This window comes from Frankia sp. CpI1-P (assembly GCF_001421075.1).
Taxonomy (GTDB): Bacteria; Actinomycetota; Actinomycetes; order Frankiales; family Frankiaceae; genus Frankia; species Frankia torreyi.
In genome coordinates, this window is record NZ_LJJX01000011.1 from 1 (window position 1) to 55465 (window position 55465).

The 55465-nt window shown below is 71.4% G+C and carries 44 protein-coding genes, 54 pseudogenes and 1 riboswitch (1 of these 99 cut by a window edge); of the genes and pseudogenes, 91 read left to right on the forward strand and 7 right to left on the reverse strand.

What is annotated here, in order from left to right; translation table 11 throughout:
* The 12 genes and pseudogenes from FF86_RS44540 to FF86_RS09555 all read left to right on the forward strand — a co-directional run.
* On the forward strand, positions 1-95 hold a 95-nt coding region (locus tag FF86_RS44540; RefSeq protein WP_255355749.1), incomplete at both ends, for a hypothetical protein.
* Between the two features lies 1 nt (position 96).
* Positions 97-1289, forward strand: a pseudogene (locus tag FF86_RS44545) (DNA-directed RNA polymerase subunit beta); the annotation flags it as partial.
* Between the two features lies 1 nt (position 1290).
* A pseudogene (locus FF86_RS44550) lies at positions 1291-2969 on the forward strand (DNA-directed RNA polymerase subunit beta); the annotation flags it as partial.
* A gap of 105 nt (positions 2970-3074) precedes the next feature.
* A pseudogene (locus tag FF86_RS44555) lies at positions 3075-3834 on the forward strand (DNA-directed RNA polymerase subunit beta'); the annotation flags it as partial.
* A 1-nt stretch (position 3835) separates the two neighbouring features.
* A pseudogene (locus FF86_RS44560) lies at positions 3836-4071 on the forward strand (hypothetical protein); the annotation flags it as partial.
* A 39-nt stretch (positions 4072-4110) separates the two neighbouring features.
* Positions 4111-4305, forward strand: a pseudogene (locus FF86_RS44570) (hypothetical protein); the annotation flags it as partial.
* Positions 4306-4345: 40 nt separating this feature from the next.
* Positions 4346-4884, forward strand: a pseudogene (locus FF86_RS44580) (DNA-directed RNA polymerase subunit beta'); the annotation flags it as partial.
* Between the two features lies 1 nt (position 4885).
* Positions 4886-5514 (forward strand): annotated as a pseudogene (locus FF86_RS44585) (DNA-directed RNA polymerase subunit beta'); the annotation flags it as partial.
* A 1-nt stretch (position 5515) separates the two neighbouring features.
* Positions 5516-6016 (forward strand): annotated as a pseudogene (locus FF86_RS44590) (DNA-directed RNA polymerase subunit beta'); the annotation flags it as partial.
* 1 nt (position 6017) lies between these two features.
* A pseudogene (locus FF86_RS44595) lies at positions 6018-6352 on the forward strand (hypothetical protein); the annotation flags it as partial.
* A gap of 1 nt (position 6353) precedes the next feature.
* Positions 6354-6965: pseudogene (locus FF86_RS44600) on the forward strand (DNA-directed RNA polymerase subunit beta'); the annotation flags it as partial.
* 232 nt (positions 6966-7197) lie between these two features.
* Positions 7198-8004, forward strand: a complete 807-nt coding sequence (locus FF86_RS09555) for an RluA family pseudouridine synthase (RefSeq protein ID WP_044884197.1) — start codon at positions 7198-7200, stop codon at positions 8002-8004.
* 268 nt (positions 8005-8272) lie between these two features.
* Here the strand turns inward: FF86_RS09555 and mug are convergent, their stop codons facing one another.
* Positions 8273-8866 (reverse strand): G/U mismatch-specific DNA glycosylase, encoded by a 594-nt coding sequence (mug, locus tag FF86_RS09560; RefSeq protein ID WP_044884198.1) that lies wholly within the window; start codon positions 8864-8866, stop codon positions 8273-8275.
* 818 nt (positions 8867-9684) lie between these two features.
* On the opposite strand from mug, the pseudogene rpsL reads away from it, so the two are divergent.
* The 55 genes and pseudogenes from rpsL to FF86_RS09740 all read left to right on the forward strand — a co-directional run.
* A pseudogene (gene rpsL / locus FF86_RS09565) lies at positions 9685-10025 on the forward strand (30S ribosomal protein S12); the annotation flags it as partial.
* A pseudogene (locus FF86_RS44605) lies at positions 10025-10167 on the forward strand (30S ribosomal protein S7); the annotation flags it as partial. The pseudogenes rpsL and FF86_RS44605, both read left to right, overlap by 1 nt.
* A gap of 1 nt (position 10168) precedes the next feature.
* A pseudogene (gene rpsG, locus FF86_RS09570) lies at positions 10169-10495 on the forward strand (30S ribosomal protein S7); the annotation flags it as partial.
* 6 nt (positions 10496-10501) lie between these two features.
* On the forward strand, positions 10502-12250 hold a 1749-nt coding region (fusA, locus tag FF86_RS09575; protein WP_242418458.1), incomplete at its 3' end, for an elongation factor G.
* A gap of 28 nt (positions 12251-12278) precedes the next feature.
* Positions 12279-12598: pseudogene (fusA, locus tag FF86_RS44615) on the forward strand (elongation factor G); the annotation flags it as partial.
* 95 nt (positions 12599-12693) lie between these two features.
* Positions 12694-13301: pseudogene (locus tag FF86_RS44620) on the forward strand (GTP-binding protein); the annotation flags it as partial.
* A 1-nt stretch (position 13302) separates the two neighbouring features.
* Positions 13303-13865 (forward strand): annotated as a pseudogene (locus FF86_RS44625) (EF-Tu/IF-2/RF-3 family GTPase); the annotation flags it as partial.
* Positions 13866-14171: 306 nt separating this feature from the next.
* Positions 14172-14480 carry a 30S ribosomal protein S10 gene (rpsJ, locus tag FF86_RS09585; protein WP_007514815.1) on the forward strand — a complete coding sequence of 103 codons (309 nt, stop codon included), beginning with the start codon at positions 14172-14174 and terminating at the stop codon, positions 14478-14480.
* Positions 14481-14497: 17 nt separating this feature from the next.
* Complete coding sequence (gene rplC / locus FF86_RS09590; RefSeq protein ID WP_044884202.1) at positions 14498-15202, forward strand: 50S ribosomal protein L3; 705 nt, start codon at positions 14498-14500, stop codon at positions 15200-15202.
* Positions 15199-15885 (forward strand): 50S ribosomal protein L4 (gene rplD, locus FF86_RS09595; protein ID WP_242418459.1); only part of this gene is annotated, 687 nt, incomplete at its 3' end. The genes rplC and rplD, both read left to right, overlap by 4 nt.
* Positions 15886-15920: 35 nt before the next feature.
* A pseudogene (gene rplW / locus FF86_RS09600) lies at positions 15921-16153 on the forward strand (50S ribosomal protein L23); the annotation flags it as partial.
* 1 nt (position 16154) lies between these two features.
* Positions 16155-16202: pseudogene (locus FF86_RS62105) on the forward strand (50S ribosomal protein L23); the annotation flags it as partial.
* A 61-nt stretch (positions 16203-16263) separates the two neighbouring features.
* Entirely contained in the window at positions 16264-17097 is an 834-nt protein-coding gene (rplB, locus tag FF86_RS09605; protein WP_009740525.1) for a 50S ribosomal protein L2, read from the forward strand.
* 90 nt (positions 17098-17187) lie between these two features.
* Positions 17188-17263, forward strand: a pseudogene (locus FF86_RS44630) (30S ribosomal protein S19); the annotation flags it as partial.
* A 1-nt stretch (position 17264) separates the two neighbouring features.
* Positions 17265-17469: pseudogene (gene rpsS, locus FF86_RS09610) on the forward strand (30S ribosomal protein S19); the annotation flags it as partial.
* Positions 17462-17792 (forward strand): 50S ribosomal protein L22 (gene rplV / locus FF86_RS09615; protein ID WP_242418460.1); only part of this gene is annotated, 331 nt, incomplete at its 3' end. The pseudogene rpsS and the gene rplV, both read left to right, overlap by 8 nt.
* 1 nt (position 17793) lies before the next feature.
* Positions 17794-17887: pseudogene (locus FF86_RS44635) on the forward strand (50S ribosomal protein L22); the annotation flags it as partial.
* Positions 17887-18318 (forward strand): 30S ribosomal protein S3 (gene rpsC, locus FF86_RS44640; protein ID WP_242418461.1); only part of this gene is annotated, 432 nt, incomplete at its 3' end. The pseudogene FF86_RS44635 and the gene rpsC, both read left to right, overlap by 1 nt.
* Before the next feature lies 1 nt (position 18319).
* Positions 18320-18879 (forward strand): annotated as a pseudogene (locus FF86_RS44645) (30S ribosomal protein S3); the annotation flags it as partial.
* Positions 18880-18882: 3 nt separating this feature from the next.
* Complete coding sequence (gene rplP / locus FF86_RS09625) at positions 18883-19299, forward strand: 50S ribosomal protein L16 (RefSeq protein WP_009740521.1); 417 nt, start codon at positions 18883-18885, stop codon at positions 19297-19299.
* A complete protein-coding gene (gene rpmC, locus FF86_RS09630; protein WP_011602304.1) occupies positions 19296-19565 on the forward strand; it encodes a 50S ribosomal protein L29 in 270 nt (89 codons plus the stop codon). The genes rplP and rpmC overlap by 4 nt, the downstream gene beginning before the upstream one ends.
* A 5-nt stretch (positions 19566-19570) precedes the next feature.
* Positions 19571-19803 (forward strand): 30S ribosomal protein S17 (gene rpsQ, locus FF86_RS09635; protein WP_242418494.1); only part of this gene is annotated, 233 nt, incomplete at its 3' end.
* Position 19804: 1 nt separating this feature from the next.
* A pseudogene (locus FF86_RS44650) lies at positions 19805-19879 on the forward strand (30S ribosomal protein S17); the annotation flags it as partial.
* Between the two features lie 123 nt (positions 19880-20002).
* Positions 20003-20371, forward strand: a complete 369-nt coding sequence (rplN, locus tag FF86_RS09640) for a 50S ribosomal protein L14 (protein ID WP_009740518.1) — start codon at positions 20003-20005, stop codon at positions 20369-20371.
* 2 nt (positions 20372-20373) lie between these two features.
* Positions 20374-20683, forward strand: a 310-nt coding sequence (gene rplX, locus FF86_RS09645) for a 50S ribosomal protein L24 (protein ID WP_255355750.1), incomplete at its 3' end; no start/stop codon positions are given.
* A 74-nt stretch (positions 20684-20757) separates the two neighbouring features.
* A pseudogene (gene rplE / locus FF86_RS44655) lies at positions 20758-21182 on the forward strand (50S ribosomal protein L5); the annotation flags it as partial.
* Between the two features lies 1 nt (position 21183).
* A pseudogene (locus FF86_RS44660) lies at positions 21184-21323 on the forward strand (50S ribosomal protein L5); the annotation flags it as partial.
* Between the two features lie 4 nt (positions 21324-21327).
* Positions 21328-21429 (forward strand): annotated as a pseudogene (rpsN, locus tag FF86_RS44665) (30S ribosomal protein S14); the annotation flags it as partial.
* 1 nt (position 21430) lies between these two features.
* Positions 21431-21513, forward strand: a pseudogene (gene rpsN / locus FF86_RS44670) (30S ribosomal protein S14); the annotation flags it as partial.
* Between the two features lie 146 nt (positions 21514-21659).
* On the forward strand, positions 21660-21806 hold a 147-nt coding region (gene rpsH / locus FF86_RS44675), incomplete at its 3' end, for a 30S ribosomal protein S8 (RefSeq protein WP_242418497.1).
* 1 nt (position 21807) lies between these two features.
* Positions 21808-22070: pseudogene (gene rpsH / locus FF86_RS44680) on the forward strand (30S ribosomal protein S8); the annotation flags it as partial.
* A gap of 12 nt (positions 22071-22082) precedes the next feature.
* The coding region (gene rplF, locus FF86_RS09665; RefSeq protein ID WP_242418462.1) for a 50S ribosomal protein L6 at positions 22083-22525 on the forward strand (443 nt) is incomplete at its 3' end.
* Between the two features lies 1 nt (position 22526).
* Positions 22527-22590: pseudogene (rplF, locus tag FF86_RS44685) on the forward strand (50S ribosomal protein L6); the annotation flags it as partial.
* Between the two features lie 39 nt (positions 22591-22629).
* Positions 22630-23004, forward strand: a complete 375-nt coding sequence (gene rplR / locus FF86_RS09670; RefSeq protein WP_044884210.1) for a 50S ribosomal protein L18 — start codon at positions 22630-22632, stop codon at positions 23002-23004.
* 53 nt (positions 23005-23057) lie between these two features.
* A partial coding sequence (rpsE, locus tag FF86_RS09675; RefSeq protein ID WP_242418463.1) for a 30S ribosomal protein S5 occupies positions 23058-23635 on the forward strand: 578 nt, incomplete at its 3' end.
* 30 nt (positions 23636-23665) lie between these two features.
* Complete coding sequence (gene rpmD / locus FF86_RS09680; protein WP_011602312.1) at positions 23666-23851, forward strand: 50S ribosomal protein L30; 186 nt, start codon at positions 23666-23668, stop codon at positions 23849-23851.
* Positions 23852-23964: 113 nt separating this feature from the next.
* On the forward strand, positions 23965-24399 hold the full coding sequence (gene rplO / locus FF86_RS09685) for a 50S ribosomal protein L15 (RefSeq protein WP_044884298.1): 435 nt from the start codon (positions 23965-23967) through the stop codon (positions 24397-24399).
* Positions 24400-24653: 254 nt separating this feature from the next.
* Positions 24654-24905, forward strand: a pseudogene (locus tag FF86_RS44690) (preprotein translocase subunit SecY); the annotation flags it as partial.
* A gap of 1 nt (position 24906) precedes the next feature.
* Positions 24907-25411 (forward strand): annotated as a pseudogene (locus tag FF86_RS44695) (preprotein translocase subunit SecY); the annotation flags it as partial.
* Between the two features lies 1 nt (position 25412).
* A pseudogene (locus tag FF86_RS44700) lies at positions 25413-25946 on the forward strand (preprotein translocase subunit SecY); the annotation flags it as partial.
* Complete coding sequence (locus FF86_RS09695) at positions 25946-26599, forward strand: adenylate kinase (protein ID WP_044884211.1); 654 nt, start codon at positions 25946-25948, stop codon at positions 26597-26599. The pseudogene FF86_RS44700 and the gene FF86_RS09695, both read left to right, overlap by 1 nt.
* A gap of 201 nt (positions 26600-26800) precedes the next feature.
* Positions 26801-27384 (forward strand): annotated as a pseudogene (gene map / locus FF86_RS09700) (type I methionyl aminopeptidase); the annotation flags it as partial.
* A 1-nt stretch (position 27385) separates the two neighbouring features.
* A pseudogene (locus FF86_RS44705) lies at positions 27386-27611 on the forward strand (type I methionyl aminopeptidase); the annotation flags it as partial.
* A gap of 253 nt (positions 27612-27864) precedes the next feature.
* A complete protein-coding gene (gene infA / locus FF86_RS09705; RefSeq protein WP_006541558.1) occupies positions 27865-28086 on the forward strand; it encodes a translation initiation factor IF-1 in 222 nt (73 codons plus the stop codon).
* Between the two features lie 79 nt (positions 28087-28165).
* A complete protein-coding gene (rpmJ, locus tag FF86_RS09710; RefSeq protein WP_003956441.1) occupies positions 28166-28279 on the forward strand; it encodes a 50S ribosomal protein L36 in 114 nt (37 codons plus the stop codon).
* A gap of 204 nt (positions 28280-28483) precedes the next feature.
* Entirely contained in the window at positions 28484-28864 is a 381-nt protein-coding gene (gene rpsM, locus FF86_RS09715; protein ID WP_009740504.1) for a 30S ribosomal protein S13, read from the forward strand.
* Between the two features lie 153 nt (positions 28865-29017).
* Positions 29018-29350, forward strand: a pseudogene (gene rpsK, locus FF86_RS09720) (30S ribosomal protein S11); the annotation flags it as partial.
* Positions 29351-29445: 95 nt separating this feature from the next.
* A pseudogene (locus FF86_RS44710) lies at positions 29446-29582 on the forward strand (30S ribosomal protein S4); the annotation flags it as partial.
* Between the two features lies 1 nt (position 29583).
* A pseudogene (rpsD, locus tag FF86_RS09725) lies at positions 29584-30075 on the forward strand (30S ribosomal protein S4); the annotation flags it as partial.
* Between the two features lie 303 nt (positions 30076-30378).
* Positions 30379-30662: pseudogene (locus tag FF86_RS44715) on the forward strand (DNA-directed RNA polymerase subunit alpha); the annotation flags it as partial.
* Between the two features lies 1 nt (position 30663).
* Positions 30664-31292 (forward strand): annotated as a pseudogene (gene rpoA / locus FF86_RS44720) (DNA-directed RNA polymerase subunit alpha); the annotation flags it as partial.
* 1 nt (position 31293) lies between these two features.
* Positions 31294-31428, forward strand: a pseudogene (locus FF86_RS44725) (DNA-directed RNA polymerase subunit alpha); the annotation flags it as partial.
* Positions 31429-31545: 117 nt separating this feature from the next.
* Complete coding sequence (gene rplQ, locus FF86_RS09735) at positions 31546-32163, forward strand: 50S ribosomal protein L17 (RefSeq protein WP_044884216.1); 618 nt, start codon at positions 31546-31548, stop codon at positions 32161-32163.
* A gap of 206 nt (positions 32164-32369) precedes the next feature.
* Positions 32370-32677 (forward strand): annotated as a pseudogene (locus FF86_RS44730) (tRNA pseudouridine(38-40) synthase TruA); the annotation flags it as partial.
* A 1-nt stretch (position 32678) separates the two neighbouring features.
* Positions 32679-33266: pseudogene (locus FF86_RS09740) on the forward strand (tRNA pseudouridine synthase A); the annotation flags it as partial.
* 81 nt (positions 33267-33347) lie between these two features.
* On the opposite strand, the pseudogene FF86_RS44735 reads toward FF86_RS09740, so the two are convergent.
* Positions 33348-34157 (reverse strand): annotated as a pseudogene (locus FF86_RS44735) (hypothetical protein); the annotation flags it as partial.
* A gap of 1221 nt (positions 34158-35378) precedes the next feature.
* Between FF86_RS44735 and rplM the strand changes: the two are divergent.
* The 8 genes and pseudogenes from rplM to FF86_RS44755 form a co-directional block, all read left to right on the forward strand.
* Entirely contained in the window at positions 35379-35822 is a 444-nt protein-coding gene (rplM, locus tag FF86_RS09750; RefSeq protein WP_009740497.1) for a 50S ribosomal protein L13, read from the forward strand.
* A gap of 93 nt (positions 35823-35915) precedes the next feature.
* Complete coding sequence (gene rpsI, locus FF86_RS09755; protein ID WP_044884218.1) at positions 35916-36323, forward strand: 30S ribosomal protein S9; 408 nt, start codon at positions 35916-35918, stop codon at positions 36321-36323.
* 115 nt (positions 36324-36438) lie between these two features.
* Positions 36439-37408, forward strand: a 970-nt coding sequence (locus tag FF86_RS09760) for a phosphoglucosamine mutase (protein ID WP_242418464.1), incomplete at its 3' end; no start/stop codon positions are given.
* A gap of 1 nt (position 37409) precedes the next feature.
* A pseudogene (locus FF86_RS44740) lies at positions 37410-37509 on the forward strand (hypothetical protein); the annotation flags it as partial.
* A gap of 1 nt (position 37510) precedes the next feature.
* A pseudogene (locus FF86_RS44745) lies at positions 37511-37803 on the forward strand (phosphoglucosamine mutase); the annotation flags it as partial.
* Between the two features lie 103 nt (positions 37804-37906).
* On the forward strand, positions 37907-39416 hold a 1510-nt coding region (locus FF86_RS09765), incomplete at its 3' end, for an SIS domain-containing protein (RefSeq protein WP_242418465.1).
* A 1-nt stretch (position 39417) separates the two neighbouring features.
* Positions 39418-39779 (forward strand): annotated as a pseudogene (locus tag FF86_RS44750) (SIS domain-containing protein); the annotation flags it as partial.
* A 1-nt stretch (position 39780) separates the two neighbouring features.
* Positions 39781-39880 (forward strand): annotated as a pseudogene (locus tag FF86_RS44755) (hypothetical protein); the annotation flags it as partial.
* A gap of 255 nt (positions 39881-40135) precedes the next feature.
* Here FF86_RS44755 and FF86_RS09770 read toward each other — a convergent pair.
* Positions 40136-40605: SWIM zinc finger domain-containing protein (locus FF86_RS09770; protein ID WP_242418466.1), on the reverse strand; the 470-nt coding region annotated here is incomplete at its 5' end.
* Positions 40606-40845: 240 nt separating this feature from the next.
* Here FF86_RS09770 and FF86_RS09775 point away from each other — a divergent pair.
* The 12 genes and pseudogenes from FF86_RS09775 to FF86_RS09820 all read left to right on the forward strand — a co-directional run.
* Positions 40846-41790 carry a PadR family transcriptional regulator gene (locus FF86_RS09775; RefSeq protein ID WP_044884222.1) on the forward strand — a complete coding sequence of 315 codons (945 nt, stop codon included), beginning with the start codon at positions 40846-40848 and terminating at the stop codon, positions 41788-41790.
* Positions 41791-41967: 177 nt separating this feature from the next.
* The gene (locus FF86_RS09780) at positions 41968-42324 is read left to right on the forward strand and encodes a holo-ACP synthase (protein ID WP_044884223.1); all 357 of its coding nucleotides are present in this window, start codon (positions 41968-41970) and stop codon (positions 42322-42324) included.
* Positions 42325-42440: 116 nt separating this feature from the next.
* A partial coding sequence (locus FF86_RS09785) for an NAD(P)H-hydrate epimerase (RefSeq protein ID WP_242418467.1) occupies positions 42441-43670 on the forward strand: 1230 nt, incomplete at its 3' end.
* 1 nt (position 43671) lies between these two features.
* A pseudogene (locus tag FF86_RS44760) lies at positions 43672-44114 on the forward strand (NAD(P)H-hydrate dehydratase); the annotation flags it as partial.
* 10 nt (positions 44115-44124) lie between these two features.
* Positions 44125-45279, forward strand: a complete 1155-nt coding sequence (gene alr, locus FF86_RS09790) for an alanine racemase (protein ID WP_055406512.1) — start codon at positions 44125-44127, stop codon at positions 45277-45279.
* Between the two features lie 726 nt (positions 45280-46005).
* Positions 46006-46091, forward strand: a riboswitch (ZMP/ZTP riboswitch).
* Positions 46092-46118: 27 nt separating this feature from the next.
* The coding region (glyA, locus tag FF86_RS44765) for a serine hydroxymethyltransferase (protein WP_242418468.1) at positions 46119-46878 on the forward strand (760 nt) is incomplete at its 3' end.
* 1 nt (position 46879) lies between these two features.
* Positions 46880-47381 (forward strand): annotated as a pseudogene (gene glyA, locus FF86_RS44770) (serine hydroxymethyltransferase); the annotation flags it as partial.
* A 138-nt stretch (positions 47382-47519) separates the two neighbouring features.
* Positions 47520-48713 carry an alpha/beta fold hydrolase gene (locus FF86_RS09805; RefSeq protein ID WP_044884224.1) on the forward strand — a complete coding sequence of 398 codons (1194 nt, stop codon included), beginning with the start codon at positions 47520-47522 and terminating at the stop codon, positions 48711-48713.
* A gap of 42 nt (positions 48714-48755) precedes the next feature.
* Positions 48756-49250: a tRNA (adenosine(37)-N6)-threonylcarbamoyltransferase complex ATPase subunit type 1 TsaE gene (tsaE, locus tag FF86_RS09810; RefSeq protein WP_370657178.1), complete on the forward strand. Its 495-nt coding sequence runs from the start codon at positions 48756-48758 to the stop codon at positions 49248-49250.
* 74 nt (positions 49251-49324) lie between these two features.
* On the forward strand, positions 49325-50089 hold the full coding sequence (gene tsaB, locus FF86_RS09815; RefSeq protein WP_044884225.1) for a tRNA (adenosine(37)-N6)-threonylcarbamoyltransferase complex dimerization subunit type 1 TsaB: 765 nt from the start codon (positions 49325-49327) through the stop codon (positions 50087-50089).
* Positions 50086-50376 (forward strand): annotated as a pseudogene (locus FF86_RS44775) (hypothetical protein); the annotation flags it as partial. The gene tsaB and the pseudogene FF86_RS44775, both read left to right, overlap by 4 nt.
* Position 50377: 1 nt before the next feature.
* Positions 50378-50832: pseudogene (locus FF86_RS09820) on the forward strand (GNAT family N-acetyltransferase); the annotation flags it as partial.
* Positions 50833-50868: 36 nt separating this feature from the next.
* On the opposite strand, the gene FF86_RS44780 reads toward FF86_RS09820, so the two are convergent.
* Positions 50869-51183 (reverse strand): NAD(P)H-dependent oxidoreductase (locus FF86_RS44780; RefSeq protein WP_242418469.1); only part of this gene is annotated, 315 nt, incomplete at its 5' end.
* A gap of 1 nt (position 51184) precedes the next feature.
* Positions 51185-51504 (reverse strand): annotated as a pseudogene (locus FF86_RS44785) (FMN-dependent NADH-azoreductase); the annotation flags it as partial.
* A 151-nt stretch (positions 51505-51655) separates the two neighbouring features.
* Between FF86_RS44785 and FF86_RS09830 the strand changes: the two are divergent.
* Complete coding sequence (locus tag FF86_RS09830) at positions 51656-52285, forward strand: MarR family winged helix-turn-helix transcriptional regulator (protein WP_044884227.1); 630 nt, start codon at positions 51656-51658, stop codon at positions 52283-52285.
* A 131-nt stretch (positions 52286-52416) separates the two neighbouring features.
* Here FF86_RS09830 and FF86_RS09835 read toward each other — a convergent pair whose 3' ends face one another.
* Positions 52417-52791, reverse strand: a complete 375-nt coding sequence (locus tag FF86_RS09835) for a hypothetical protein (protein WP_242418470.1) — start codon at positions 52789-52791, stop codon at positions 52417-52419.
* A gap of 280 nt (positions 52792-53071) precedes the next feature.
* Between FF86_RS09835 and groES the strand changes: the two genes are divergently transcribed.
* The 3 genes and pseudogenes from groES to groL all read left to right on the forward strand — a co-directional run.
* Complete coding sequence (gene groES / locus FF86_RS09840) at positions 53072-53380, forward strand: co-chaperone GroES (protein WP_035921112.1); 309 nt, start codon at positions 53072-53074, stop codon at positions 53378-53380.
* A gap of 127 nt (positions 53381-53507) precedes the next feature.
* Positions 53508-53672: pseudogene (locus tag FF86_RS44790) on the forward strand (TCP-1/cpn60 chaperonin family protein); the annotation flags it as partial.
* 1 nt (position 53673) lies between these two features.
* Positions 53674-55154: pseudogene (groL, locus tag FF86_RS09845) on the forward strand (chaperonin GroEL); the annotation flags it as partial.
* A gap of 279 nt (positions 55155-55433) precedes the next feature.
* Here the strand turns inward: groL and FF86_RS09850 are convergent.
* Positions 55434-55465, reverse strand: partial view of a WhiB family transcriptional regulator gene (locus tag FF86_RS09850; RefSeq protein ID WP_009740477.1) — the end only. It continues 301 nt past the right edge of the window; only the last 32 of its 333 coding nucleotides appear in the window; the start codon falls outside the window, past its right edge — the gene reads right to left on this strand; its stop codon occupies positions 55434-55436.

A 55465-nucleotide genomic window follows, 5' to 3' on the forward strand; every position in this document is an offset into this window, starting at 1 on the left:
GCCAGCTCGTCCGGTCGCCGGGGGTGTACTTCGAACGCAGCCTGGACAAGGCGTCGGACAAGGACCTGTACTCCTGCAAGGTGATCCCGTCGCGCNGGGCCTGGCTCGAGTTCGAGATCGACAAGCGGGACACCGTCGGGGTTCGGATCGACCGCAAGCGCCGTCAGTCGGTGACGGTCCTGCTCAAGGCGCTGGGCTGGGACGAGGCGCGCATCCTGGAGCGGTTCGGCGACTTCCCGTCGATGCGCATCACCCTGGAGAAGGACCACACGGCCAGCCAGGACGACGCGCTGCTGGACATCTACCGCAAGCTGCGCCCGGGCGAGCCGCCGACGCGGGAGTCGGCGCAGACCCTGCTCGAGAACCTCTTCTTCAACCCCAAGCGCTACGACCTGGCGAAGGTCGGCCGCTACAAGGTGAACAAGAAGCTCACTCTGGAGATCGCCCACGACGTCGGCGTCCTCACTGAGGATGACATCGTGCGCACGATCGAGTACGTCGTCAAGTTGCACGCGGGCGCCGACCCGGCCGAGTACGAGGTCGACGACATCGACCACTTCGGCAACCGGCGGCTGCGCACGGTCGGCGAGCTGATCCAGAACCAGGTCCGGCTGGGGCTCGCCCGGATGGAGCGGGTCGTCCGCGAGCGGATGACCACCCAGGACGTCGAGGCGATCACGCCGCAGACCCTGATCAACATCCGGCCGGTCGTCGCCTCCATCAAGGAGTTCTTCGGCACCAGCCAGTTGTCGCAGTTCATGGACCAGACCAACCCGCTGGCCGGCCTGACCCACAAGCGCCGCCTGTCGGCGCTGGGTCCCGGTGGTCTGTCCCGGGAGCGGGCCGGCTTCGAGGTCCGCGACGTGCACCCCAGCCACTACGGCCGGATGTGCCCGATCGAGACGCCGGAAGGCCCGAACATCGGCCTCATCGGCTCGCTGTCGACGTTCGCGCGGGTCAACCCGTTCGGCTTCGTCGAGACGCCGTACCGCAAGGTCGTCAACGGCCGGGTCACCGACCAGATCGACTACCTCACCGCGGACGAGGAGGACCGGCACGTCAAGGCGCAGGCCAACACGCCGCTGAGCCCCGACGGCACGTTCGCCGAGGACCGCGTGCTGGTCCGCCGCAAGGGCGGTGAGGTCGAGTTCATCCCGCCGGACGAGGTCGACTACATGGACGTCTCGCCGCGGCAGATGGTGTCCGTGGCCACGGCCATGATCCCGTTCCTCGAGCACGACGACGCCAACCGCGCGCTCATGGGCTCCAACATGCAGCGCCAGTCGGTGNCACTGCTGCGTTCCGAGGCGCCGCTGGTCGGCACCGGGATGGAGGCCCGCGCGGCCAAGGACGCCGGCGACGTGGTCGTCTGCGTCCAGGCCGGCGTCGTCGAGGACCTCTCGGCGGACTACATCACCGTCATGCACGACGACGGCACCCGGCGTACCTACCGGCTGGCGAAGTTCCGCCGGTCGAACCAGGGCACCTGCATCAACCAGAAGCCGATCGTGTTCGAGGGGGACCGGGTCGAGGCCGGCCAGGTCATCGCGGACGGCCCGTGCACCGACAACGGCGAGATGGCGCTCGGCAAGAACCTGCTGGTCGCCTTCATGCCGTGGGAGGGGCACAACTACGAGGACGCGATCATCCTGTCGCAGCGCCTCGTGCAGGACGACGTGCTGTCCTCGATCCACATCGAGGAGCACGAGGTCGACGCCCGGGACACCAAGCTCGGCCCGGAGGAGATCACCCGCGACATCCCCAACGTCGCCGAGGAGGTCCTCGCCGACCTCGACGAGCGCGGGATCATCCGGATCGGCGCCGAGGTCTCGCCCGGTGACGTCCTGGTCGGCAAGGTCACCCCGAAGGGCGAGACCGAGCTGACCCCCGAGGAGCGGCTGCTGCGGGCGATCTTCGGGGAGAAGGCCCGGGAGGTCCGCGACACCTCGCTGAAGGTGCCGCACGGCGAGTCCGGCAAGGTCATCGGCGTGCGGGTGTTCTCCCGCGAGGACGGCGACGAGCTGCCGCCCGGCGTCAACGAGCTGGTCCGGGTCTACGTCGCCCAGAAGCGGAAGATCACCGACGGCGACAAGCTCGCCGGCCGGCACGGCAACAAGGGCGTCATCGCCAAGATCCTCCCGCAGGAGGACATGCCGTTCCTCGAGGACGGCACGCCGGTGGACATCGTGCTCAACCCGCACGGCGTCCCCCGCCGGATGAACATCGGCCAGATCCTGGAGACCCACCTCGGGTGGGTGGCCAAGACCGGCTGGCAGGTGGACGCCGGCACCGAGGACTGGAAGGAGCGGCTGCGCGGGATCGGGGCGGACTCGTCCACCCCCGGGACCAACGTGGCCACGCCGGTCTTCGACGGCGCCCGCGAGGAGGAGATCACCGGTCTGCTCGACTCCACCCTCCCGAACCGGGACGGGGTCCAGCTCATCGGCTCCTCCGGCAAGGCCACGCTGTTCGACGGCCGCACCGGCGAGCCGTACCCCTACCCGGTGGCGGTCGGCTACATCTACATCCTCAAGCTGCTTCACCTGGTCGACGACAAGATCCACGCTCGGTCGACCGGTCCCTACTCGATGATCACCCAGCAGCCCCTGGGTGGTAAGGCGCAGTTCGGTGGCCAGCGGTTCGGCGAGATGGAGGTGTGGGCGCTGGAGGCGTACGGCGCCGCCTACGCCCTGCAGGAGCTGCTGACCATCAAGTCCGACGACGTCGTGGGCCGAGTCAAGGTCTACGAGGCGATCGTCAAGGGCGAGAACATTCCGGAGCCCGGCATCCCGGAGTCGTTCAAGGTGCTCATCAAGGAGATGCAGTCGCTGTGCCTCAACGTCGAGGTCCTCTCCAGCGACGGTGTGCAGATCGAGATGCGTGACACCGACGAGGACGTCTTCCGTGCGGCGGAGGAACTCGGGATCGACCTGTCCCGGCGGGAGCCGAGCAGCGTCGAGGAGGTCTGAGCGGGCGCCGGGGGCCCGATCCGCCCGCCGTGAGGCGGCGGCGGACCCCCGGCGGTCCATCCGACTCCAGCGTCCCGACCGAGAAAGAGAGAGCAGGCGACAGTCTTGCTGGACGTCAACTTCTTCGACGAACTGCGCATCGGTCTTGCCACCGCGGACGACATCCGTCAGTGGTCGCACGGTGAGGTCAAGAAGCCGGAGACGATCAACTACCGCACCCTGAAGCCGGAGAAGGACGGGCTCTTCTGCGAGAAGATCTTCGGTCCGACCCGGGACTGGGAGTGCTACTGCGGCAAGTACAAGCGGGTCCGGTTCAAGGGCATCATCTGCGAGCGCTGTGGCGTCGAGGTCACCCGCGCCAAGGTGCGCCGTGAGCGCATGGGGCACATCGAGCTGGCCGCCCCGGTCACCCACATCTGGTACTTCAAGGGTGTCCCGAGCCGGCTCGGCTACCTGCTGGACCTGGCGCCGAAGGACCTCGAGAAGGTCATCTACTTCGCCGCCTACATGATCACCAAGGTCGACGCCGAGGCGCGCCACCGCGACCTGCCCACCCTCGAGGCCCGCATGGGCGTCGAGAAGCAGCAGCTCGAGGACAAGAAGAACGCCGACGTCGAGACCCGGCAGAAGCGGCTCGAAACCGACCTCGCGCAGCTCGAGGCCGAGGGCGCCAAGGGCGACGCGCGGCGCAAGGTCCGCGAGTCGGCCGAGCGCGAGATGCGCCAGATCCGCGACCGCGCGCAGCGCAAGATCGATGATCTGGACCGGGTCTTCGACCGCTTCAAGAACATGAAGGTCCAGGACCTGGAGCCGGACGAGCTGCTCTACCGCGAGCTGCGCGACCGGTTCGGCCAGTACTTCGACGNCGGCATGGGCGCCGAGGCGCTGCAGCGCCGGCTCGCCGACTTCGACCTGGCCGCGGAGGCGGAGTCGCTGCGCGAGACCATCCGCAGCGGCAAGGGGCAGAAGAAGGCCCGCGCGCTCAAGCGGCTCAAGGTCGTCTCGGCGTTCCTGAACACCCGCAACTCCCCGATGGGGATGGTGCTCGACTGCGTCCCGGTGATCCCGCCGGACCTGCGGCCGATGGTGCAGCTCGACGGCGNCCGGTTCGCCACGTCCGACCTCAACGACCTGTACCGCNGGGTGATCAACCGGAACAACCGGCTCAAGCGGCTGCTCGACCTCGGCGCGCCCGAGATCATCGTCAACAACGAGAAGCGGATGCTGCAGGAGGCCGTCGACGCACTGTTCGACAACGGCCGCCGCGGCCGGCCGGTCACCGGCCCGGGTAACCGCCCGCTGAAGTCGTTGTCCGACATGCTCAAGGGCAAGCAGGNCCGGTTCCGCCAGAACCTGCTCGGCAAGCGGGTCGACTNCTCCGGCCGGTCGGTCATCGTCGTCGGTCCGCAGCTCAAGCTGCACCAGTGCGGTCTGCCCAAGCAGATGGCGCTGGAGCTGTTCAAGCCGTTCGTGATGAAGCGCCTGGTGGACCTCAACCACGCGCAGAACATCAAGTCGGCGAAGCGGATGGTGGAGCGGGCCCGCCCGGTCGTCTGGGACGTGCTCGAGGAGGTCATCACCGAGCACCCGGTGCTGCTCAACCGGGCGCCGACCCTGCACCGCCTCGGCATCCAGGCCTTCGAGCCGCAGCTCGTCGAGGGCAAGGCCATCCAGATCCACCCGCTGGTCTGCACGGCCTTCAACGCCGACTTCGACGGTGACCAGATGGCGGTGCACCTGCCGCTGTCCGCCGAGGCGCAGGCCGAGGCACGGATCCTGATGCTGTCGAGCAACAACATCCTCTCGCCGGCGTCCGGCCGGCCGCTGGCGATGCCCAGCCTCGACATGGTGACCGGCGTGTTCCACCTGTCGACGCTGGCCGAGGGCGCCGTCGGGGAGGGGCGGGCGTTCTCCTNGGTCGCCGAGGCGCAGATGGCCTTCGACGCCCGGGAGATCGCGCTGCAGGCGCGGATCAGCGTCCGGCTGCGCGACACCACCCCGCCGTCGGACTGGGTGCCGCCGGCCGACTGGGTCACCGGGGACGTGTTCACCCTGGAGACCACGTTCGGCCGCTGCCTGCTCAACGAGGCGCTGCCGGAGGGCTACCCCTTCATCAACGCCCAGCTCAACAAGAAGGCCCAGGCCGCGATCGTCAACGACCTGGCCGAGCGGTACCCGAAGATCCAGGTCGCGGCGACCCTGGACGCCCTGAAGAGCGCCGGTTTCTACTGGGCCACCCGGTCCGGGGTCACCGTCGCGATCGAGGACGTCGTCGCGCCGCCGAACAAGGCCGAGATCCTCGACGACTACGAGCAGCGCGCCGACCGGGTGCAGAAGCAGTTCGACCGCGGCTTCCTGTCCGACGAGGAGCGCCGCAGCGAGCTGGTGCAGATCTGGACCGAGGCGACGAACAAGATCGCCGAGGCGATGGAGAAGAACTTCCCGCAGACCAACCCGGTCTACGTGCTGGTCAACTCCGGAGCCGCCGGAAACATGATGCAGATCCGGCAGCTCGCCGGCATGCGTGGCCTGGTCTCCAACCCGANGGGTGAGATCATCCCGCGGCCGATCAAGGCGAACTTCCGCGAGGGCCTCACCGTGCTCGAGTACTTCATCTCGACCCACGGTGCCCGCAAGGGTCTCGCCGACACCGCGCTGCGGACCGCCGACTCCGGCTACCTGACCCGCCGGCTCGTCGACGTCAGCCAGGACGTCATCGTCCGCGAGGAGGACTGCGGCACCGAGCGGGGCATCCTGACCCGGATCGCCCGGCGCGGCGCGGACGGCGTGCTCGTGCGCGACCGCTACGCCGAGACCTCGGCGTACGCGCGGACGCTGGCCTCCGACGCCGTCGACGAGCACGGCGAGATCATCGTGCCCGCCGGCACCGACGCCGGGGACGTGGCGATCGGCCAGATCATCGAGGCCGGCATCGAGTCGGTCCGGGTGCGTTCGGCGCTGACCTGCGAGTCCCGGATGGGGGTGTGCGCCCAGTGCTACGGGCGTTCGCTGGCCACCGGCAAGCTGGTCGACGTCGGCGAGGCCGTNGGGATCGTCGCCGCCCAGTCCATCGGCGAGCCCGGCACCCAGCTGACGATGCGTACCTTCCACAGCGGTGGTGTCGCCGGCGATGACATCACCCAGGGTCTGCCGCGTGTCGTCGAGCTGTTCGAGGCCCGTAGCCCGAAGGGCAAGGCGCCCATCACCGAGGTCTCCGGTCGGGTGAAGATCGAGGAAACCGAGAAGACCTTCAAGGTCGTGGTGGTGCCGGACGACGGCAGCGAGGAGATCGCCTACCCGGTCTCGCGGCGCTCGCGCCTGCGGGTCCGCGAGGGCGACCGCATCGAGGTCGGCAACCAGGTGGTCGACGGTGCCGTCGACCCNCACGAGGTGCTGCGCATCCTCGGCCCGCGCCAGGTCCAGCTCCACCTGGTCGACCAGGTCCAGGAGGTGTACCGGTCGCAGGGTGTGTCGATCCACGACAAGCACATCGAGATCATCATCCGCCAGATGCTCAAGCGGGTGAACGTGCTGGAGTCCGGCGAGACCAACCTGCTGCCCGGCGAGCTGTGTGAGCGGGCCCGGTTCGAGTCGGAGAACCGCCGGGTGGTGGAGTCCGGCGGCCAGCCGGCCTCGGCTCGCCCGGTGCTGATGGGGATCACCAAGGCGTCGCTGGCCACCGAGTCGTGGCTGTCGGCGGCCTCCTTCCAGGAGACGACCCGAGTGCTCACCGACGCGGCGATCAACGCCCGGTCGGACTCGCTCGTCGGCCTGAAGGAGAACGTCATCATCGGCAAGCTCATCCCGGCCGGTACCGGCATCTCCCGGTACCGCAACATCCGGGTCGAGCCGACCGAGGAGGCGCGCGCCGCGATGTACTCCGTCGGCGCGTACGAGGACGGCGGCAGCGTGGAGTACGGCGCGTTCGGCACCGGCTCCGGCCAGGCCGTCCCGCTGGACGAGTTCGACTACCGCAGCTCGGGCGACTTCCGCTGACCCGGAACCGCTGAGCCGATCCCGCCGGCCCGGTGCCCCCTGTCCGGGGACACCGGGCCGGCGGCGTTCCACGCCCGACTCCACGCCGGGCCCGCGCGCCCGCGCGCCCGCGCCAGCGATGGCTTCTTGCCGTTCTGGGGGACGTTTCGGGCGCGGAGGCCCCCAGAACGGCAAGGAAGTCGGACCGGGATGGCCGAGATGACGATGGCTGACCGACGAGTGGGGGCTGGTGATGGACTGGGCCGCTATCCGGCGCCTGCACACGATCCACGAGGATGAGGCGGTCCTCGCGCTCGACAAGCCCGCCGGCATCTCGGTCATGGGGGAGCGGCACGACACCGACCTTGTGCGGCTCGCCGCCGACGCCGGCGAAGAGCTGTTCCCCGTGCACCGGATCGACAAGGTCACGTCCGGGATCGTGCTGTTCGCCAAGGAGTTGCGCTTCCACGGCGACCTGACCAGGCAGTTCCAGCGGCGCACGGTCGACAAGCGCTACCTCGCCCTGACCCGCACCCGCGGCCTGCCCGCGACGGGGACCATCGACCTGCCGCTCAGCGTCGGCCGCAAGAGCCGGGTCCGGGTGGCCGCGAACCGCGCCGACATCACCGCGTCCCTGTTCGGGTCCGCCGACGCGCCCGCGTCCGGCCATCCGCTCGCGTCCACCGAGGGGGCGGACGAGGGGCACTGGTCCGTCCCGCCCGAGGCGGTCTTCGGCCACGTACGGACCTATCCCTCGGTCACCACGTTCGCCCGACTCCGGGAGGGCGGCGAGCACACCCTGCTCGCCGCGACGCCGCGGACCGGACGGCGCCATCAGATCCGGGTGCACCTGGCCTGGATCGGCCATCCGATCGACGGCGACCCCCTGTTCGACAAGGCGCCGGCGACCCGCACCTTCCTGCATTCCTGGCGGCTCGCCTTCGACGCCGCCTGGGCCGGCGGCGCGCGCATCGAGGTCGAAGCGCCGCCCGACGCCGACTTCCTCGCCCCCGTCGGCGACCGGCTACCCGCCGACCTGCTCGAGGACGCTCGACGCTAGGGCAGCCCCGCAGGGGTTCCTTCCCGTCCGCTTGTCACATTCCGTGACGTCCAGCGGTGTGACGGAGATGGGCGACGGCTCGGGCGATGGGGGCGGATGCGTGGGAGAGCGCCTTCCTGTCTCTTCCACAGGGTTCGGTGCCCGATCTGTCCCTGTGGAAGAGGCAGGTGGGGCCGCTCCCAGGTCACCGGGCCGGTCGTGGTGTCGGCGCGGCGTGCGTGTTGCGGCGCGAGGACGGCGTCGGACCGACGGCTCCGGGACTCCGGCGTCACTGGTCGGCGTAGGCGGCCTCGCGCAGCTCGCCGTACACCCGGACCAGATCGGGCAGCTGGTAGTGGGCGTTCAGACCGCTGGGGTTGGGTAGCAGCCAGACGCCCGCCGGGCCCAGGGTCTCCGGCTGCCGACCGACCTGCGCACGGCGCCGGCCGAAGCCGACCCGGTAGGCGGCCAGGCCGAGGAAGGCCACCCAGCGCGGCGAGATCCGCTCGACGAGCTCGGTGAGCGGGGCGACGCCGGCCCGCACCTCGTCGTCGCTGATCTCGTCGGCGCGTGCGGTGGACCGGTTGACCAGGTTGGTGATGCTGATGCCGCGGCTGGTCAGCTCTGCGGTCTCGCTGGGGTGCAGCCGGCGCGGGGTGAACCCGGCGAGGTGCAGGACCGGCCACAGCCGGTTGCTCGGCGTGCCGAAGTGGAAGCCGGTCGCCCCGGACTCCAGGGACGGGTTGATCCCGCACAGCAGCACGGTGGTCCGCGGGGCGAGGAGGTCCGGGACCGCGGTGTCGTAGGCGGCGAGCAGCTCGGCCCGGGTCGGCCGGGCGGGCGGGGCGGCCGGCGGCGGCGGCGAGCCAACTGCGTCAAACATGTCCTCGAGGACCTCCGGTGCCGGTATCGTGCTGTCTCGTACAGCGTGCCAGGACCAGGACCGTGGATGTACTACGGCCATGGATCCACCAGAACCATGGATGTGCCAGGGCCGAGGGGTACCAGGGACGCGGAGGTCCCGGGTTCCGGTGTCCGGCCCGCTGCCTTCGGTGCTGATGCCGGAGTCCGGCCGCCCCGCCATGCGGGTAGTGGATTGTCGGCTCCGGTGGGCCCGTTCGACGCGGGTCGGTGGGATGCCCGGGCTGTACCGGGTTCTGGTCGATTGCGAGTTTCTGGGCCGCCGGTGTGCTGTGTCGCGCGCGACGGCCGCGCCCGCCGTCCGAGGTCGCGGGCTTGTGGGGCTGCGGTGTCTGCGTCGGACGTCGGCCGATACCCCGTTCGACACGTGACGCGGCCGTGGAGTACTGTTGATTCCTGTGGCCGGAGTCCACGTGACTCCGGCGTGCGTCTTGCACTTCGATGTGGCGCCGTGGTGCCTGGCAGGCTGACGTAAAGTCACCGCCTGGGTGTCCGTCGGCGACTGTCGGGCTCGGTTCCGCGAAGCGGCCGGGCGGGATGGCGCGCTGTCCACCGCAGTTGGATCAATCGAATTTGTGATCCTCTTCGGGCGAAACGGCGCGACACGCCCGACCGCGTGGGTCGGAGAAGCCGGTCGAGGTCACCGCGGTGGCCCTGGTGCGGTTCGCAAGGAAAGCAGGTAGGCCGGCGTACCGGTCTGGTTGCCCAAGGCAGTACGACGANGCGTCACAGGAACGGGAGNGGCGTTGCCCACGATCCAGCAGCTGGTCCGCAAGGGCNGGCAGGACAAGGTCGAGAAGACCAAGACCCCGGCACTCAAGGGGAGCCCTCAGCGTCGTGGTGTGTGCACCCGCGTCTACACGACCACCCCCAAGAAGCCGAACTCGGCGCTGCGCAAGGTCGCGCGTGTCCGGCTGAACAGCGGGATCGAGGTCACCGCCTACATTCCCGGCGTCGGCCACAACCTGCAGGAGCACTCGATCGTCCTGGTTCGCGGCGGTCGAGTGAAGGACCTTCCGGGCGTTCGGTACAAGATCGTCCGAGGCGCTCTCGACACGCAGGGCGTCCGTAACCGCAAGCAGGCTCGTAGCCGCTACGGCGCGAAGAAGGAGAAGGGCTGATGCCGCGCAAGGGGCCCGCGCCCAAGCACGCCGTCGTGGTTGACCCGGTGTACGGGTCGCCGCTGGTGACCGCGCTGGTGAACAAGGTGCTGATGAGCGGCAAGAAGTCGGTCGCGGAGCGCATCGTGTACGGCGCGCTGGANGGCGCGAAGAACAAGACCGGCAACGACCCGGTCGTCACGCTCAAGCGGGCGCTCGACAACGTCAAGCCCACCCTGGAGGTGCGCAGCCGCCGGGTCGGTGGCGCCACCTACCAGGTGCCGGTCGAGGTTCGCGCCGGCCGCAGCACGACTCTCGCTCTGCGCTGGATCGTCGGCTACTCCCGGGCTCGTCGCGAGAAGACGATGACCGAGCGGCTGATGAACGAGCTCATCGACGCGAGCAACGGCCTCGGCGCCAGCGTGAAGCGCCGGGAGGACACCCACAAGATGGCGGAGTCCAACAAGGCCTTCGCCCACTACCGCTGGTAGCTCGACATGCCATCTGACGTACGTTCCTCGCTGGCCAGTACCCGCAACATCGGGATCATGGCCCATATCGACGCGGGCAAGACCACCACGACCGAGCGCATCCTCTTCTACACCGGTGTGAACTACAAGATCGGTGAGGTTCACGAGGGTGGCGCGACGATGGACTGGATGGAGCAGGAGCAGGAGCGGGGGATCACCATCACCTCCGCGGCCACCACCTGTATCTGGCGCGACCACACCATCAACATCATCGACACGCCCGGCCACGTCGACTTCACGGTCGAGGTCGAGCGGTCGCTGCGCGTCCTCGACGGCGCCGTGGCGGTGTTCGACGCCGTCGCCGGTGTCGAACCGCAGAGCGAGACGGTCTGGAAGCAGGCCGACCGGTACAACGTGCCGCGGATCGCCTTCGTCAACAAGATGGACCGTGTCGGCGCCGAGTTCCACCGCTGCGTCGACATGATGGTCGAACGGCTCGACGCGACGCCGGCCGTCATCCAGCTCCCCTGGGGCGTGGAGTCCGACTTCCGCGGCGTCATCGACCTGATCCGGATGAAGGGCCTCCTCTGGCAGAGCGAGGACAAGGGCGCTTCCTACGAGACCGTCGACATCCCGCGCGATCACCTCGAGGCCGCGCAGGAGTGGCGCGACAAGCTCCTGGAGACGGTCGCCGAGAATGACGACGAGCTCATGGAGCTTTACCTCGAGGGTGTCGAGCCCTCCGAGGAGCAGCTCGTGGCCGGCCTGCGGCGCGGAACCCTCGCGAGCAAGCTCAACCCGGTGCTGTGCGGCTCCGCGTTCAAGAACAAGGGCGTCCAGCCGATGCTCGACGCGGTCGTCGAGTTCCTGCCGAACCCGCTGGACATCGGCGCCACCGTCGGCCACGCGGTCAACGACGAGGACACCGAGGTTCGCCGCGAGCCCAGCGAGGACGAGCCGTTCTCGGCGCTTGCCTTCAAGATCATGAGTGACCCGTACGTCGGCAAGCTGACGTACATCCGGGTGTACTCCGGCAGGTTGACCGGCGGCTCGCCGGTGCTGAACTCGACGAAGGACCGCAAGGAGCGCATCGGGCGCATCCTGCAGATGCACGCCAACCACCGGGAGGACCGGGACGGCGTCGGTGCGGGGCAGATCGTCGCCGTGGTGGGGCTGAAGAACACCACCACCGGTGACACGCTCTGCGACCCGAACGCCCCGGTGATCCTGGAGTCGATGACGTTCCCGGCGCCGGTCATCCACGTCGCGATCGAGCCGAAGACGAAGGCCGACCAGCAGAAGCTGGGCACCGCCATCCAGCGGCTCGCCGAGGAGGACCCGACCTTCCAGGTCCGGACCGACGAGGAGACCGGGCAGACGATCATCGCCGGCATGGGCGAGCTGCACCTCGACGTGCTGGTCGACCGCATGCGCCGCGAGTTCGGTGTCGAGGCGAACGTCGGCAAGCCGCAGGTGGCCTACCGGGAGACCATCCGCCGCAAGGTGGAGAAGGTCGACTACACCCACAAGAAGCAGACGGGTGGGTCCGGCCAGTACGCCCGAGTGATCATCAACCTGGAGCCCTCCGGCGGCGACGGCGGCGGCTACGAGTTCGAGAACAAGGTCACCGGCGGCCGCATCCCCAGGGAGTACATCCCGTCGGTGGACGCCGGCTGCCAGGAGGCCATGGAGTTCGGCGTGCTCGCCGGCTACCCGCTGGTCGACGTCAAGGTCACCCTCCTGGACGGCCAGTTCCACGACGTGGACTCGTCCGAGNTCGCCTTCAAGATCGCCGGTTCGATGNCGTTCAAGGACGCGGCCCGCAAGGCCGATCCCGTGCTCCTCGAGCCGCTGATGGCCGTCGAGGTGACCACCCCCGAGGACCACATGGGGGACGTCATCGGCGACCTGAACTCCCGCCGCGGACAGATCCAGGCGATGGAGGAGCGGGGCGGCTCCCGAATCGTGCGGGCGCAGGTGCCGCTGTCGGAGATGTTCGGCTACGTCGGCGACCTGCGGTCGAAGACGTCCGGCCGGGCCAGCTACTCGATGCAGTTCGACTCCTACGCCGAGGTTCCTGCGAACGTCGCCAAGGAGATCATCGCCAAGGCGAGGGGGGAGTGACCGCCCTCGTGGCGTGAGCACCTCCCCGACCTGACTACACAGCACGACACCACCCGTCCTTGGAGGGACACCCGTGGCGAAGCAGAAGTTCGAGNGGACGAAGCCGCACGTCAATATCGGCACCATCGGTCACATCGACCATGGCAAGACCACGCTGACCGCGGCGATCACCAAGGTCCTGCACGACGCGCACCCGGAGCTCAACCCCTTCACGCCGTTCGACCAGATCGACAAGGCGCCGGAGGAGAAGGCCCGCGGTATCACGATCTCGATCGCGCACGTCGAGTACCAGACCGACAAGCGGCACTACGCGCACGTCGACTGCCCGGGGCACGCGGACTACATCAAGAACATGATCACCGGAGCCGCCCAGATGGACGGGGCGATCCTGGTGGTGTCCGCGACCGACGGCCCGATGCCGCAGACGAAGGAGCACGTGCTCCTCGCGCGTCAGGTCGGCGTGCCCTACATCGTCGTCGCGCTGAACAAGGCCGACATGGTCGACGACGAGGAGATCCTCGAGCTCGTCGAGCTCGAGGTTCGCGAGCTGCTCAGCTCGTACGAGTTCCCGGGTGACGACGTCCCGGTCATCCGCGTCTCCGCGCTCAAGGCGCTGGAGGGCGACAAGGAGTGGGGCGCCAAGCTCCTCGAGCTCATGGCCGCGGTCGACGACTCGATCCCCGAGCCGCAGCGTGACATTGACNGGCCGTTCCTCATGCCGATCGAGGACGTCTTCACGATCACCGGTCGTGGCACGGTCGTCACCGGCCGCGTCGAGCGTGGAATCGTCAAGGTCAACGAGACCGTGGAGATCGTCGGCATCAAGCCGGAGACCACCACGACGACCGTGACCGGCGTCGAGATGTTCCGCAAGCTGCTCGACGAGGGGCGTGCCGGCGACAACGTGGGCCTGCTCCTGCGCGGCATCAAGCGCGAGGACGTCGAGCGCGGCCAGGTCATCGTCAAGCCCAAGACGATCACCCCGCACACGGTGTTCGAGGCGCGCGTCTACATCCTGAACAAGGACGAGGGCGGCCGCCACACGCCGTTCTTCAAGAACTACCGGCCGCAGTTCTACTTCCGCACCACCGACGTGACCGGCGTCGTGACCCTCCCCGAGGGCACCGAGATGGTCATGCCGGGCGACAACACCGAGATGACGGTCGAGCTCATCCAGCCGATCGCCATGGAGGAGGGTCTGCGCTTCGCCATCCGCGAGGGTGGCCGGACCGTCGGCGCGGGCCAGGTCACGAAGGTTCTCAAGTAGTAGCGGTGGGCGGTGGGTCCGGAGCCCCCGGGCCCACCGCCCACATTGCTGCTCGGGCGGCGCGATTGCCCGCACCACCCGGGCGGCCCGGCTGCCGGCGCCACCCGGCTGCCGACGTGGCAGGTAATCCGGCCCGAGCGTCGATCGATCGACGCTCAGGCCGGCACGAGACAGCGGTAACCGGCAGATTCCCTTCGCCGGCGGCGGGGCACGGGCCTCGCGCCACCGGCGGCGGCGTGGATCTACGGGCGGTGACCCGGTAGCGGTACCGGCCGGACGAGACAGACAGGACAGGCGAAGCCCACCATGGCGGCACAGAAGATCCGCATTCGGCTCAAGGCCTATGACCACGAGGTCATCGACAGCTCGGCGCGGAAGATCGTCGAGACGGTGACCCGGACGGGTGCGCAGGTCGCGGGACCGGTGCCGCTGCCGACGGAGAAGAACATCTACTGCGTCATCCGGTCGCCGCACAAGTACAAGGACAGCCGCGAGCACTTCGAGATGCGGACGCACAAGCGGCTGATCGACATCCTTGACCCGACGCCGAAGACGGTCGACTCGCTGATGCGTCTCGATCTCCCCGCCGGTGTCGACATCGAGATCAAGCTGTAAGAGGGGCCGGCGCAGTCATGCTCATCCGCAACTACAGAGGGCTCCTGGGCACCAAGCTCGGGATGACCCAGGTATGGGACGCGAACAACCGCGTCGTGCCGGTCACCGTCATCAAGGCCGGACCCAACGTCGTCACGCAGGTCAAGACGCCTGACTCGGACGGATACTCGGCCGTCCAGCTCGGTTACGGCGAGATCGACCCGCGTAAGATCAACAAGCCGACCCGTGGGCACTTCGCCACGAGCGGGGTGACGCCGCGGCGCCACCTCGTCGAGCTGCGCACCGCCGATGCCGCGAACTACCGGCCCGGCCAGGAGCTGACCGGCGAGGTGTTCGTCCCGGGGACCGTCGTCGACGTCACCGGCACCTCCAAGGGCAAGGGCTTCGCCGGTGTCATGAAGCGCCACGGCTTCAAGGGCCTGGGCGCCGGGCACGGCGTCGAGCGCAAGCACCGCTCGCCGGGTTCGGTCGGCGGCTGCGCCACCCCCGGCCGCGTCTTCAAGGGCCTGCGCATGGCGGGCCGGATGGGCCACGCGCGCACCACCACGCCGGGCCTGACCATCCACGCCGTCGACACCGAGCGTGGCTTTCTGCTGGTGAAGGGCGCGATTCCCGGCCCGGACGGCGGTCTCGTCTTCGTGCGCAGCGCGGCCAAGCGCCCGGCGCCCGAGGCGATCGCCCCGGCCGCGACGGTCGGCGCCGGTGAGGAGGTCTCGGCATGAGCCCGGTGGCGACCGCATCCGATCCGGATGCCACCACCACGCGCACCGTCTCGGTGCACGCGCCGAACGGCGGTGACGGTGGCAGCGCTGAGCTGCCCGGTGGCGTGTTCGACGTGCCGCTGAACGTCCCGCTGATCCACCAGGTCGTGGTCGCGCAGCTCGCGGCGGCCCGACAGGGCACCCACGCCACCAAGACCCGCGGCGAGGTCCGCGGCGGTGGTCGCAAGCCGTACCGGCAGAAGGGCACCGGCCGCGCCCGGCAGGGCTCACTGCGCGCTCCGCAGTTCACCGGCGGTGGCGTCGTGCACGGCCCGACCCCGCGCAGCTACGACCAGCGCACCCCGAAGAAGATGAAGGCCGCCGCGCTGCGCGGCGCGCTGTCCGATCGGGCGCGCAACAACCGGGTCCACGTCGTGTCCTCGCTGGTCTCCGGCGAGACGCCGTCGACGAAGGCTGCGGTGACGGCGCTGCGCACGGTCGCGGACACCCGCCGCGTGCTGGTGGTCGCGAGCCGCACTGACGAACTGACCTGGAAGAGCCTGCGCAACGTCGCGGCGGTGCACCTGCTCGATCCGGGCCAGCTCAACACCTACGACGTGCTGGTGAGCGACGACGTCGTCTTCACCGAGGAGGCGCTGGCCGCGTTCCTCGCCCGCGACAGCCGTCCGGCGTCGCCCGCCGCGNCCGGGGCGGAGGAGAACAAGTGATTCCCGACCCNCGTGACGTGATCCTGCGGCCGGTCGTCTCCGAGAAGAGCTACGGCCTGCTCGACGAGAACGTCTACACCTTCATCGTGCACCCGGACGCGAACAAGACCCAGATCAAGCTCGCGGTCCAGCAGATCTTCAGCGTGCGCGTCCTGCGGGTGAACACCATCAACCGGCAGGGCAAGCGCAAGCGGACCAAGCACGGCTGGGGACACCGGTCCGCGACCAAGCGGGCCCTGGTGAGNCTGGCTCCCGGTGACACGATCGAGATCTTCGGAGGCCCCGGTGCCTGAGCGCGTGCGCCGCGCCGCGGCGGCGGCCCACCGGTCGACGGGCCAGGGACGGTAGGAAGCCATGGGAATTCGTAGGTACAAGCCGACGACGCCGGGGCGTCGTGGCGCGAGCGTGGCCGACTTCGTCGAGATCACCCGTGACCACCCGGAGAAGTCGCTGGTCCGCCCGCTGCACTCCAAGGGCGGACGTAACGTCCACGGCCGGATCACCACCCGGCACCAGGGCGGCGGCCACAAGCGGGCCTACCGGATCATCGACTTCCGGCGGGACAAGGACGGCGTGCCGGCGAAGGTCGCGCACATCGAGTACGACCCGAACCGCACGGCCCGCATCGCGCTGCTGCACTACGCCGACGGCGAGAAGCGCTACATCATCGCGCCGGTCAAGCTCAAGCAGGGTGACCAGGTCAGCTCCGGGGTGGGCGCCGACATCAAGCCCGGCAACGCCCTGCCGCTGCGCAACATCCCGACCGGCACCGTGGTGCACGCCATCGAGCTGCGTCCCGGCGGCGGCGCGAAGATCGCCCGCAGCGCCGGCGCCAGCGTGCAGCTCGTCGCGAAGGACGGCCCCTACGCCCAGTTGCGGATGCCCTCGGGCGAGATCCGCAACGTGGACGTCCGCTGCCGCGCCACCGTCGGCGAGGTCGGCAACGCCGAGCAGAGCAACATCAACTGGGGTAAGGCCGGCCGGATGCGCTGGAAGGGCCGCCGGCCCACCGTGCGTGGTGTCGCGATGAACCCGGTCGACCACCCGCACGGTGGTGGTGAGGGCAAGACCTCCGGTGGTCGCCACCCGGTCAACCCGAAGGGCCGTCCGGAGGGGCGGACCCGCGCCAACCACAAGTCGTCCGACGCGCTCATCGTGCGTCGTCGCAAGCAGAACAGGCGGCGGTAGTGACCTCACGCACCCGGACCCCGGCGCCCGTGAGCCCGCCGTCCGCCCCCCGTACCCACCGGATCTGAGCAGGAAGGAGGAGACACAGCCATGCCACGCAGTCTGAAGAAGGGCCCGTTCGTCGACGACCACCTGCTCAAGAAGGTGGACGTGCAGAACTCGAAGGNCACCAAGCACGTCATCAAGACCTGGTCGCGGCGCTCCACCGTGATCCCCGACATGCTGGGGCACACGATCGCCGTGCACGATGGCCGCAAGCACGTCCCGGTCTTCATCACCGAGGGCATGGTCGGGCACAAGCTCGGCGAGTTCGCCCCGACCCGGACGTTCCGCGGCCACGTCAAGGAGGACCGGAGGTCGCGCCGTGGCTGACGATCTCGTCGAGGGCGTGACCCGCGCCGGCCTGCCGGGCGCCAAGGCGTCGGCCCGCTACGTGCGGGTCTCGCCGACGAAGGCTCGCCGGGTCGTCGACCTGGTGCGCGGCCGGTCGGTCAGCGAGGCGCTGGACATCCTCCGGTTCGCCCCCCAGGCGGCCAGCGACGACGTCTACAAGGTCGTCGCCAGCGCCGCGGCGAACGCCGAGAACAACCACAGCCTCGACCCCGCCACCCTGTGGGTGGGTGAGGTCTACGTGGACGAGGGGCCGACGCTCAAGCGCATCCGGCCCCGCGCCCAGGGCCGGGCCTACCGGATCCNCAAGCGCACCAGCCACATCACCGTCGTGGTGGAGAGCCGGGAGCCGGTCTCCGCGGCCGGTCGGGGCGCGAAGACGACTAGGAGGGCCCGGTAGTGGGACAGAAGGTCAACCCGCACGGGTTCCGGCTTGGCATCACCTCGGAGTTCACCTCCCGCTGGTACGCCGACAAGCAGTACAAGGCGTACGTCGGCGAGGACGTGAAGATCCGCAAGATGATGTCGCGGGGCATGGAGCGGGCCGGTATCAGCCGGGTCGACATCGAGCGGACCCAGGGTCGACTGCGGGTGGACATCCACACCGCGCGCCCGGGCATCGTGATCGGACGCCGCGGGGCCGAGGCCGACCGCATCCGCGGCGACCTGGAGAAGCTCACCGGCAAGCAGGTGCAGCTCAACATTCTCGAGGTCAAGAACCCCGAGGTCGACGCGCAGCTCGTCGCCCAGGGCGTGGCCGAGCAGCTCTCCAGCCGCGTCAGCTTCCGCCGCGCCATGCGCAAGGCGATGCAGACGGCGATGAAGGGCGGCNCCAAGGGCATCCGGGTCCAGTGCTCGGGTCGCCTCGGCGGCGCCGAGATGAGCCGGTCGGAGTTCTACCGCGAGGGCCGGGTGCCGCTGCACACCCTGCGGGCGGACATCGACTACGGCTTCTACGAGGCCCGGACGAACTTCGGCCGCATCGGCGTGAAGGTCTGGATCTACAAGGGCGACATTGTCCAGAGCCGGGCCGAGCGCGAGGCGCAGGAGGCGCTGCAGCGTCAGACCCGTCGGGACCGTCCGCGCCGCGGGCCGCGTTCCGGCTCGTCCGGCACCACGCAGGGCGGTACCGACGCCGGTCGCGCCGCGGCGCGCAGCGAGCGCCGGGGGCGCGGCGGGAACGCGCCGGCTCCCGAGACCGCTGCTCCCGAGACCGCTGCACCTGAGACGACCGCACCCGAGTCGACCGCACCCGAGACCACCGCGCCCGAGGCCGCGCCGTCGCAGGCCCCGGCGGCCGAGCCGACCGCGCCCGCCACCGCCGCGACCGAGTCGGCCGCCACGCCGGCCGCCGCCGCGACGACGGGCACTCCGGAGAAGGCGGAGGAATAGATCATGCTGATTCCCCGGAAGGTCGCGCACCGCAAGCAGCACCACCCCGGGCGGACCGGTGCGGCCAAGGGCGGAACCCGCGTCACATTTGGCGAGTACGGGATCCAGGCCCTGGAGTCGGCCTACGTGACGAACCGGCAGATCGAGTCGGCGCGTATCGCGATGACCCGCCACATCCGCCGTGGCGGCAAGGTCTGGATCAACATCTACCCGGACCGCCCGCTGACCAAGAAGCCCGCCGAGACCCGGATGGGTTCCGGCAAGGGCTCGCCCGAGTGGTGGGTCGCGAACGTGAAGCCGGGCCGGGTGCTGTTCGAGCTGTCCGGAGTCGCGGAGCCCGTGGCCCGGGAGGCGATGCGGCGCGCGATCCACAAGCTGCCGATGAAGTGCCGTTTCGTGGTTCGTGAAGGTGGTGCGTGATGGCTGTCGCTACCGCGGACGAGCTGCGGAGCCTGTCGGGCGACGAGCTCGTCGACAAGCTCCGGGAGGCCAAGGAGGAGCTGTTCAACCTCCGGTTCCAGGCGGCGACCGGGCAGCTTTCCAACAACCGGCGGCTGCGTGCCGTGCGGCGTGACATCGCCAAGATCTACACGGTGATGCGCGAACGGGAGCTGGGTATCACCGGCGATCCGGCGCTGGTCGCCGGTGCGGCGGACGATGACGCGACGCAGTCGGAACGGGCGTGAGGGCAGTGGCAGACGAGACGGCCTCCCAGGAGGCTTCGCAGAACACCGAGGCGGCGGTCGCGGACCGCGGCTTCCGCAAGGTCCGCGAGGGCCTCGTGGTCAGCGACAAGATGACCAAGACCGTCGTGGTCGCGGTCGAGGACCGCGTGCAGCACCCGCTGTACGGCAAGACGATCCGCCGGACGAAGAAGGTCAAGGCGCACGATGAGCACGGCACCGTCGGTGTCGGCGACCGCGTNCTGCTGATGGAGACCCGGCCGCTGTCGGCCACCAAGCGGTGGCGGGTCGTGCAGGTCCTGGAGAAGGCCAAGTAGTTCCGGGGCGAGGAAGCCCCAGGGGCAAGTCGGCCCCGTGGGCGAACCAGCCCCCGGCGCCCGGGTGACCGGGTCCGATGCAGTACCGGTTGATCAGCGGTACCGGGTGATCAGGAGCGGAAAGTGATTCAGCAGGAGTCGCGACTTCGGGTCGCCGACAACACCGGAGCGCGGGAGATTCTCTGCATCCGGGTGCTTGGCGGCTCTGGGCGTCGTTACGCGGGGATCGGCGACATCATCGTCGGCACGGTCAAGGATGCCCTGCCCGGCGCCGGCGTGAAGCGCGGCGACGTGGTCAAGGCGGTCGTGGTGCGCACCACCAAGGAGCGCCGGCGGCCGGACGGCTCCTACATCCGTTTCGACGAGAACGCGGCGGTGCTTATCCGGGACGGTGGTGACCCCCGGGGCACCCGCATCTTCGGGCCGGTCGGCCGGGAGCTGCGTGACAAGAAGTTCATGAAGATCATCTCGCTGGCGCCGGAGGTGCTGTGACCGTGGCCACTTTGAAGATCAAGAAGGGTGACACGGTCCAGATCATCACCGGCAAGGACCGCGGACTGAAGGGGAAGGTCATCCGGGCCTACCCCGAGCAGAACAAGGTCCTCGTCGAGGGCGCGAACCGGATCACCCGGCACACCCGCGTCCAGCAGAGCGCGCGGGGCTCGCAGTCCGGGGGCATCGTCACCCAGGAGGCGCCGATCCACGTGAGCAACGTGATGATCGTCGACCCGTCGGACGGACGGCCGACCAGGATCGGGTACCGCATCAACGAGGACGGCACCAAGGTCCGCATCTCCCGGCGCANCGGCGCCGAGCTGTAGGCCGAGCGAGCAGTCGAGCAGTTGGGAATCGAGATCAAATGACTGTGACCACCGAANACCGGACCACCGGTGCTCGCCCGGTCCCACGGCTCAAGCAGCGGTACCGCGACGAGATCACCACGACGCTGCGGGAGGAGTTCTCCTACCGCAACGTCATGCAGATCCCCGGCGTCGTGAAGGTCGTCGTCAACATGGGCGTCGGCGACGCCGCCCGGGACGCGAAGCTCATCGACGGCGCCGTGCGCGACCTTGCCGCGATCACCGGCCAGAAGCCGGCCGTGCGGCGGGCGAAGAAGTCCATCGCCCAGTTCAAGCTGCGCGAGGGAATGCCGATCGGGGCGAAGGTGACCCTGCGCGGCGACCGGATGTGGGAGTTCCTCGACCGCCTGGTCTCCATCGCGCTGCCGCGCATCCGTGACTTCCGCGGACTGTCGCCGAAGCAGTTCGATGGCGCGGGCAACTACACGTTCGGCGTCACCGAGNAGTCGATCTTCCACGAGATCGACATCGACCGGATCGACCGGGTTCGGGGCATGGACATCACGGTCGTCACCACCGCGACCACCGACGACGAGGGCCGGGCGCTCCTGCGGGCGCTGGGCTTCCCCTTCCGGGAGAACTAGACAGATGGCCAAGAAGGCACTGATCGAGAAGTCGAACCGCAAGCCGAAGTACGCGGTGCGCGGTTACACGCGCTGCCAGCGTTGCGGCCGCTCCCGCTCCGTGTACNGGGTCTTCGGACTCTGCCGGGTCTGCCTGCGGCAGATGGCGCACCGCGGCGAGCTGCCCGGCATCACCAAGAGCTCCTGGTAGACACGGGAGCTTCTCGGTAGACACGGGAGCTTCCCGATAGACCGCTCCACCTCCGCACCTCCCCCCGATCGCGGCAGGCCCACACGACGGCTGCCGGGGACGATCCCCGGCGCCGGCGGGAACCGCCGTGAGAAAGGCGTCAAGCCATGACGATGACCGACCCGATTGCGGACATGCTCACGCGTGTCCGCAACGCCAGCCGGGCCTACCACGACCGAGTGGTGATGCCCCACAGCAAGATCAAGACCCACATCGCCGAGATCCTCCAGCAGGAGGGCTACATCTCCAGCTGGNACGTCGAGGACGCGACCTCGGCTGGCGGCGTCGGCCACTCCCTGGTCATCGATCTGAAGTACGGCCCGAACCGCGAGCGTTCGATCGCCGGGATCAAGCGCATCAGCAAGCCGGGCCTGCGGGTCTACGCCAAGGCGACGAACCTCCCCAGGGTGCTCGGGGGACTGGGCGTTGCCATCATCTCCACCTCGTCGGGGCTGCTGACCGACAAGCAGGCGGGCAAGCGGGGCGTGGGCGGGGAAGTCCTCGCCTACGTCTGGTAAGGAAGGCGAGCGATGTCTCGGATCGGGCGCCTGCCCATTCCCGTCCCCAGCGGTGTCGACATCACCGTCGAGGGGGCGACCGTTACCGTCAAGGGGCCCAAGGGCACCCTGAGCCACGTCGTGGTCGAGCCGATCGGAGTCAACCGGGAGGAGGGTCAGCTCGTCGTGACCCGCCCGGACGACGAACGCCGGTCCCGCTCGCTGCACGGCCTGACCCGCACCCTGGTCTCCAACATGGTCACCGGCGTCACCACCGGGTACTCCAAGACCCTGGAGATCGTCGGCGTCGGTTACCGCGTCCAGGCGAAGGGCTCCGACCTGGAGTTCGCGCTCGGCTACAGCCACCCCGTCCCGGTCAAGGCCCCCGAGGGCATCCGCTTCGAGGTGCAGACCCCGACCCGCTTCGTGGTCCACGGGATCGACAAGCAGTTGGTCGGTGAGGTCTCCGCGAAGATNCGCGGACTGCGCAAGCCCGACCCGTACAAGGGCAAGGGCGTGCGCTACCAGGGCGAGGTCGTCCNCCGCAAGGTCGGGAAGACCGGGAAGTAGGAGATAGATCATGGCAGTGAGCCTCGGCGCCAGCGCGCGTCGGCGGACCGCGAAGCTCCGTCGGCATGTCCGCGTGCGCAAGAAGGTGGCGGGCACCCAGTCCCGCCCCCGGCTCGTCGTCACCCGGTCCTCGCGGCACATCTACGCCCAGGTCATCGACGACGCCGCCGGCCACACGCTCGCCTCGGCGTCCACCCTGGACGTCACCCTGCGCGGTGGCGAGGGCGACAAGTCGGCCCAGGCCCGCAAGGTCGGCGAACTGGTCGCCCAGCGGGCGAAGGCGGCCGGGATCGACGCGGTCGTGTTCGACCGCGGCGGCCGGACCTACGCCGGTCGCATCGCCGCGCTCGCGGATGCGGCGCGGGAAAGCGGGCTGGACTTCTGATGACCGCTCAGCCCCAAGCCACCCAGTACAGCCAGCACAGGGAGATGTTGTAGATGCCAGGCCAGCAGCGCCGCGGCGGCGGGTCCGGCGGCTCGGACCGTCGGGAACGCCGGGACCGGTCGGGCGGCGGCCCGGCCCAGGAGAAGAACGCCTACGTCGAGCGGGTCGTCGCGATCAACCGCGTCGCCAAGGTCGTCAAGGGTGGTCGTCGCTTCAGCTTCACGGCCCTCGTCGTGGTCGGTGACGCCGACGGGACCGTCGGCGTCGGCTACGGCAAGGCCAAGGAGGTCCCCGCCGCCATCGCCAAGGGCGTCGAGGAGGCCAAGAAGCACTTCTTCAAGGTGCCCCGGATCGGCTCGACGATCCCGCACCCGGTGCAGGGTGAGGAGGCGGCGGGCGTCGTCCTGCTCAAGCCGGCCTCGCCCGGTACCGGTGTGATCGCCGGCGGTCCGGTGCGCGCCGTGCTGGAGTGCGCCGGTGTGCACGACGTACTGTCGAAGTCGCTCGGCTCGTCGAACCCGATCAACATCGTGCACGCGACGGTGGCCGCCCTGCGCGGCCTCATGCGGCCCGAGGAGATCGCGGCCCGACGCGGTCTGCCGCTCGAGGACGTCGCCCCGCCGGCCATGCTNCGCGCCCGCGCGGCCGGGGCCGGTGTGTGATGGCCAAGCTGCGCATCACGCAGATCCGTTCGGGGATCGGCGGCACCCACAACCAGCGGGCCACGCTCCGGACCCTCGGCCTGCGGAAGATCAACGCCACAACCGTCCGTGACGACCGTCCCGAGGTTCGCGGGATGATCAGGACTGTGACCCATCTTGTCCGGGTCGAGGAGGTGGACTCCTAGCCATGNCCGAACTGACCAAGACCGACAAGGGCGAGACCCCCAAGGGCGAGACCCCCAACGGTGAGACCGCCAAGGGCGACGCCGGCTCGGCGCAGACCGAGCGTGGCCGTGGCCTGAAGGTGCATCACCTGCGTCCGGCGCCCGGCGCCCACCGCAGCCGGATCCGCGTCGGTCGCGGTGAGGGCTCCAAGGGCAAGACGGCCGGTCGTGGCACCAAGGGCTCCAAGGCCCGCAAGCAGGTGCCCGCCCGGTTCGAGGGTGGCCAGATGCCCCTGCACATGCGGCTGCCCAAGCTCAAGGGCTTCAGCAACCCGGCCCGGGTGGAGTACCAGGTGGTGAACCTGTCCACGCTGGCCGAGCTGTTCCCTGCGGGCGGCGAGGTGGCCAAGGCCGACCTCGTGGCCAAGGGGGCCGTGCGCGCCAAGCTGCCGGTGAAGGTGCTGGGCAACGGCGACATCGACGTCGCGCTGCACGTCAGCGCCGACGCGTTCTCGGCATCCGCGCGGGAGAAGATCGCGGCTGCCGGCGGGAGCGTCACCCAGAGTTGAGACCCCGGGCGAGGGGCGGCCCCACGGCCGTCCCTCGCCCTGCTTGTCCGGGCAGCCCGCGCAACAGGCGGCGCGCACCGGCATCAGACTGGTTCTTCCCGGCCACCGCTGCTTACTGGGCGTGATGTCCGGACGAGTGGACCGGGTGTCCTGTTACAGTCGCCTAACCGACGTCGGCCGCCGGCCGCCGTAGGCGCTCCGCACAGGGCAGGATGTCCACTCCCCGTCGGTCCGCAATCCCAGNAGGAGGAGCCGTGCTCACCGCCTTCACGCGGGCATTCCGCACTCCTGACCTGCGCAAGAAGCTGCTGTTCACCGTCGGGATCGTGGTGCTGTTCCGGTTCGGCAGCGTCATGCCGTCGCCCGGCGTCTCAACCCGCGCGGTCAACACCTGCCTCAACAGCGCGAGCGCGGACAGCAGCAACGTCTACTCGCTGATCAACCTCTTCAGCGGTGGCGCACTGCTCCAGCTCTCCATCTTCGCGCTGGGCATCATGCCCTACATCNCCTCGAGCATCATCATCCAGTTGCTCGTCGTCGTGATCCCCCGCCTCGAGCAGCTCAAGAAGGAAGGCAGCTCGGGCGAGCAGAAGCTCACCCAGTACACCCGCTACCTGACGATCGCGCTCGGCGTTCTGCAGGCGACCGGCATCGTGGCGCTGGCCCGCAGCGGACGGCTCTTCCCGAGCTGCTCGGCCGCCATCATCCCGGACACGAGCCTGTTCCGGGTCGCGACGATCGTCATCACGATGACCGCCGGTACCTCGGTCATCATGTGGATGGGCGAGCTGATCACGGCGCGTGGCGTCGGCAACGGCATGTCTCTGCTGATCTTTACCTCGATCGCGGCGCGCCTTCCCTCCGAGGGCAGCCGGATCCTCCAGGTCGCCGGCGGCGTGGTGTTCAGTCTGGTGATTCTGCTGGGGCTCGCGATCATGGTCTTCGTGGTGTTCGTCGAGCAGTCCCAGCGACGGATCCCGGTCCAGTACGCGAAGCGGCTGATCGGCCGGCGNATGTACGGGGGCACCTCCACCTACCTGCCCATCAAGGTCAACCAGGCCGGGATCATCCCCGTTATCTTCGCCTCCTCCCTGCTCCAGCTCCCGCAGCTCGCCGGGCAGGTGTGGAGCAACCAGGGCTTTCAGGACTTCGAGCAGAGGTATCTCTCTCGCGGGGACCATCCGCTCTACCTCGTGACGTACTTCGCACTCATCATCGCCTTCACCTACTTCTATGTTGCGATCACCTTCAACCCAACGGAGGTCGCGGACAACATGAAGAAGTATGGTGGGTTCATCCCCGGGATCAGACCGGGTAACCCGACGGCGGAGTACCTCAAACACGTACTAGACCGGATCACTCTCCCCGGCTCGCTGTTCCTCGGAGTGATCACCGTCCTTCCGTTGGCACTGTTGAACCTGACCAAGGACCAGCCGTTCCCCTTCGCGGGCACCTCGGTCCTGATCATGGTGGGGGTGGGGCTGGAAACCGTGAAGCAGATCGAAAGCCAGCTCATGCTCCGCAATTACGAAGGTTTCCTCCGGTAGTGCGCCTCGTACTGGTGGGACCGCCCGGTGCCGGAAAGGGTACGCAGGCCGCGTTCATTGCCCAGGCGCGGTCCATCCCCAAGATCTCGACTGGGGACATCTTCCGAGCGAACGTGCGACAGGGAACCGAACTGGGCGTCAAGGCCAAGACCTTCATGGATGCCGGTGACCTCGTGCCCGACGAGGTCACCATCGGGATGGTTCGCAACCGGCTCGCCGAGGACGACGCGGTCAAGGGCTTCCTGCTTGACGGGTTCCCCCGCAACGTGCCCCAGGCCGAGGTGCTCGGGCAGATGCTCGACGGGATGGGAACCCGCCTGGACGTGGTCCTGGAGCTCGTTGTCGACGACGACGAGGTGGTGCGGCGGCTCTCCGGCCGGCGGACGTGTCGCGCCTGCGGGCACATCTGGCATCTCGACTTCGACCCGCCGTCGGTCGAGGGCCTGTGCGACCGGTGCGGCGGCGACCTGTTCCAGCGCGACGATGACCAGGCCGCGACCGTGCGCCACCGGCTCGAGGTGTACGCGGACCAGACGTCGCCGCTGGTGGCGTACTACGCCGAGAAGGGCATCCTGATCGGCATCGACGCCACCGGCCCGGTGGACAACGTCACCGATCGGGCGCTCGACGCGCTGCGGCACTACGGGGACTGAGACGCCCGCCGCCCAGCGCCTGCCCGCTCTCGCGGTGGGCGGCGGTTTTGCGTCGGTCCTCGGGGTGGGCGTCGGCGGTTCGGATGATCGTCCGTGCTGCCGCCATCGGGTTGACGGTTAGCATCGGGTATCGGATCAGGACACGGACACAGACCGAGGCGAGAGCGTGGCGCGACGAGAGCACGTCCAGATCAAGACCGNGGCGGAGATCGCCAAGATGCGGGTGGCCGGCCTGCTCGTCGCCAAGACGCTCGCCCGGCTGCGCGAGGCGGTCGCCCCCGGCGTGACGACCGCGGACCTCGACGCGCTCGCGGAGAAGACGATCCGCGGCGACGGCGGAATCCCCTCGTTCAAGGGCTATGCCCAGCCGCCGTACCCGGCGTCGATCTGCAGTTCGGTCAACAACGAGGTCGTCCACGCGATCCCGACGCGCAGGCGGGTGCTGCGCGAGGGCGACATCATCTCGATCGACTGCGGCGCGATCGTGGACGGCTGGCACGGGGACGCGGCGATCACCGTCCCGGTCGGTGAGGTGTCCCGCGAGGCCCTCGACCTGATCGCGGCCTGTGAGGGCTCGCTGTGGGCCGGCCTGGCCGCCGCCCAGCTCGGTGGCAAGCTCACCGACATCAGCGCCGCTGTGGAGCGCCACATCCGCCCGCACGGCTACGGCATCGTCGACCACTACGGCGGCCACGGAATCGGCACCGAGATGCACCAGCCCCCCCACGTGCTCAACTACGGCCGGCCCGGCCGCGGCATCCGCCTGGTCGAAGGACTGGCGCTGGNGATCGAGCCGATGATCACCACGGGCTCGCCGGACACGACCGTGCTCTCCGACGACTGGACCGTCGTGACCCAGGACGGCAGCCTCGCCGCGCACACCGAGCACTCGGTGGCGATCACCTCGCGAGGCCCCTGGGTGCTGACCGAGCCCGACGGTGGGGTCGCTCGACTCGCCGCGCTCGGCGTCGCCTGCGGGCAGCCCGCCGATGCCCCGTCCGGCATCGGCTGAGCCTGTGTTGGCCCTTGACGGATGGGCCACGTACACTCTTCAGTTGGCGGTCTCCTCACGCCGGTGTGNTCCACCGCGTCGATAGCAGTCCTGATACGTGGCAGTTGCGGTCGGTGGCAGTGTGGTTGGCGGTCCGTGGTCCCTTCTGGGGTCCGGGCCTCTGACCTGGGTCTTTCCGGACGAATGTCCGGTCAGCTCGACCGGTCGCGGCCGAACCGCCGATTCAGTCGTCGACGTCAGGACAGCGGAGGACATGCCGAAGAAGGACGGGGCCATCGAGATCGAGGGCCGTGTGGTGGAGCCGCTCCCGAACGCAATGTTCCGGGTCGAGCTCCAGAACGGTCATCGCGTTCTCGCCCACATCAGCGGCAAGATGCGTCAGCACTACATCCGGATCCTGCCGGAGGACCGCGTCGTGGTCGAGCTCTCGCCCTACGACCTGTCTCGCGGCCGCATCGTCTACCGCTACAAGTAGTCGATCTCCTCCACATCGCCCGTACCACCATCCCATCGCCACGCGCGGNCCGCGGCTGCGCAGGAGGTCCGCAACAGCCGTGAAGGTCAAGCCCAGCGTCAAGAAGATCTGTGACAAGTGCAAGGTGATCCGCCGCCACGGGCGTGTCATGGTCATCTGCGACAACCTGCGTCACAAGCAGCGTCAGGGCTGAAGCCACTGACGGGTGGGCCTCGCCCCGCCGGCGGCGCGCGTACGCGCGCCGCGCGGCCCGGCTGAGGAGCACCGCACCCAAGCGATGCCAGGCGTCCCGCGCGGGACGTCTCACCCCCGGTCGGAGGCCGGGGCCCGGCCGGCACTGCGCCGGTCGGGGCGGCATNGCCCGAGACCTCCGGTTGCAGGAAGGAAACATCCGTACATGGCACGCCTCTCCGGCGTCGACCTCCCCCGCGAGAAGCGGGTCGAGATCGCCCTGACCTACATCTTCGGGATCGGCCGTACCCGCTCCCGGGAGACCCTCGCCGCCACCGGGGTCAACCCGGACACCCGCGTCCGCGACCTGAGCGAGGACGAGATCGTCCGGCTGCGCGAGTGGATCGACGCGAACTACCGGGTGGAGGGCGACCTCAACCGGGAGATCAAGCAGGACATCCGCCGCAAGATGGAGATCGGCTGCTACCAGGGTCTCCGGCACCGGCGGAACCTGCCGGTCCACGGTCAGCGGACGCACACCAACGCCCGCACCCGCAAGGGCCCGCGCCGTGCCATCGCCGGTAAGAAGAAGGCCGGCAAGAAGTAGTCAGGGCGCCCGGCGGGCCGNTCGGCCCGGCCTCGGACGACCACTGATCGACGACCTCGCAGACGGAGACCACACGCGAAGATGCCTCCCAAGACTCGNGCCGCCGGCGCCAAGAAGGTCCGGCGCAAGGAAAAGAAGAACGTCGCCCACGGNCACGCTCACATCAAGAGCACGTTCAACAACACGATCGTCTCGATCACCGATCCCACCGGGAACGTGATCTCCTGGGCCTCCGCCGGCCACGTCGGCTTCAAGGGCTCCCGGAAGTCCACCCCCTTCGCCGCGCAGATGGCCGCCGAGAACGCGGCCCGCAAGGCGCAGGAGCACGGGATGCGCAAGGTCGACGTGTTCGTGAAGGGCCCCGGTTCCGGCCGGGAGACCGCGATCCGCTCGCTGCAGGCCGCTGGCCTGGAGGTCGGGGCGATCCAGGACGTCACCCCGACCCCCCACAACGGTTGCCGCCCGCCGAAGCGGCGCAGGGTGTGACCGTGCGGCGTGGCGATCGCGGCCGGGACGGCGTCCCGGCCGGAGTCGTGGCGTCGCGTTCGAGTTCGCGCCAGGAGACGAGAGAGAAGGACTAGATGGCCCGTTACACCGGCGCGGACTGCAAGCGTTGCCGCCGCGAGAAGACGAAGCTGTACCTCAAGGGCAGCAAGTGCGACACCCCGAAGTGCCCGATCGAGATCCGGCCCTACCCGCCGGGCGAGCACGGTCGGGGNCGCACCAAGGATTCCGAGTACCTGCTGCAGAAGCGCGAGAAGCAGAAGTGCGCGCGGATCTACGGCATCCTGGAGAAGCAGTTCCGGGGCTACTACGACGAGGCGAACCGGCGGGCCGGCAAGACCGGTGACGAGCTGCTGAAGATCCTCGAGTCGCGCCTCGACAACGTCGTCTACCGGGGCGGCTTCGCGCCGTCCCGCGACGCCGCCCGCCAGGCCGTCCGGCACGGCCACGTCCAGGTCAACGGGCGCAAGGTCGACATCCCGAGCTACCGGATCAGCGAGAACGACATCGTCGAGATCGCGCCGAAGGCCCGGGAGCTCACCCCGTTCATCGTCGCCCGGGAGACCGCGGGCCAGGGCCGGGCCGTCCCGGCGTGGCTGGAGTCCATCCCGAGCCAGATGCGGATCCTGGTGCACTCCCTGCCGGCCCGGCAGGTCATCGACACCCAGGTCCAGGAGCAGTTGATCGTCGAGCTCTACTCCAAGTAGTTCCGGACGCCCCCGCCGGTGGCGGGAGGTGGCTCGGCCGCCGGCTCGCCAGCGGCGGGGCGAGCCGTCCTCCCGCCGCCGGGTCGGTGGCACTGTGCCCGCCGCCACCGCCGTGTGGCGGCGAGGCACACTGGAGAAGCGACAACCGGTGCCATGTGCGCCGCCCGGGTGGTTCAGCGGGTGGGCGGGCGGGCATCGGGCCCGCGGGTGGAACGGACCGATGTCCCACCCGCCGGCTCCCGACCCGGGAGCCCGCACCACACGGCGTCATATGGCGGTCGCCGTGGTCGGAAGGACGTACTCATGCTGATCGCTCAGCGTCCCACCCTCGTCGAGGACCCGATCTCCGAGTTCCGGTCACGTTTCGTGATCGAGCCGCTGGAGCCGGGCTTCGGCTACACACTCGGCAACTCGCTGCGTCGGACCCTGCTGTCCTCCATCCCCGGCGCCTCGGTGACCAGCATCCGCATCGACGGGGTGCTGCACGAGTTCTCCACCGTGCCCGGCGTCAAGGAGGACGTGACCGACCTGATCCTGAACCTCAAGGAACTGGTCGTCAGCTCCGACAACGACGAGCCGACGGTGATNTACCTGCGCAAGCAGGGCCCCGGTGAGGTCACGGCGGCGGACATCGCCCCGCCGGCCGGCGTCGAGGTGCACAACCCCGAGCTGCGCCTGGCCACCCTCAACGACAAGGGCAAGCTCGAGATCGAGCTGACCGTCGAGCGGGGCCGCGGGTACGTCAGCGCGGCCCAGAACAAGCAGGCCGGCCAGGAGATCGGGCGGATTCCGATCGACTCGATCTACTCGCCGGTGCTGAAGGTGACCTACAAGGTCGAGGCGACCCGCGTCGAGCAGCGCACCGACTTCGACCGGCTCATCGTCGATGTGGAGACGAAGCCGTCGATCTCCCCGCGCGACGCGATGGCGAGCGCCGGCAAGACCCTGGTTGGCCTGTTCGGGCTGGCCCAGGAGCTCAACGCCGAGGCGGAGGGCGTGGACATCGGCCCGTCGGCCGCGGACGCGGCGCTGGCGGCCGACCTCGCGCTGCCGATCGAGGAGATGGACCTGACCGTCCGCTCCTACAACTGCCTCAAGCGCGAGGGCATCCACACGATCGGCGAGCTGGTCTCCCGCAGCGAGGCCGACCTGCTCGACATCCGCAACTTCGGGCAGAAGTCGATCGACGAGGTCAAGACGAAGCTCGGCGCGATGGGNCTGCAGCTCAAGGACTCCCCGCCCGGATTCGACCCGCGTCAGGCCGTGGACACCTACGGCACCGACGGCTACAACCCGGCGTTCTCCGACCCGTCCGACGACGGCGCGGAGTTCGTCGAGACCGAACAGTACTGACCTTCACGAGGGCCCCCGCCCACCGGCGGGGGCCCTCGACGACCTCCGGTGGCGCATGCCGCCGTCCTACGGGCGGGCAGCCTGGCGGGACAGTGAAAGGAACGAGGAGCACTCATCATGCCCACGCCAACGAAGGGCGCCCGGCTCGGCGGCAGCCCCGCACATGAGCGGCTGCTGCTGGCCAACCTCGCCACCGCGCTGTTCGAGCACGGCGGCATCACCACCACCGAGGCCAAGGCCAAGCGGCTGCGCCCGTACGCCGAGCGGCTGGTGACCTTCGCCAAGCGCGGCGACCTGCACGCCCGGCGCCGCGTCATGCGCCACGTGCGGGACAACTCGGTGGTGCACACCCTGTTCACCGAGATCGGCCCGCGGTACGCCAACCGCAACGGTGGCTACACCCGGATCGTCAAGCTCGGCAACCGCAAGGGTGACAACGCCCCGCTGGCCCGCATCGAGCTGGTGGAGGCGCTGACCGTCGGCCAGCAGGCCGTCGACGAGGCCGAGCGCGCGCGCGGTACCCGCTTCGCCGAGCGGCGCAAGCCGACCGGCGCCACCGCCGAGGCCGCCGAGGACCTGGCGAACGAGTCGCCGACCGCCGCCGCCGTGGCCGCGCAGTCCGCCGAGGAGCAGGCCCCCGCCGCCGAGGAGACCCCCACTGCCCAGGCGTCCGAGTCGCCGGCGGTCACCGCCGAGGCGACGGACGACGACGATTCGGCCGAGTCGAAGTCCTGACCACGGCGATTCTTCGTCGAGGACGCGGACTGCCGCCGCTGCCCGCGTCCCGCCAGTAGCTCCCGCAAGGCCCGCCGCCCATCATGGGCGGCGGGCCTTCGCCGTTCATGTCGCCGCGTTCGTTCCATCGTCGGGGTGCCCGTCGGGGTGCCGTCGGGTCCGCCGCGTCGTGCCCCACCGGCGCGCCGCCGTACCGGGAGAGACAGATGTCCGATGTCGTGGGATCCGGTCCGTGCGTGCCCCACGCGGTGCCCGGCGCCGTGGCGGACGTGACGGCGAGGGCGGCGGGCCTGGTTCGGCTGCGCCTGGACATCGCCTACGACGGCACGCCGTTCGCCGGCTGGGCCCGCCAGCCTGGCCAGCGGACCGTGCAGGGCGACGTGGAGGACGCTCTCATCCGGGTCGCCCGGCTGCCGGCCGTGCGCCTGACGGTGGCCGGGCGCACCGACTCCGGGGTGCACGCCGCCGGGCAGGTGGCCCACGTCGACCTGCCCACGGACGTGCCGCTCGGCGGNCTCGCCCGGCGGCTCAACGGTGTCCTCGACCGGTCGGTCCGGGTCACCGGCCTCGCCCCCGCCCCGGCCGGGTTCGACGCCCGGTTCTCAGCGCTGTCCCGGCGCTACGTCTACCGCATCACCGACGCACCGTTCGGCGCCGAGCCGCTGCGGCGTTTCGACACGCTCGCCTGGCCGCGGCCGCTGGACGTACCGGCGATGGCCTCGGCGGCGCTGCTGCTGGTCGGGGAGCACGACTTCGCGGCCTTCTGCCGTCGGCGGGAGGGGGCGACGACCGTGCGCACCCTGCTTCGCCTCGATGTGTTGCGCCGCCCCGACGGGGTGATCGTCGCCGACGTGGAGGCGGACGCCTTCTGCCACTCGATGGTCCGGGCGCTCGTCGGGGCGCTGCTGGCGGTGGGTGAGGGACGCCGGCCGCCGCAGTGGCCGGCCGCGGTCCTGCACCGTGGACTGCGGGATCCGGCTGTCACCGTCGCCCCCGCGCACGGACTGACGCTGGTCGAGGTGCGTTACCCCCCGGACGCGGAGCTGGCGGCGCGGGCCGAGGTCACCCGGGCCGTGCGCGTGCCCACCACCCCGTCCGGCTGAGGTCCGCCGGGAAGGGCGGTCTCCCGGCGGGCGCTCCCGGCCGTCCGGCTGGTGGTGTGGTGGGCGGCAAGGTCCGGAACGTCAGCGGCGCGGGCCGTGCCCGAGCACCGCCCGGTCGCCCATCGGCTCGGTGGCGAGCGTGGCCAGGTCGGTCTGGGCGTTGCGCAGCGCCGGGTCGGTGGCCGCGCCCGAGGTGCCGTCGACGTACGCGATCTGGGTGTAGACGAGGTAGTGCCCGCGGCTCAGCGCGCTGCGCCAGGAGTTGTTCCCGCCCGGCCCGGTGATCTGCGCGTTCTGGATCGTGCCCGCCGGGATCGGCAGCGGCACGATGCCGCCGCGGCCCTGGTTGAGCACCTGCGCGGCCTGGGTGGCCGTCGCGCTGGTGTCCAGGGAGAACACGGTTGCTCCCGCGAGTACCTGCCGTCCGCCCTGCTGGGGGTGGCTGAGGAACAGCGAGCGCACCACCTGCCGGCAGTGCGGGGCCTTCAACTGGCCGATCAGGTCGCCGGTGAGGTTCGGGCAGCCGGAGTCGAGCTTGCGGGCGAGTCGCTGGTAGCCCCGCCCGTCGACCGCGACGGACGGCTCGGGGAAGAACTCCTCGGGGGTTATCGGATCCGAGTCGACCGCGGCGCTGTCGAGGAAGTTCGCCGGTATCGGCGGCAGTGAGGCCGTCGCGGGCGGCGCGGCGGCGCCCTTGTCGTCCCCGCCGCGCAACGCGACGGCCGCCACGGCCGCGATGAGCACCAGGACGGCCCCGGCGACGATGGCCAGCAGCCGCCGGGAACCGCGGGCCCGGCCCGCCAGGCCAGGCCGCTCGCCCTTCTCGGCCGAGGAAGGAGGACCGGCGTCGGTGTGCTCCCCGCCGCCGGGCTCGTCGGGATACCCGTCCCGNTCGGGATACCCGTCCCCGTCCGCGTATCCGTCGACGGCTGCCTGCTCGTCCAGGTCGCCGAGGTCGGTCGAGGCGGAAGGGGTGGTCGTGCCGGTCGGGGAGCCGGTGGCGGTCCGGGGATTCGGCTCGGTCCGGGGATTCGGGTTGGTCCGGGGATTCGGGTTGATGAGGGGATTCGGGTTGGTGAGGGGAGTGATGCCCGTCAGCTGGCCGGGCGCGCCCGACCAGCCCCGGATCGACCAGCCGCTCGCCGGTTCGGACGGCGCGTGCTCCGTCCCTGGCCGCGGTATCCCGAAGTCCTCGGCCTCGGCGGCCGGCCGGGCCGCCGGACGTTCGTGGCGGCCCGGCCACGCCGCCGTGGCAGCGCCCGGGCGCGTCCCTGCCGCGCCGGTGCCGTCCGTCGGGCTGTGTAGCGCGGCCGACCGGTCCGGGTAAGCCGCCATCGGCCGCTCGGACGACGGCCACCCGTACGACGGCTGCTCGTGCGAGGGCTGCTCGTGCGACGGCTGCTCGTGCGANGGCTGCTCGGACGCTGACGACTCGGGCGTCGAGACCTCGGACGAGGTCGACCCGGCCGGGTCCGGATCTGGGCCGGCGGCGGCGAGGTGGTCGAACGAGAACGCGTAGCTGCGTGGGCCGCCGAACAGGGGATCGTCGCTCGGGGGCGTCCANCCGTCGTAGCTGACGTAGCGACCGCGCAGGTCCTGACTTCCGGCCGACGCCGGACTCGGCAGATCGGCCGCGCCGGTGGGAGCCGCTGCGCCATCCCCCGCGGGTCCGGACGGCCTGCCGGCGGAACCGGTCGGGTCGTCCGACCGGGCGGCGCGGTCCGGTCGGTCGCGCCGCGGAGCGCCCGACTCCGCACGCCTCTCGTGTCCCTCGCCACCCAATTCAGTCATCTCGGCCAGAATAGCTAGCTCGCCAGAGGGTGCCAGCCCGTCTGCGGGCATCCCCGCGCGGGCGCCCCGCCCGCTGTCCGCCCGATACACTGACCAGTCAGCGAGGTTTCGACGGGCCGGGTGGGTCGGGCACGCGTGGTGCGGCTGGCATCCTGCCGGCGATGGCTGGTCGGGCCGCTCGACGGTCCGCTCCGATCGCCTGGTAACCTCAAAGACTGCTGCGCGTGACACGTCCCGTCTGCGCGCTCACCATTCTTGACGAGATCCGCCCGAGGCCCCTCGGAGTTCCAGGCGGGATCGTCCGAACGAGAAGGCAGACCTGTGCGCACGTACCAGCCCAAGCCCGCGGATGTCCAGCGTGTGTGGCACGTCATCGATGCCACCGACGTGGTGCTCGGTCGGCTGGCGACCCAGGCCGCCGCGCTGCTGCGCGGCAAGCACAAGCCGTACTTCGCCCCGCACATCGACACCGGCGACTTCGTCATCGTCGTCAACGCCGGCAAGGTCGCGCTGAGCGGGAACAAGCGTCAGCAGGCCCAGTACCACCGGCACTCGGGCTTCCCGGGCGGTCTGCGCAGCACCTCGTACGGCGAGCTGCTCGACACGCGGCCGCAGATCATCATCGAGAAGGCCATCAAGGGCATGCTGCCGAAGAACAAGCTCGGCCGCGCCCAGGGCACCAAGCTGAAGGTCTACGCGGGGCCGACGCACCCGCACGACGCGCAGCAGCCCACCCCGTTCGAGATCATTCAGGTCGCGCAGTAACCGCTGACCTCCTCCAGCCGGTCAGCGGGCGGTGTTGATCCGCCCCGGGCGCCGGCTACGGGAACCACGCATCAACCGAGGAAGGAACGCGACGTGGCTGTCGTGACCGACGTACAGGGCAACCCCCGCGCCACCGGGCGGCGCAAGGAGGCGGTCGTCCGCGTGCGCCTGCTCCCCGGCAACGGGAAGTGGACGCTCAACGGGCGGACGCTGGAGGAGTACTTCCCGAACAAGGTGCACCAGCAGCTCGTCAACGAGCCGCTGAAGGCGCTGGACAAGGCCGAGTCGTACGACATCGTCGCCCGGCTGCACGGCGGCGGGGTGTCGGGTCAGGCCGGCGCACTTCGGCTCGCTCTCGCCCGCGCGCTGACGCTAGCGGAGGAGGAGTCACGGCCTACTCTCAAGAAGGCCGGCTTCCTGACTCGTGACGCGCGGGTCAAGGAGCGCAAGAAGTACGGGCTGAAGAAGGCCCGCAAGGCTCCGCAGTACAGCAAGCGCTAACCTTGCGTCTCCTCCGTGGACGTGTCCCCGCGGTGGGCGCCTCCACGGAGGGGACGGGTGCCGCCGGTGCGCGCCTCGGTCTCCGCCTGAACCTTCGACTTCATGGGGGACCTCAGTGACGAGGCTCTTCGGTACCGACGGTGTCCGGGGCGTGGCGAACGTCGACCTCACCGCGGAGCAGGCGCTGTCGTTGGCCTCCGCGGCCGTGGAACTGCTGGGCGCGGCGGGCCGATCCGCCGGGTCGGCGCGACCCCGGCCGCTCGTGGTCGTCGGCCGGGACACCCGTCCTTCCGGGGAGTTCCTCGAGGCCGCGGTCGTCGCCGGTCTGGCCGCTTCGGGTGCCGACGTTGCCCGCATCGGTGTCGCTCCGACCCCGGCCGTGGCACACGCGGTCGCCGCCAGCGGCGCGACCTTCGGCGTGATGCTCTCCGCCAGCCACAATCCCATGCCGGACAACGGCATCAAGGTGTTCGCCGCCGGTGGTCTGAAGCTCCCCGACGAGGTCGAGGACGCCATCGAGGGGCGGATGGCACAACCACCCGGCCCCCGACCCGTCGGCGCCGACGTCGGGCGGATCCGGGACGAACCAGGGCTTCTCGACCGCTACGCGGACCACCTGCTCGCCGCCCTTCCGGTGCGGCTCGACGGACTGCGGGTCGTCGTCGACTGCGCCCAGGGCGCGGCTTCTGCGCTCGCACCGCGGGTGCTGCGCGCCGCCGGGGCGGACGTCGTAGCGCTGCACGCCGACGGCGACGGCGCGGCGATCAACGATGGCAGCGGCGTCACCCATCTGGACAGCCTGCGGGCGGCGGTAGTGGAACAGGCCGCCGATGTCGGCATCGCCCACGACGGCGACGCGGACCGCTGCCTCGCCGTGGACGCCGCCGGCGACGTCGTCGACGGCGACCAGATCCTCGCCATCTGCGCGCTCGCCCTGGCCGAGCGCGGCGAACTGGCCGACGACACGGTCGTCGTCACCGTGATGTCGAACCTGGGCTTCCACCACGCGATGCGCGAGGCCGGGATCACCGTCGTGACCACGCCCGTGGGCGACCGGTACGTGGTGGAGGCGATGCGTGCCGGCGNCTACGTGCTCGGCGGCGAGCAGAGCGGGCACGTCGTCTTCCTCGACCATGCCACCACCGGCGACGGGCTGCTGACGGCGCTGCGGCTGCTCGGCCGCGTCNCCGAGACCGGCCAGCCCCTCGGTGAGCTCGCCAAGGCCATGACCCGGTTGCCGCAGGTGCTCGTCAACGTGCACGGTGTCGATCGGACCCGGGTGGGCACCTCACCGGAGCTGCGGGCGGCCGTCGCGGCGGCGGAGGCCGAGCTCGGCGACGGCGGCCGGGTGCTGCTGCGGCCCTCGGGCACCGAGCCGCTGGTCCGCGTCATGGTGGAGGCGGAGACCGACGCCGTCGCGCGGGACACCGCCCAGCGCCTCGCGGCCGTCGTACGCGCCGCGTTGCCGGCCCCTCGCTGAGCCCGGCCGCCCGAACCCGCCGGGGAGGCCACGCCAGGACAACTCGCCAGGTGTACGGCCGGCCACGTCCGCCCGCCCGGGGAACCTGCGTACGCTGAGTCGCATGTGCGGGATCATCGGGTACGTCGGTGACCAGTCGGCCCTGGACGTCGCGTTGAACGGCCTGCGGCGCCTCGAGTACCGCGGCTACGACTCCTCCGGCGTCGCGGTCGTCGGTGCCGGGGCCCTGCGGACGGCGCGGCGGGCCGGCAAGCTCGCCAACCTGGAGAAGCTGCTGTCCGAGGGCTCGGAGGCGGATCCGATGCCCGGGACGACCGGGATGGGGCACACCCGGTGGGCCACCCACGGCGGCCCGACCGACGCCAACGCCCACCCCCACACCGACTGCACCGGCGCGATCGCCGTCATCCACAACGGCATCATCGAGAACTTCGCCGCGCTGCGCGCCGAGCTGGAGGCGATCGGGCACGAGCTCGCGAGCGAGACCGACACCGAGGTCGTCGCTCACCTGCTGGAGGTCGAACTGGGCAACGCCGCCGCCGCGCAGGCAGCGGCGGTCCCGGAGGACGTCACCCCCCGGCCGACCCGCCCCGGCACGGGTCCCGCGCCCGGCCCCGGCGTGCCGGCCGACCGCACCGCCGAGCCGGGAGCGCACCCGCTGACCGTGGCGCTGCAGCGTGTCTGCCGCCGGCTGGAGGGTGCCTTCACCCTCGTCGTGCTGCACCGCGACTTTCCCGAGGTGGTCGTCGGCGCCCGGCGCAACAGCCCGCTGGTCGTCGGGTTGGGGACGGGGGAGGCCTTCCTCGCCAGCGATGTCTCGGCGTTCATCGCCCACACCCGCGAGGCGATGGAGATCGGCCAGGACCAGGTGGTCGAGGCCCGCCGGGACGGCGTCACCGTGACCGACTTCGCCGGGGAGGTCGTCGAGGGGCGCCGGTACCACGTCGACTGGGACGCGGGCGCCGCGGAGAAGGGCGGCTACCCGTACTTCATGCTCAAGGAGATCAACGAGCAGCCGACCGCGCTCGCCGACACCCTGCGGGGTCGGCTGTCCGCGGACGGCGCGATCGTCCTCGACGAGGAGCGGCTGTCCGCCCAGGACTTCCGGGACGTCGACAAGGTCTTCATCGTCGCCTGCGGGACGGCCTACCACGCCGGCCTGATCGCGAAGTACGCCGTCGAGCACTGGACGCGGCTGCCCTGCGAGGTCGAGATGGCCTCGGAGTTCCGCTACCGGGATCCCGTGCTGGACCGCTCCACCCTCGTCATAGCGATCAGCCAGAGCGGCGAGACGCTGGACACGCTCATGGCCGTCAAGCACGCCCGGGAGCAGAAGGCCCGGGTGTTGGCGATCTGCAACACGAACGGGTCGACGATCCCCAGGGAGTCCGACGCGGTGCTGTACACCCGCTGTGGGCCGGAGGTGGGCGTCGCCTCGACCAAGACCTTCCTCGGCCAGGTCGCGGCCTGCCTGCTCGTCGGTCTGTACCTGGCGCAGGTGCGCGGCGTGCTCTACGGCGACGAGGTCGCCGCCTACGTCGAACGGCTGCAACGGATGCCCGACCTGGTGGAGCGGACGCTGGGCCGGCTCGAACCGATCCGCGAGCTCGCCCNTGGCCTGGCCGACGCCAAGGCCGTGCTCTTCCTCGGCCGCCACGTGGGCTACCCGGTGGCGCTGGAGGGGGCCCTCAAGCTCAAGGAACTCGCCTACATGCATGCCGAGGGGTTCCCGGCCGGCGAGCTCAAGCACGGGCCGATCGCGCTCATCGAACCGGGCCTGCCGGTGATCGTCGTCGTGCCCTCACCGCGCGGGCGTGCGCACCTGCACGGCAAGATCGTTTCGAACATCCAGGAGGTCCGGGCGCGTGGCGCGCGGACCATCGTGATCGCCGAGGACGGCGACGTCGCGGTGGAGCCCTACGCCGACCATCTCATTCGCGTGCCGGCGACGTCGTCCTTGTTCGCGCCCCTGGTGANGACCCTGCCGCTACAGGTGTTCGCCTGCGAACTCGCCCTCGCCCGCGGCCTCGACGTCGACCAGCCGCGCAACCTCGCCAAGTCCGTCACGGTCGAATAGGGCCTACCCCCGTGAAGCGCCTTCGGCGCTTCACGGGGACCCCTGGCCTCGGGGTGGCTGCCGGGTTTCCGTCAGATCGCCTTCGGCGATCTTCCTGGGATCGGCGGCGGGGCCTTCGGCGCTTCACGGGGAGCCNCCCTGGCCTCGGGGTGGCTGCCGGGTTTCCGTCAGATCGCCTTCGGCGATCTTCCTGGGATCGGCGGCGGGGCCTTCGGCGCTTCACGGGGAGCCCTGGCCTCGGGATAGCTGGCAGGGTCAGGAGGAGGGGGCGGCGCCGTGCTGGCGGCCGTGCCAGGCGACGGTGGCCTCCCAGAGGGCGTCGGCGACCGCCTCGTTGTCGTCTGCGGCGTCGAGCAGGGTTTCCACGAGCTCGGCGCGGGGGACGCGGCTGAGGAACACCCGCATCGCGGCGTGCACCGGGTCGTCGGTGAACAGCGAGCCTTCGCCGATGATCCCGCCGTTCTCCTCGTCGTCGGCATCCTCGTCGTCGTCGGCGAGTCCCGCCGAGCCGGTGGCGACCAGGGCGACGGCGACCGCGTGGCGGCAGAACGAGCCGGTCGCCCCCTCGGGGCACGTGCAGCCGGTGCGCGGCCCGTCGTCGGCCGCCTCCAGGCGGACCTCATGCGGCCCGTCGTCGTCGACCGTGCCCGACGCGTTGGTGGGCCGGATGCGGAGCTGCTCGACACGGCCGAGCAGGGCCAGGTTCACCCCTTCGATGAACACGTNGGTACCCGCGCGCTGTGCGCAGGCACGTTCCTCGAAGGCTGCTTCGAGCGGGGTGACGGCGTCCCCGCCGTGCCCGTTCTCTCCGGACACAGAAATGATCACTGTTCAATCCTACGGAATGCGAGCGCGGATCGTACCGGCCAGGTCCCTGGCATCGCCAAGGCTGTCTTGTCGGACGTAGCATCGCGATATATCGTGAGCGTACGCAATGGCNAATGGATGACTTCCGTTGGTCTTCCATGGAGATGAAGGGAAAGATCGTGACATCACAGGCGATTCCAGGCCCCTGGGGGCCCTGGGGTAAGTGGGGGCGCGCGGCGGGATTCGATCCCGCGCGGCTGTCGGAGTTCTTCGAGACGGTGGCCGGTTGGGCGGAGCGCGAGGCCGGCGGTTGCGGGCCGAGGGAGTCGGCGGCTCACGACCGCACCAGCCGCACGGCGCGGGGCGGACACGGCGGCGGGCGGCATGAGCACGGCGGGCCCGGTGAGGGCCGGCCGCGCGGGCGCCGCGGCGGTGGTCCGGGCTGGCCGCCCTTCGGCGGCTTCCCCGGTCCCGGGTTCGGGCCGGGGTTCGGCCCGGGCTTCGGTGGTCCGGGCGGCTTCGGCCGTGGGCCGCGGGTGGGTCGCGGCGACGTCCGCGAGGCGTTGCTGGCCCTGCTCGCCGAGCAGCCCATGCACGGCTACCAGATGATCCGCGAGCTGGCCGAGCGCAGCGGCGGCACCTGGCGGCCGAGCCCCGGCTCGGTCTACCCGGTGCTGTCCCTGCTCGCCGACGAGGGGCTCGTGCGCGCGGAGGAGGCGGAGGGCAAGCGGGTCTTCCACCTCACCGACGCAGGGCGGGCCCACGTCGAGTCCCGGGTGGGGCAGCGCAAGCCGTGGGAGACCGCCGCGGCCAGCGCCGACGACGAGCTGGCCAGCCTGCGCTCCCTGGCCTTCGCGGTGGGTGCCGCGGTGGTCCAGGTCGCCCAGGCCGGGGACGACGCGCAGATCGCCGCCGCCCGGTCCCTGCTCACCGAGACCCGCCGCAGCCTCTACCGCATCCTCGCCGGCGACGAGGGCGAGCCGGCGACCGCGGAGGGCGCCGACACCGCGGAGCAGACCGACACCGCCGGGAAGGACGCCACCGGCAAGGACGGTGACGGGAAGGCCGACGGCTCCGCGCCGGGCTGGGATGCGAAGTCCTGACCCCGGGGCGGGTCCCGCCGGGCCCGCGGGCCCGGATCCGCCGGCGTGCCACCCCTTCGGGCGGGGCGAGGCCCTGATCCGAGGGGGTGCGCCCGCCCGCGGCGCGATCGGCGCGTCGGGACGAGGCGGGTGCATGGTCCGCCGTGGGCCGCAGCGCCGGTATGGGACGCTTGCCCGATGGCGGTGGTCGGTGTCGGCGTCGACGTGGTGGACGTCGACCGTTTCGCCGCGACGCTGTCCCGGACGCCGGGGATCGCGATGCGCCTGTTCACCCCGGCGGAGCGCGGTCTGGCCCGACCGGAGCGGCTGGCCGCCCGGTTCGCGGCGAAGGAGGCCGTGGCGAAGGTGCTCGGGGCACCCCCCGGGTTGGAATGGCACGACGCGGAGGTCGTCCTGGGCGCGGGTGGGCGGCCGTCGCTGCGGATCCGCGGCACCGTGGCCGCCGCGGCGGCGCGGCTCGACATCGCCTCCTGGCACCTGTCTCTCACCCACGACGGCGGCGTAGCCGTCGCGATGGTCGTCGCCGAGAGCTGATCGCCGGCCGCCCGCCGGCCACCCGGTGTCCGCTGGTCGAACGCCGCCGCTGCGGCGACCCCGGCGTCACGGGGCTCCTGCAGCATCGGCCGCTCGGCGCGGGGCAGCATNGCGGCATGCGGAACGCGCACACGGTCAGCCAGATCCGGGACGCCGAGGCGGGGCTGCTCGCCTGCCTGCCGCCCGGTGCCCTCATGCAACGCGCGGTGTACGGCTTGGTCGCCCATGTCGCCCGCCGCCTCGACCGCGTCCACGGCGCCCGGATCGTCGTGCTCGCCGGGGGCGGTGACAACGGCGGTGACGCCCTGTGGGCCGGCGCACGTCTGGCCGCGCGAGGCGCCCGGGTCGACGCGATCGCACCCGGCCGCACCCACCCGGAGGGCAGCGCCGCCCTGCTCGCTGCCGGCGGCAGACTGCACGGCCCCGCCCCGGAGCTCGACGACGAGACGCTGCGCGGGCTGTTCGGCCGGGCCGAGCTTGTCCTGGACGGGTTGCTCGGCATCGGTGGACGCGGCGGTCTGCGGGCGGACCATGCCCGGCTGGCAGCCCTCGCGCCGCCCGAGCGCACCGTGGCCGTCGACGTTCCCAGCGGCGTCGACGCGGACACCGGCGCCGTCGCCGGACCCGCCGTGCGGGCCAGTGCCACCGTCACGTTCGGCACGTACAAGCGCGGCCTGTGGCTGATGCCGGGCGCGGCCCACACCGGGCGTGTGGAGCTGGTTGACATCGGGCTGGCGCTGCCCGAACCCGACCTGCGGGCGCTCGACGACGCCGACGTCGCCGCGATGTTCCCGGTGCCGGGCCCGGAATCGTCCAAGTACCGCCGAGGGGTCCTCGGCCTCGTCGCGGGCAGCGACGCCTATCCGGGTGCCGCCGTGCTCGCCGTCGGCGGCGCGCTGCGCGGTGGCGCCGGCTACCTGCGGGTCGTGACCGAGGGCCACGCCGTGCCGGAGCGCGACCCGCTGCGCGAGGGCGCCTCTCCGCACGAGGGCGCCTCTCCGCACGAGGGCGACGCGGTGCGGGAGGGCGACGCCGGCGCGGCCGCCGGCGGTTCCGGGACGCCGGTCGCCAGTCGGGCGGGGGATTTCGTCCGGCTGGCGCATCCCGAGGCGGTGGTGACCGCCATCCGGGCCGGGGACCGCGCGGCCATGCTCGCCGTCGGCCGGGTCCAGGCCTGGGCGATCGGCCCGGGCCTGGACCCGGGGCCGGCGGTCCGGGAGCTGGTGGCCGGACTGCTCGGCACCGACCTGCCGGTCGTGGTCGACGCGGGCGCCCTCGACCCGCTGGCGGAGATCCTCACCGCCGATCCCGCGGCGCTGCGCGCCCGGGACGCACCGGTTCTCCTCNCCCCGCACGAAGGCGAGTTCGGCCGGCTCACCGCCGCCGCCCTGGGCTGGGATCCCGACCGCACGACGGAGGACCTTGCCGCCGACCGCCTCGCCACCGTCCGGCGGGCCGCCGCGGCGACGGGTGCGGTGATCCTGCTCAAGGGCACCCGCACCCTGATCGTCGAACCGGCCGGGGCGGCCTGGGTGAACACGACCGGTTCCGGGTGGCTGGGTACCGCCGGCACGGGGGACGTCCTGACCGGGCTGATCGGCTCGCTGCTCGCCGCCGGGCTGCCCGCCGCCGGTGCCGGGGCGGTCGGCGCGTACCTGCACGGGCGCGCCGCCGAGCGGGCCGCCGTGCCGCTCGCCGCCGGCGACCTGCCCGACCTGCTGCCTCGGGTCATCTCCGACCTGCTGGCATCGCCGGGTCGGGGGCTCCCGGGTGGTGGTCACGGCGGGTAGCGTGACCGCCATGAGCGTGCAGGGGACCGAGGCATCGGCCAGCAGCGAACCCCGGACGTATGCCGCCGTCGAGCTCGACGCGGTCCGCGACTCGGTGGCCGCCCTCGCGGCCCGCGCGGGCGACGCCGCCACCATGGCCGTCGTGAAGGCCGACGGGTACGGCCACGGCATGATTCCCTGCGCTCGGGCCGCGCTGGACGCCGGGGCGAGCTGGCTTGGCACGGCCGTCCTCGAGGAGGCGCTCGCGCTGCGCGCGGCCGGGATCACCGCGCCGGTGCTGTGCTGGCTCGCCACGCCCGGTGAGCGTTTCGCCGAGGCGATCGCGGCCGGCATCGACGTGTCGGCGTCCGCAGCCTGGACCCTCGCGGAGATCGCCGCGGCGGCGCGGCAGGCAGGCCGGCCAGCCCGGGTGCACCTCAAGGCGGACACCGGCCTCGGCCGGGCGGGGGCGATGCCCGGCGACTGGCCGGGGTTGTGCGACCTGGCTGCGGCGCTGCAGGCCGAGGGCCTGATCGAGGCGTTCGGGGTGTGGAGCCACTTCGCGTTCGCCGACGCCCCCGGGCATGCGACGGTGCAGGCCCAGATCGGTGCGTTCCGGGACGCTGTCGACATCGCCGAGAAGGCCGGGCTGGCGCCGACCGTGCGGCACCTCGCGAACTCCGCGGCGACCCTGGTCAGCCCCGAGGCCCATTTCGACCTGGTGCGGCCCGGGGTGTCCGTCTACGGGCTCTCCCCGGGCCCGGAGGTCGGCCCGCCCGCGCAGTTCGGCCTGCGGCCGGCGATGTCGCTGGTCAGCCACGCCGCGCTGGTCAAGCGGGTGCCGGCCGGCACGGGGGTGTCCTACGCCCACCGCTACACCACGGCGCGGGAGACGACGCTCGCCCTGGTACCGCTGGGCTACGCCGACGGCATCCCCCGGGCCGCCACGAACATCGGAGAGGTGCTGTTCGGTGGCCGCCGGCGGCGCATCGCCGGCACCGTCTGCATGGACCAGTTCGTCCTCGACGTCGGGGACGACGAGGTGGCCGCGGGCGACGAGGTGCGGCTGTTCGGCCCGGGCGACCGCGGCGAGCCGACCGCGGACGACTGGGCCGCAGCGCTGGGCACCATCAACTACGAGATCGTCACCCGGATCGGCCAGCGCGTCCCGCGCGTCTACGTCTAGCCCGCGCCTCTACGTCTGGCCCGCGCCTCTACGTCTGGCCCGCGCGACCGCAGTGCCGGCCCCGCGGGGTCAGCCGCAGCCGCCGGAGGAGCAGCCGCCGCCGCTGGGGGCGCTGCCGCCGAGCGCGCCGCGCTCGATCCGGCGGCGCACCGGACGGGCGGCTGCCTCGGCGNCCTCCCGCTCGGCCTGCTCGATCCTGGAACGGGTCGTCAGCGTCAGCATGACCGGGCCGGGGGCGGCCGGCGCCGCCGCGGNGGGCTCCAGCTCCAGCTCCGCCTCCGGTTCGGACTCCTCGACCATCCCGAGCGCGGCGGCCCGCTCCGGGCCGGTCAGGCCGCGACCGGCGTTCACCGGGATGTCCCTGCTCCTGCGCCACGCCAGCTTCACGATTCCCGCCTCCGCAACGAAACATCCACCGCCCCGGCCGGGCGTCCCGGCCTCGTTCCACGGTAAGGGACACCGCCCGGCTCGGCCCGGCCTGGCGGCCCGGATGTGACCCGGCAGTGCTGTCGGCCAGCCGACCGACCGGACCCCGGGGCACGACGTGACGGGCGCCGTACCGATCTGCGTCAGATCGCCTCCGGCGGTCCTCCCGCGGCGCGCTCTACTGCGTAGGCAGAGGGTTCGGCGTCCGATTCGTCCCTCGGGATACGCGGTGAAGGGGGGCGGTCGGCGGCCGGTGAGGTCGGCCTTGCCGGGGTCCGGGCCGACCGGTGGCTAGACTTGGACGGGAGTCGCGACTGGCGCACAGAGGTGGAACTGACCACCGGGGAGCGATNAGCGGGTCGGTGCCGTGCGCCTGGGTGCCTCCGGCCGGACGAGACCTGCCGGAGGTCGTCATGCACAATCCCCCGCTTCCCGAACTCACCGTCGCCGATCCCGAGCTCGCCGGGCTGGTCGAGGCCGAGGCCGCCCGCCAGCACGCGTCGATCAGGCTGATCGCCTCGGAGAACTACGTCTCCACCGCGGTGCTGGAGGCGTCTGGATCCGTCCTGACCAACAAGTACTCCGAGGGGTACGTCGGCCGGCGGTACTACGAGGGTCAGCAGGTCGTCGACCCGATCGAGACGCTGGCCGTCGACCGGGCCAAGGCGCTGTTCGGCGTCGAGCACGCCAACGTCCAGCCGTATTCCGGCTCGCCGGCGAACCTGGCCGTCTACCTCGCCTTCGCCCAGCCCGGGGACACGGTCATGGGGCTGTCGCTGCCGATGGGCGGCCACCTGACGCACGGTTGGAGCGTGTCGGCGACCGGCAAGTGGTTCCGCAGCGTCCGCTACGGCCTGCGTGCGGACACCGGCCGGATCGATCTGGACGAGGTGCGGGACCTCGCCCGCGCCGAGCGACCGAAGATCATCTTCTGTGGTGGGACGGCGATCCCGCGGACGATCGACTTCCCGGCCTTCGCCGAGATCGCGCGCGAGGTGGGGGCGGTGCTCGTCGCCGACATCGCGCACATCGCCGGGCTGATCGCCGGCGGTGCCCACCCCTCCCCGGTCGGCCACGCTCCGGTGATCTCGACCACCACGCACAAGACGCTGCGCGGCCCGCGCGGGGCCATGCTGCTCACCGACGCCGAGCACGCCACGGCGATCGACAAGGNGGTGTTCCCCGGCCTGCAGGGCGGCCCGCACAACCACACCACGGCGGCCATCGCGGTCGCCCTGCGGGAGGCCTCGACGCCTGCGTTCCGCGACTACGCCCACGCGGTCGTGGCGAACGCCCGCGCCCTCGCCGAGGCGCTGGTGGAGCGCGGGTTCGACCTCGTCACCGGCGGCACCGACAACCACCTCATCCTGATCGACCTCACCGGCAAGGACATCGGCGGAAAGCCGGCGGCGAAGGCGCTCGACGCGGCGGGGATCGAGCTGAACTACAACGCGGTGCCCTTCGACAAGCGCAAGCCGTTCGACCCGTCCGGCATCCGGCTCGGCACCGCCGCGATCACCACCCGCGGCCTGACTCCGGCGCACATGCCGGTGCTCGCCGGCTGGATCGACGACGTCGTCAAGGCCGCCGGCGCCGGCGACACCGCGACGATCGGTCGGGTCCGGGAGCAGGTCACCGAGCTGGTCAGCGGCTTCCCGATGCCCGGTTTCGCCTGATCGTCGCGACGCCCCACGCGCGACCACGCCCCGACCCGCCGGGGCCGGAGCGTGGTTACGCGTGCGTCACGTGACGCCTGCTCCTGGCGCCCCCGCGGTGCATCATCGGTTCAGGGCAGCCCGGAGGAGGGAGCACCGATGGTGAGGACCGTGAGCCCGTTCGCGGGTTCCCGGGCGGCGCGCGCCGCCACGGGATCGGTCGGTGTGGTCGGCGCGGCCGTCGCGGCCGGCCTGGTCGCGCAGCGGCGGGCGATCCACCGCCGCCGCAACCGGCCGGACGCGCCGCCGGAGCCGGAGCTGAGGCCGATCGGCGGCCGGGTCGCCACGGTGATCGCGGCCGACGGCGTGCCGCTGCACGTCGAGGAGACCGGTCCGCCGGACGCGCCGCTGACACTGGTGTTCGTCCACGGGTTCTGCGTGTCCGCCGAGTGCTGGACGCTGCAGCACCGGGCCCTCGCGGACCTCGGGCGAATGGTCTTCTTCGACCAGCGCGCGCACGGGCGCTCCGGGCCGTCCGAGGTCGGCAGCTGCACCATCGACGTGCTCGCCGACGACCTCTACCAGGTGATCCGCGACCGGGTGCCCAGCGGGCCGATCATCCTCGTCGGCCACTCGATGGGGGGTATGGCGGTCCTGGGGCTGGCCGATGCCCATCCCGAGCTCTTCGGCGACCAGATCATCGGGGTGGCGCTGCTGTCGACCAGCGCGTCGGAGCTGGCCCAGGTGACCCTCGGGCTGCCCGCCCTGGCGACGGCGGTGGTGCGTCGGGTGCTGCCCGGCATCGCCGTCGGCATGCGGCACACCTCGGGCCTGCTGGAGCGGGTTCGCGGGCGGGGCAGCGACCTGTCGTGGGAGGTGACCCGCCGGATCGGGTTCGGCGCCACCGATCTGCCGCCGGTGGTGGTCACGTTCCTCGAGACGATGGTCTCGGACACCTCGGTCGCGGTGATCGCCGCGTTCCTGCCCACCCTGCTCGACAACGATCGGCTGGCCGCCGCCGCCCGCCTGGCGGGGATCCCCACCGTGCTCGTCGTCGGCGACGCCGACCTGATCACCCCGGTGGCCCACAGCCGGACGATCGCCGAGATCCTGCCCGACGCGGAGCTGGTCGTCGAGGAGGACGCCGGCCACGCCATCATGTTGGAGCGGCCCGAGGCGGTGAACGCCGCGATCCGCAGGCTGGTGCAGCGGTCACTCGCCGAGGTCTCGCTGCCGCTGCCGCGGTCGCGGACGGGACTCCCGCCCGCCCCGGTCGGCGCCGCCGCGGACGGTGCCCCGTCGGCCGAACGGGCGGCGGTCGCGGACCGCGACGCCGGCGGGACGGCCGCCTGACCGGTCCCGGCGGGCCCAGGCAGGCGAGGAGATGAGGAGGTGATGGGCGTGAACGCCGCACGGCAACGTGACGTGGTCGTCGTGCCCACGGCGGACCGGATGCGGGACTTCGGCGCCCGGCTGAGCGCGTTGCTGCGCCCCGGCGACCTGCTCGTGCTCTCCGGCCCGCTCGGCGCGGGCAAGACGGTCCTCACCCAGGGCATCGCCGCGGGGCTCGGCGTGCGGGAGACGGTCACCTCGCCGACGTTCGTGCTCGCGCGGATCTATCCGGACGGCCGGATCCCGCTCGTGCACGTCGATGCCTACCGGCTCGGCGGGGTGACCGAGGTCGACGACCTCGACCTCGACGCCGACGCCGACACCTCGGTGACCGTCGTCGAGTGGGGCGCGGGGCTGGTCGAGGGGCTCGCCCAGGACCATCTCGAGCTCGTGCTCACCCGGCCCACCGCCGACGAGGCCGGCGAGACCAGGACGGTCCGCCTCGTCGCCACCGGTCCGAGCTGGGCGCGGCGGCTGCGCGATCTCGCCCCGGACTGAGCGCATCGCCTGCGCCGGGCCGCGGTGGGGTGGGTACTCGTCGTGGCTGATGCGGCGGTCCGTAGTCTGGACGAGTGCTGGTGCTGGCCCTCGACACATCCACGGCCGCGTGCGCGGTGGCGCTCGCCGAGCTGACCGCATCCGATCCCGCGCGGCAGGTGAGCGCGGCGGCCGGTGATCCCGCCGGCCCCGGCGTGCACGTCTGGCCCCGGGGGAGCGTGGTCACCGTCGACGCTCGCCGCCACGGGGAGCTGCTCGCGCCGTCGATGCGGGCGGTCCTCGACGAGGCGGGCGCGCGCCCGACGGACCTCGCGGCCGTCGTCGTGGGAGCCGGTCCCGGGCCCTTCACCAGCCTGCGGGTCGGCATGGTGACCGCCGCGGCCTTCGCGGACGCGCTGGACATCCCCGTGCACGGCGTCTGCTCACTCGATGGCATCGGCGCGGCCACGGCCGGCTCGGTCGGCGTGGTCACCGACGCGCGGCGCCGCGAGGTCTACTGGGCCCGCTACGTCGGCGGGGTGCGGGTGGGCGATCCCGCCGTGGGGCGTCCGGCGCAGGTCGCTCAGATGTTGCGGGAGCTCGGCGTCGACGCCGTCACCGGCCCCGGCCGGGCGCTGTACCCGGAGCCGTTCGCCGGGTTCGCCACCACCGACGACGCGGCCGGGGCTGACGGGGCGGGCGCGGACACGCCGGCGGGCGGGTACCCACGCCCGGAGCTGCTCGTCGGTCTCGCCGGGGCGGACCTGCTGGCCGGTCGCGACCCGAGCGTCCTGGCTCCGCTCTACCTGCGGCGGCCGGACGCGACCGAACCGCACGCGCCGAAGCCGGTCAGGGTGTGACGCGGCGGCCACCGCATCCCGACGGCGTGGCGCCGAGCGCCGCCACGCCGATCGAACCGGACTGGAACCGTGTGCAGGACCGGGCCGAGGAGCAGGTCCGGGACCGCGAACAGATCCGGAACCGCGAACAGGAGCTGGGGCAGGAACAGGAGCTGGGGCAGGATCTGGGGCAGGACCGGGATCTGGGGCAGGACTGGGACCTGGTGCTCATCCCGATGCGCTGGTGGCACGTCGCCACCGTTGCCGAGCTGGAACCGACCGTCTTCGCCACCGACCCCTGGACCGCGNAGCTGTTCTGGTCCGAACTGGCCCAGGGCGACCAGCGGCGCTACCTGACCGCGCTGTGGCAGCCCCGAGGGGTGGCCGCCCACGACCTGGCGGCGATCATCGGTTACGCGGGGCTGGCGCTCGCCGACGACGGCGCCTACATCCAGACCGTCGGCGTCGTGCCCCGGGTCCGGGGCCGCGGCGTCGGCGCCCGGCTGATGATCGCCCTGCTGCGCCACGCGCGTCGGGCCGGGGCCCGTTCCTGCGGGCTGGAGGTCCGCACCGACAACCATGCCGCGCGGGCGCTGTACAGCCGGCTTGGTTTCGTCGACATCGGCGTGCGCCGCGGCTATTACCAGCCCTCCGGCGGCGACGCCTACGTCATGCGGGCCCGGCCGATCGACACGGTCGGGTACGCCGCGCTGCTCGACGAGGTCGAACGCGCGCTGCCCGGCCGGGTGCGCCTGGAGCCGTGACCGGCTCGCCGGGGCGCCCCGGCCGGTCGCGCTGACTCAGGCCGCCGCCCGCGCCCGCAGGGCACTCTCGCCCGCGGCCCGGCTGCGCTCGTACACGTCGGTGAAGTCGGCCAGCGCCGGGTTGACCGGGGCGAGCGTCATCTCCACCCGGACCAGCTCGACGTCGGTCGCCCCGAGCGACTCGAGAACGTGGGCGATGAAGGGGAGCTGGTGGTCCCAGCCCTCCTTGGGCGTGCCCACCCCGTACGAACCGCCCTGGGTGGCGATGACCGTGACGCGCTTCCCGGTGAGCGCCGACTCCTCCGGCGGCTGCCGCAAGGTGCGTCCGACCAGGATCACCTGGTCCACCCANGCCTTGAACGTGGACGGCACCGAGTAGTTGTACATCGGCAGCGACAGCAGGAGCTCGTCCGCCGCCTCGAGCTCGCCGATCAGCTCCTCGCGCAGCTTGACGCCCTCGGTCTGCTCCGGGGTGTGCTGCTCGGGCGGGGTGAAGCCGGCCGACAGGGTGGCCCAGTCGAGGTGCGGCGGGGGCGTGAGGGCGAGATCGCGGTAGGTGACGGCGCCCTCGGGATGGGCGGCGCGCCAGGCGTCGATGTAGGTGGCGGCCAGCGATCGGGAGGTCGAGCCCTCCTGAGCCAGGCTCGCGTCCACGTGCAGCAGGTTGGGCATTGCGGCGCCTCCGTTTGTTCCACAGGTCGTCGGGAATCGAGATCTTCTGCTGTCGCGAAGATCTGCAGAGAGACTATCTGATGGATAAATCGTCTCTGCAAGCACTCATCTGGGGGGAGATTACTCTGACCGGGACGGGTACCCTGAGGCGGTGAGCGACGCCGCAGCGGCCGCGGAGCCCGAGTTCGGGCCCGACGGCCTGCCCGAGGACCTCGGGCAGGATCTGGGCTGGCTGCTGGGCCAGGTGCAGTACGGCTACCTCGCGGCCTCGGCCGCCGCGGTCGGCGAGCTGCCGGGCGGCCTGCGCGCGCTGCACGTCCTCGGAGCCGCCGTCGGCGGCGAGGCGCGAAACCAGATCGAGGTGGCCCGCCGGTTCGGCATCGACCGGACGGTGATGGTGCGCCTCGTCGACGAGCTCGAACGGGCGGGCCTGGTCGAGCGCCACCCCGACCCGGCCGACCGGCGGGCCCGCATCATCACCGCGACCGACCAGGGGGCACGGCTCTACGCGTCGACCCAGGAGGACCGCCGCCTCGTCGACCAGCATGTGCTCGCCGGGCTGGAGCCGGAGGAGCGGGAGCGGTTCGTCGCGCTGCTGCGCCGGATCGCCGCGCGGCTGCTGGCCGTCGATCCCACGCACGGCGCGGCCGCCTGCGACGCGGCTCGGCGGGAGATCGAGGCCCACGAGGCCGCCGGGTGCCCGCCGCAGGACGACTGCCCCACGGGCGGCGAACCCGCGCCGGGCGGCGACCGCGGGCAACGGGCGGCTGCTGCCGGCTGACCGCGGACCAGGCGGCGGCCGCCGAGGCAGACACCTGGACGGTCGGAAGTGGGACCCGGGCGGGCCCGGCTCACCGGGGCGCGCTGGGCTCGGTGAGCCGGGCCGGGTTGGGCTCGCCGGCCGGGTTGGGCCTAGCCGGCGGGGTTGGGCTCAGCCGGGCGTGACGGACTGGGCCGGGTGGGTGGACTCGGCGGGGCGGGGTGGACCTGGCGGAAGGGCCAGGCGTGGGGGGCGCCGGCGACCAGTCCCTCGGGTGGCGCGGGCAGCGGGGCCGTGGCGGGCCCCTTGGTGGTGCTGTCCGGGTCGGCGGGAGCGGCGGTCGCCGCGTCGGCGTCCACGTCGGTCGGCGGCGGGTCGGGCAGCCGGAGGATCACCACGACGAGGTCACCCCCCGGCTGGTGACTGAGATATACCTCACCTTCGCGGCCGTCGAGCGCGTCGATCGCCCAGTCCCGTAGGTCCGCCAGGCGGCCGGGGGTCGCCCTGGCCTCCCACATCCAGATCATGTCCGGGTCCCATCCTGCGTGGCCGAAGGCGGTCGGGGGCGGTTGCGCGGCCGCCCGCCGGGAAGGGGCCGGGGCGAGTCGGCGCGGCCGGCGCGGTCGGGCGGGCGGTGCCCGAATCCCGGCCGTCTTGACAGATCCGACCTTGTTGGTTGACGTGTGTGGTGCGGGTGCTAGGTTGGCACTCGGCACGTGAGAGTGCCAGCGACAACAGGCGCCTGTTCACCCGCGACGGCAGGCCGCCAGGGTCGCTCTCTCATCCAGCNCAGGAAGGGGGAGGTCGATCGTGACGACCGCCACCAAGGTTGCTATCAAGCCTCTCGAGGACCGCATCGTTGTGCAGCCCTCCGACGCCGAGCAGACCACCGCATCCGGCATCGTGATCCCGGACACGGCGAAGGAGAAGCCCCAGGAGGGCACCGTCCTCGCGGTCGGCCCGGGTCGGTTCGAGGACGGCAAGCGCGTCCCGCTCGACGTCAAGGTCGGCGACGTGGTGCTCTACAGCAAGTACGGCGGCACCGAGGTCAAGTACTCGGGCGAGGAGTACCTCGTGCTCTCCGCTCGCGACGTCCTCGCGATCATCGAGAAGTAGACCGCTCGCCGGTTAGCAACGCAAGGGGCGCGCCCCGCTGGCGGCCGTCCGGTTTGCGCCGGGCCCGCCAGCGGGGCGCGCTCTTGCGGTTTCCCACCGGTCATCGGTGTCGGGAGGACAAGCAGGTATGCCGAAGATTCTCACGTTCAACGAGGACGCCCGCCACGCGCTCGAGCGCGGCGTGAACGCGCTGGCCGACGCGGTCAAGGTGACGATCGGCCCGCGCGGGCGCAACGTCGTCATCGACAAGTCCTACGGCGCGGCGACGATCACCAACGACGGGGTGACGATCNCCCGGGAGATCGAGCTGGAGGACCCGTACCAGAACCTGGGCGCCCAGCTCGCCAAGGAAGTCGCCACCAAGACCAACGACGTCGCCGGCGACGGCACCACCACGGCGACGGTGCTCGCCCAGGCAATGGTCCGCTTCGGTCTGAAGCAGGTCACCGCCGGGGCGGCGCCGCTGTCGCTGAAGCTGGGCATCGAGGCCGCCGTCGAGGCCGTCTCCGCCGCCCTGCTGGAGCAGGCCCTCGAGGTCAGCTCCAAGCAGACGATCGCCCAGGTCGCCGCCATCTCCGCCCAGGACACCCGGGTCGGGGAGCTGATCGCCGAGGCGATCGACAAGATCGGCAAGGACGGCGTCATCACGGTCGAGGAGAGCCAGACCATCGGTCTGGACCTCGAGCTGACCGAGGGTCTGCAGTTCGACAAGGGCTACATCTCGCCGTACTTCGTCACGGACGCCGACTCGCAGGAGGCAGTCCTCGAGGACGCGTACGTTCTGCTCTACCCGGGCAAGATCGCGGCGCTGAACGAGATCCTGCCCATCCTCGAGCAGGTCGTGCAGGAGCGTAAGCCGCTGCTGATCATCGCCGAGGATGTCGAGGGCGAGGCGCTGTCCACCCTGGTCGTGAACTCGATCCGCAAGACCTTCCAGGTCGTCGCGGTGAAGGCGCCCGGCTTCGGGGACCGCCGCAAGGCGCAGCTGCAGGACATCGCCGTGCTCACCGGCGGCCAGGTGGTGGCCGGCGAGGTCGGGCTCTCGCTCGACGCGGTGACCCTGGCGGACCTCGGCCGGGCCCGGCGCATCGTGGTGGACAAGGACAACACCACCATCATCGACGGCGGCGGCGAGGCCGGCGCGGTCGCCGACCGGGTGCGCCAGATCAAGGCGGAGATCGAGGGCAGCGACTCGGACTGGGACCGCGAGAAGCTCCAGGAGCGGCTTGCCAAGCTCGCCGGCGGGGTCGCGGTCATCCGGGTGGGTGCCCACACCGAGGTGGAGCTCAAGGAGAAGAAGCACCGCCTCGAGGACGCCGTCTCGGCGACCCGTGCGGCGATCGAGGAGGGCATCGTCGCCGGCGGCGGCGCCGCCCTGGCGCACGTTGCCTCCGTCCTCGACGACGGCCTCGGGCGCACCGGGGACGAGCTCGCCGGTGTCCGGATCGTGCGTACCGCCCTCGACGCCCCGCTGAACTGGATCGCGCGCAACGCGGGCCTGGAGGGCGCGGTCATCGTCGCCAGGGTCAAGGACCTCGAGCCGGGTCACGGCTACAACGCCGCGACCGGCGAGTACACCGACCTGATCGCGGCCGGAGTCGTCGACCCGGTCAAGGTCACCCGTTCGGCGGTGGCGAACGCCGCCTCGATCGCGGCGCTGCTCATCACCACGGAGAGCCTCGTCGTCGAGAAGCCGGCGGATCCGGAGGGCGACCACGGGCACTCCCACGGGCACTCCCACGGGCACAGCCACCCGCAGGGCCCCGGTTTCTGATCGCCGAGCCGTCCCGAGAGGCCCGGCCGGGCGACTCCGGCCGGCGCCCCGCCCGCGGCAGCGAAGCGGCCCGCTCGGTCCCCGGTCAGGGGTTCGAGCGGGCCGCTTTCGTTCCCGGGTGTTCCTCTGACGACCGGCCGTTCGATGGTGGCCGGCCGGCCGGCGGGCGCCACCCGAACGGCTGGGCGAGACCGGCCGGTGGGCCTGCTCACCCGTCGCGGGTGATCGCCGTGGTCGGGATCGGATGTCCGGCCATGTCGCCACCTACCGCCGGGCCGGTCAGCAGGCCGGCGCGAGCCCCGGCCGGGCGG

Excerpts from the sequence above, each read along its gene's own strand:
- rpsJ (WP_007514815.1), top strand. The coding sequence starts at position 14,172 with ATGGCGGCACAGAAGATCCGCATTCGGCTCAAGGCCTATGACCACGAG.
- tsaE (WP_370657178.1), top strand. The coding sequence starts at position 48,756 with ATGGGCGTGAACGCCGCACGGCAACGTGACGTGGTCGTCGTGCCCACG.
- FF86_RS09775 (WP_044884222.1), top strand. The coding sequence starts at position 40,846 with ATGGAGATGAAGGGAAAGATCGTGACATCACAGGCGATTCCAGGCCCC.
- mug (WP_044884198.1), bottom strand. The coding sequence starts at position 8,866 with ATGTTTGACGCAGTTGGCTCGCCGCCGCCGCCGGCCGCCCCGCCCGCC.
- rplP (WP_009740521.1), top strand. The coding sequence starts at position 18,883 with ATGCTGATTCCCCGGAAGGTCGCGCACCGCAAGCAGCACCACCCCGGG.
- rplC (WP_044884202.1), top strand. The coding sequence starts at position 14,498 with ATGCTCATCCGCAACTACAGAGGGCTCCTGGGCACCAAGCTCGGGATG.
- rpmD (WP_011602312.1), top strand. The coding sequence starts at position 23,666 with ATGGCCAAGCTGCGCATCACGCAGATCCGTTCGGGGATCGGCGGCACC.
- rpsM (WP_009740504.1), top strand. The coding sequence starts at position 28,484 with ATGGCACGCCTCTCCGGCGTCGACCTCCCCCGCGAGAAGCGGGTCGAG.
- FF86_RS09805 (WP_044884224.1), top strand. The coding sequence starts at position 47,520 with ATGGTGAGGACCGTGAGCCCGTTCGCGGGTTCCCGGGCGGCGCGCGCC.
- infA (WP_006541558.1), top strand. The coding sequence starts at position 27,865 with ATGCCGAAGAAGGACGGGGCCATCGAGATCGAGGGCCGTGTGGTGGAG.
- rplB (WP_009740525.1), top strand. The coding sequence starts at position 16,264 with ATGGGAATTCGTAGGTACAAGCCGACGACGCCGGGGCGTCGTGGCGCG.
- FF86_RS09555 (WP_044884197.1), top strand. The coding sequence starts at position 7,198 with ATGGACTGGGCCGCTATCCGGCGCCTGCACACGATCCACGAGGATGAG.
- rplR (WP_044884210.1), top strand. The coding sequence starts at position 22,630 with ATGGCAGTGAGCCTCGGCGCCAGCGCGCGTCGGCGGACCGCGAAGCTC.
- FF86_RS09835 (WP_242418470.1), bottom strand. The coding sequence starts at position 52,791 with ATGATCTGGATGTGGGAGGCCAGGGCGACCCCCGGCCGCCTGGCGGAC.
- FF86_RS09780 (WP_044884223.1), top strand. The coding sequence starts at position 41,968 with ATGGCGGTGGTCGGTGTCGGCGTCGACGTGGTGGACGTCGACCGTTTC.
- rplQ (WP_044884216.1), top strand. The coding sequence starts at position 31,546 with ATGCCCACGCCAACGAAGGGCGCCCGGCTCGGCGGCAGCCCCGCACAT.
- alr (WP_055406512.1), top strand. The coding sequence starts at position 44,125 with ATGAGCGTGCAGGGGACCGAGGCATCGGCCAGCAGCGAACCCCGGACG.